General features: G+C 72.2%; 42 protein-coding genes, 1 tRNA gene and 1 pseudogene. 9 read left to right on the top strand and 35 right to left on the bottom strand.

Going from position 1 to position 45499, the window contains the following annotated elements; translation table 11 throughout:
* Positions 1–83 precede the first annotated feature (83 nt).
* On the top strand, positions 84–947 hold the full coding sequence (locus E1211_RS08850) for a putative RNA methyltransferase (RefSeq protein WP_132347304.1): 864 nt from the start codon (positions 84–86) through the stop codon (positions 945–947).
* An 11-nt stretch (positions 948–958) separates the two neighbouring features.
* On the opposite strand, the gene E1211_RS08845 is transcribed toward E1211_RS08850, so the two are convergent.
* The 12 genes from E1211_RS08845 to E1211_RS08790 form a co-directional block, all read right to left on the bottom strand.
* Entirely contained in the window at positions 959–1639 is a 681-nt protein-coding gene (locus tag E1211_RS08845) for a DUF4272 domain-containing protein (protein ID WP_132347302.1), read from the bottom strand.
* A gap of 104 nt (positions 1640–1743) precedes the next feature.
* A complete protein-coding gene (locus E1211_RS08840) occupies positions 1744–3027 on the bottom strand; it encodes a thymidine phosphorylase (RefSeq protein WP_132347300.1) in 1284 nt (427 codons plus the stop codon).
* Positions 3028–3161: 134 nt separating this feature from the next.
* Positions 3162–3869 (bottom strand): cytidine deaminase, encoded by a 708-nt coding sequence (locus tag E1211_RS08835; protein WP_132347298.1) that lies wholly within the window; start codon positions 3867–3869, stop codon positions 3162–3164.
* Positions 3870–4102: 233 nt separating this feature from the next.
* Positions 4103–5383, bottom strand: a complete 1281-nt coding sequence (locus E1211_RS08830; protein ID WP_132347296.1) for an ABC transporter permease — start codon at positions 5381–5383, stop codon at positions 4103–4105.
* 3 nt (positions 5384–5386) lie between these two features.
* A complete protein-coding gene (locus E1211_RS08825; RefSeq protein WP_132347294.1) occupies positions 5387–6757 on the bottom strand; it encodes an ABC transporter permease in 1371 nt (456 codons plus the stop codon).
* Positions 6758–6800: 43 nt separating this feature from the next.
* Entirely contained in the window at positions 6801–8315 is a 1515-nt protein-coding gene (locus tag E1211_RS08820; protein ID WP_371686138.1) for an ABC transporter ATP-binding protein, read from the bottom strand.
* A 264-nt stretch (positions 8316–8579) separates the two neighbouring features.
* Positions 8580–9647 carry a BMP family protein gene (locus E1211_RS08815; RefSeq protein WP_132347308.1) on the bottom strand — a complete coding sequence of 356 codons (1068 nt, stop codon included), beginning with the start codon at positions 9645–9647 and terminating at the stop codon, positions 8580–8582.
* A 274-nt stretch (positions 9648–9921) separates the two neighbouring features.
* Positions 9922–10263, bottom strand: a complete 342-nt coding sequence (locus tag E1211_RS08810; RefSeq protein WP_132347290.1) for a hypothetical protein — start codon at positions 10261–10263, stop codon at positions 9922–9924.
* Positions 10264–10347: 84 nt separating this feature from the next.
* Positions 10348–12210 (bottom strand): alpha-amylase family glycosyl hydrolase, encoded by a 1863-nt coding sequence (locus E1211_RS08805; protein WP_132347288.1) that lies wholly within the window; start codon positions 12208–12210, stop codon positions 10348–10350.
* Positions 12211–12217: 7 nt separating this feature from the next.
* The gene (locus E1211_RS08800) at positions 12218–13147 is read right to left on the bottom strand and encodes a sugar ABC transporter permease (RefSeq protein ID WP_132347286.1); all 930 of its coding nucleotides are present in this window, start codon (positions 13145–13147) and stop codon (positions 12218–12220) included.
* Positions 13144–14778 (bottom strand): ABC transporter permease subunit, encoded by a 1635-nt coding sequence (locus E1211_RS08795; RefSeq protein WP_132347284.1) that lies wholly within the window; start codon positions 14776–14778, stop codon positions 13144–13146. Before E1211_RS08795 ends, E1211_RS08800 begins: the two co-directional genes overlap by 4 nt.
* Complete coding sequence (locus E1211_RS08790; RefSeq protein WP_132347282.1) at positions 14778–16025, bottom strand: maltose ABC transporter substrate-binding protein; 1248 nt, start codon at positions 16023–16025, stop codon at positions 14778–14780. Before E1211_RS08790 ends, E1211_RS08795 begins: the two co-directional genes overlap by 1 nt.
* 199 nt (positions 16026–16224) lie before the next feature.
* Between E1211_RS08790 and E1211_RS08785 the strand changes: the two genes are divergently transcribed.
* The 3 genes from E1211_RS08785 to E1211_RS08775 all read left to right on the top strand — a co-directional run bounded on the left by E1211_RS08785 (position 16225) and on the right by E1211_RS08775 (position 19791).
* Entirely contained in the window at positions 16225–17292 is a 1068-nt protein-coding gene (locus E1211_RS08785; protein WP_132347280.1) for a LacI family DNA-binding transcriptional regulator, read from the top strand.
* 140 nt (positions 17293–17432) lie between these two features.
* Positions 17433–19064, top strand: coding sequence for a glycoside hydrolase family 13 protein (locus E1211_RS08780; protein ID WP_132347278.1), 1632 nt, complete (start codon positions 17433–17435; stop codon positions 19062–19064).
* 358 nt (positions 19065–19422) lie between these two features.
* The gene (locus E1211_RS08775; RefSeq protein ID WP_132347276.1) at positions 19423–19791 is read left to right on the top strand and encodes a VOC family protein; all 369 of its coding nucleotides are present in this window, start codon (positions 19423–19425) and stop codon (positions 19789–19791) included.
* A 132-nt stretch (positions 19792–19923) separates the two neighbouring features.
* Here the strand turns inward: E1211_RS08775 and E1211_RS08770 are convergent, their stop codons facing one another.
* The 6 genes from E1211_RS08770 to E1211_RS08745 all read right to left on the bottom strand — a co-directional run bounded on the left by E1211_RS08770 (position 19924) and on the right by E1211_RS08745 (position 24520).
* Positions 19924–20367 (bottom strand): hypothetical protein, encoded by a 444-nt coding sequence (locus E1211_RS08770; RefSeq protein WP_132347274.1) that lies wholly within the window; start codon positions 20365–20367, stop codon positions 19924–19926.
* Between the two features lie 98 nt (positions 20368–20465).
* Positions 20466–20834 (bottom strand): GntR family transcriptional regulator, encoded by a 369-nt coding sequence (locus E1211_RS08765; protein ID WP_132347306.1) that lies wholly within the window; start codon positions 20832–20834, stop codon positions 20466–20468.
* A 17-nt stretch (positions 20835–20851) separates the two neighbouring features.
* A complete protein-coding gene (locus tag E1211_RS08760; RefSeq protein ID WP_132347272.1) occupies positions 20852–21769 on the bottom strand; it encodes a YihY/virulence factor BrkB family protein in 918 nt (305 codons plus the stop codon).
* A gap of 59 nt (positions 21770–21828) precedes the next feature.
* Positions 21829–22404, bottom strand: a complete 576-nt coding sequence (locus tag E1211_RS08755; RefSeq protein WP_132347270.1) for a 2'-5' RNA ligase family protein — start codon at positions 22402–22404, stop codon at positions 21829–21831.
* Positions 22405–22441: 37 nt separating this feature from the next.
* Positions 22442–23467 carry a tryptophan--tRNA ligase gene (trpS, locus tag E1211_RS08750; RefSeq protein WP_132347268.1) on the bottom strand — a complete coding sequence of 342 codons (1026 nt, stop codon included), beginning with the start codon at positions 23465–23467 and terminating at the stop codon, positions 22442–22444.
* A gap of 33 nt (positions 23468–23500) precedes the next feature.
* Positions 23501–24520, bottom strand: coding sequence for a hemolysin family protein (locus tag E1211_RS08745; RefSeq protein WP_132347266.1), 1020 nt, complete (start codon positions 24518–24520; stop codon positions 23501–23503).
* A gap of 230 nt (positions 24521–24750) precedes the next feature.
* On the opposite strand from E1211_RS08745, the gene galE reads away from it, so the two are divergent.
* The 3 genes from galE to E1211_RS08730 all read left to right on the top strand — a co-directional run bounded on the left by galE (position 24751) and on the right by E1211_RS08730 (position 28181).
* On the top strand, positions 24751–25734 hold the full coding sequence (galE, locus tag E1211_RS08740) for a UDP-glucose 4-epimerase GalE (RefSeq protein WP_132347264.1): 984 nt from the start codon (positions 24751–24753) through the stop codon (positions 25732–25734).
* Positions 25731–26888 carry a galactokinase gene (gene galK / locus E1211_RS08735; protein WP_132347262.1) on the top strand — a complete coding sequence of 386 codons (1158 nt, stop codon included), beginning with the start codon at positions 25731–25733 and terminating at the stop codon, positions 26886–26888. The genes galE and galK overlap by 4 nt, the downstream gene beginning before the upstream one ends.
* Positions 26889–27047: 159 nt before the next feature.
* Positions 27048–28181, top strand: a complete 1134-nt coding sequence (locus E1211_RS08730) for a tetratricopeptide repeat protein (RefSeq protein WP_132347260.1) — start codon at positions 27048–27050, stop codon at positions 28179–28181.
* Positions 28182–28205: 24 nt separating this feature from the next.
* Here E1211_RS08730 and E1211_RS08725 read toward each other — a convergent pair whose 3' ends face one another.
* The 10 genes and pseudogenes from E1211_RS08725 to E1211_RS33325 all read right to left on the bottom strand — a co-directional run.
* A complete protein-coding gene (locus tag E1211_RS08725; protein WP_132347258.1) occupies positions 28206–29522 on the bottom strand; it encodes a sulfate adenylyltransferase subunit 1 in 1317 nt (438 codons plus the stop codon).
* Positions 29522–30430 carry a sulfate adenylyltransferase subunit CysD gene (cysD, locus tag E1211_RS08720; protein ID WP_132347256.1) on the bottom strand — a complete coding sequence of 303 codons (909 nt, stop codon included), beginning with the start codon at positions 30428–30430 and terminating at the stop codon, positions 29522–29524. Before cysD ends, E1211_RS08725 begins: the two co-directional genes overlap by 1 nt.
* A 73-nt stretch (positions 30431–30503) precedes the next feature.
* Positions 30504–31334 (bottom strand): 3'(2'),5'-bisphosphate nucleotidase CysQ, encoded by an 831-nt coding sequence (locus tag E1211_RS08715; RefSeq protein ID WP_132347254.1) that lies wholly within the window; start codon positions 31332–31334, stop codon positions 30504–30506.
* A gap of 123 nt (positions 31335–31457) precedes the next feature.
* Positions 31458–32048, bottom strand: a complete 591-nt coding sequence (gene pth, locus E1211_RS08710) for an aminoacyl-tRNA hydrolase (protein ID WP_132347252.1) — start codon at positions 32046–32048, stop codon at positions 31458–31460.
* Between the two features lie 96 nt (positions 32049–32144).
* Complete coding sequence (locus E1211_RS08705) at positions 32145–32843, bottom strand: 50S ribosomal protein L25/general stress protein Ctc (RefSeq protein ID WP_132347250.1); 699 nt, start codon at positions 32841–32843, stop codon at positions 32145–32147.
* 299 nt (positions 32844–33142) lie between these two features.
* Complete coding sequence (locus tag E1211_RS08700; RefSeq protein WP_132347248.1) at positions 33143–34123, bottom strand: ribose-phosphate diphosphokinase; 981 nt, start codon at positions 34121–34123, stop codon at positions 33143–33145.
* A 59-nt stretch (positions 34124–34182) separates the two neighbouring features.
* Positions 34183–35718, bottom strand: a complete 1536-nt coding sequence (gene glmU, locus E1211_RS08695) for a bifunctional UDP-N-acetylglucosamine diphosphorylase/glucosamine-1-phosphate N-acetyltransferase GlmU (RefSeq protein WP_132347246.1) — start codon at positions 35716–35718, stop codon at positions 34183–34185.
* 102 nt (positions 35719–35820) lie between these two features.
* Positions 35821–35892, bottom strand: a tRNA-Gln gene (locus tag E1211_RS08690).
* Between the two features lie 13 nt (positions 35893–35905).
* A complete protein-coding gene (locus tag E1211_RS33330; protein WP_243709440.1) occupies positions 35906–36439 on the bottom strand; it encodes a hypothetical protein in 534 nt (177 codons plus the stop codon).
* 72 nt (positions 36440–36511) lie between these two features.
* Positions 36512–36769 (bottom strand): annotated as a pseudogene (locus E1211_RS33325) (resolvase); the annotation flags it as partial.
* 130 nt (positions 36770–36899) lie between these two features.
* Between E1211_RS33325 and E1211_RS08680 the strand changes: the two are divergent.
* Both E1211_RS08680 and E1211_RS08675 read left to right on the top strand, forming a co-directional pair.
* On the top strand, positions 36900–37856 hold the full coding sequence (locus E1211_RS08680; RefSeq protein WP_132347242.1) for an acyl-CoA desaturase: 957 nt from the start codon (positions 36900–36902) through the stop codon (positions 37854–37856).
* A gap of 226 nt (positions 37857–38082) precedes the next feature.
* Entirely contained in the window at positions 38083–38772 is a 690-nt protein-coding gene (locus tag E1211_RS08675; protein ID WP_132347240.1) for a TetR/AcrR family transcriptional regulator, read from the top strand.
* A gap of 27 nt (positions 38773–38799) precedes the next feature.
* Here the strand turns inward: E1211_RS08675 and E1211_RS08670 are convergent, their stop codons facing one another.
* From E1211_RS08670 to E1211_RS08645, 7 genes are all read right to left on the bottom strand, one after another.
* A complete protein-coding gene (locus E1211_RS08670; RefSeq protein ID WP_132347238.1) occupies positions 38800–39276 on the bottom strand; it encodes a DUF4383 domain-containing protein in 477 nt (158 codons plus the stop codon).
* A gap of 258 nt (positions 39277–39534) precedes the next feature.
* Positions 39535–39990 carry a DUF4383 domain-containing protein gene (locus E1211_RS08665; RefSeq protein WP_132347236.1) on the bottom strand — a complete coding sequence of 152 codons (456 nt, stop codon included), beginning with the start codon at positions 39988–39990 and terminating at the stop codon, positions 39535–39537.
* A 137-nt stretch (positions 39991–40127) separates the two neighbouring features.
* Positions 40128–41933 carry an ABC-F family ATP-binding cassette domain-containing protein gene (locus E1211_RS08660; protein ID WP_132347234.1) on the bottom strand — a complete coding sequence of 602 codons (1806 nt, stop codon included), beginning with the start codon at positions 41931–41933 and terminating at the stop codon, positions 40128–40130.
* Positions 41934–42164: 231 nt separating this feature from the next.
* Positions 42165–43115 carry a 4-(cytidine 5'-diphospho)-2-C-methyl-D-erythritol kinase gene (locus E1211_RS08655; RefSeq protein WP_132347233.1) on the bottom strand — a complete coding sequence of 317 codons (951 nt, stop codon included), beginning with the start codon at positions 43113–43115 and terminating at the stop codon, positions 42165–42167.
* Positions 43112–43279: a hypothetical protein gene (locus E1211_RS32400; RefSeq protein WP_165947207.1), complete on the bottom strand. Its 168-nt coding sequence runs from the start codon at positions 43277–43279 to the stop codon at positions 43112–43114. The genes E1211_RS08655 and E1211_RS32400 overlap by 4 nt, the downstream gene beginning before the upstream one ends.
* A 9-nt stretch (positions 43280–43288) precedes the next feature.
* Complete coding sequence (gene rsmA, locus E1211_RS08650) at positions 43289–44158, bottom strand: 16S rRNA (adenine(1518)-N(6)/adenine(1519)-N(6))-dimethyltransferase RsmA (RefSeq protein WP_132347232.1); 870 nt, start codon at positions 44156–44158, stop codon at positions 43289–43291.
* A 73-nt stretch (positions 44159–44231) separates the two neighbouring features.
* Complete coding sequence (locus E1211_RS08645; RefSeq protein WP_132347231.1) at positions 44232–45143, bottom strand: TatD family hydrolase; 912 nt, start codon at positions 45141–45143, stop codon at positions 44232–44234.
* Between the last annotated feature and the right edge of the window lie 356 nt (positions 45144–45499).

Below are 45499 nucleotides of genomic sequence, written 5' to 3'. Positions count from 1 at the left end.
GCCCCGCCGCGCCGCCTCCCCGCACCACCGCGTCGACGGTGACCGCCGGGTACCCGCGGCGCCGACCCACCTGGACGCCTGACATGGATCCCCGCATCCTCCAGCGGCTCGTCTGCCCCGTCTGCGGCGAGCCGCTGAGCGAGGCGCACGCCGGCACGTCCCGAGCGCTGCGCTGCCCCCGCCGGCACAGCTTCGACGTGGCCCGGCAGGGCTACGTGAACCTGCTCGCCGGCCGCGCGCCGCACGCGGGCGACACCGCCGAGATGGTGGCCGCCCGGGCCGATTTCCTGGCCGCCGGTCACTACGACCTCATCTCGACGGCGCTCGCCGAGGCGGCGGTGGCGGCGGTCGGGCCGGCCGCCGGGGCGTACCCCCTGGTGGTGGAGGCCGGAGCCGGGACCGGCCGGCACCTCGCCGCGGTGCTGGCGGCGCTGCCGGACGCGGTGGGCCTGGCGCTCGACGTGTCGAAGCCGGCGCTGCGCCGGGCCGCCCGGGCCCACCCGCGGGTCGCGGCCGCGCTGGCCGACACCTGGCAACGCCTCCCCGTCGCCGACGGTGGCGCCGCGCTGCTGCTGAACGTCTTCGCGCCGCGCAACGGCGCCGAGTTCCACCGGGTGCTCGACCCGGCCGGAGCGCTGCTCGTGGTGACGCCCGCGGCGGAGCACCTCGCGGAGCTGATCGGCCCGCTCGGGCTGCTCCGGGTCGACCCGGCGAAACAGGACCGGGTGGCCGGCAGCCTGGGTGGACACTTCACCCGCACCGGGGAGACGGTGCACCGCGCGGAGCTGACGCTCACCCGGGCCGAGGTCGCCACCCTGGTGGGTATGGGCCCGAGCGCCTGGCACACCGACCCGACCGGCCTGGCCGCGCGGGTCGCCGCGGCAGCCGAGCCGGTCCGGGCGACCGTGGCGATCCGGCTCGCCGTCTGGCGCCCGGTGCCGCGCTGACGGCGGCCGGCTCAGGTGGAGAGGTCGACCTCTTCCCAACCGGGCGGCTCGTCGTGGTACGGCCCGCGCAGCACCACCGCCCACTCCAGCGCCCACCGCCGCTGACCGATCGCGTTCGCGTCGACCAGCCCGGGCGGCCGGTGGCCGGCGCGCTCCAGTTCCAGGTACGCCCAGTCCAGGCAGTAGTGCAGATCGAGCAGCGCGGCCGCGTCGGCGGGGTGCTGCGGCGCGGCGAGGATCCGGGAGCGCCACCGGCTGAAGCTCTCCCCGCCGGCGATGTCCGGCATCCGTTCGACCAGCCGCTCGTCCACGGGCAGCGTCGGGTCGAGCAGCTTGGTCAGGCCGAGCACCCACGCCAGCGAGAAGAGCGCGTCGTGGTGCAGCACGAACGAGCGGTGGTCGCCCTTGCTGCCGGTGACGAACTGCCACTCGGGCGGGGTGACCATCTCCACCAGGTGCGAGGCGAGCAGCCAGCTCATCGCGGCCTGCGGCGGCATCCCGAAACAGCGGGCCAGGATCAGGTGCAGCACCGCGATCCGTGCCTCGATCTCGGCCGTGGGCCGCAGCTCGATCTGGTCGCCGGGCTCCCAGACCAGCGGAAACTGCGGTGGTGGCAGTGGCAGGCCCAGCCGGGACAACTCGTCCAGGCTCGCCTCACGCACCTCACGTGGGTTGGGGGCAGGTACGGTCACGGCGATTCCCTTGCTCGCGACGGCTCAGCGCCGGTTGTCCCCCCTGGCCAGGCAGAATAGCGATCCCAGGTGACATTCACCATGCCGCCCCGCCCGATGCCGGGTCAGCCGATCCGCTCAATGACCAGGGGCCGGTCGACCGGGGGCGACGCCGAGATCCGCACCGCGCCGGCGGCCTCGGCCATCGCCGGGGGGATCCGCTCGGCCTGCTCGGCCCGCAGCTCGTAGAGAACCTCACCGGCCCGCACGGAGTCGCCGGGACGCTTGCGGAGCATCACACCGGCCGAGGCGCTCACCGGGTCCTCCTTGCGCGCGCGACCCGCGCCGAGTCGCCACGCGGCCACCCCCATGGCGTACGCGTCGATCGCCTCGACGTACCCGTCGGCCTCCGCGCGGACCGTCTCGATCTCCGGCGCGGTCGGCAGCGGCGCGTCCGGGTCGCCACCCTGGGCGCGGATCATCGCCCGCCACACGTCCATGGCGCGGCCGCCCCGGAGCGCCACCTGCGGATCCGTGTCACCGAGGCCGGCGGCGTCGAGCATCTCCCGGGCCAGGGCCAGGGTCAGCTCCAGAACGTCGGTCGGGCCGCCGCCGTCGAGCACCTCGACCGACTCGGTCACCTCGACCGCGTTGCCGATCGCCAGACCGAGCGGGGCGGACATGTCGGTGAGCAGCGCGACAGTGCGCACCCCGTGCGCCGCGCCCAGCTCGACCATGGTGCGGGCCAGCTCGCGGGCCTGCTCGACGGACTTCATGAAGGCGCCCGACCCGACCTTCACGTCGAGCACCAACGCGCCGGTCCCCTCGGCGATCTTCTTGCTCATGATCGAGCTGGCGATCAGGGGGATCGCCTCCACGGTGCCGGTCACGTCACGCAGCGCGTACAGCTTCCGGTCGGCGGGCGCGAGCCCGGCGCCGGCCGCGCAGATCACCGCTCCGATGTCGCGCAGCTGCCCGATGAACTCGTCGTTGGTCAGCGTCGCCCGCCAGCCCGGGATCGACTCGAGCTTGTCCAGCGTCCCGCCGGTGTGCCCGAGGCCCCGCCCGGAGAGCTGTGGCACGGCGGCCCCGCACGCGGCCACCAGTGGGGTCAGCGGCAGAGTGATCTTGTCGCCGACGCCGCCGGTGGAGTGCTTGTCCACGGTCGGCCGGTCGACGGCGGAGAGGTCCAACCGCTCGCCGCTCGCGATCATCGCGGCGGTCCAGCGGGCGATCTCCGGACCGGTCATGCCGCGCAGCAGGATCGCCATGGCGAGCGACGACATCTGCTCGTCGGCGACCTGTCCGCGGGTGTACGCGTCCATCACCCAGTCGATCTGGTCGTCCGACAGCACGCCCCCGTCCCGCTTGGTCCGGATGACGTCAACCGCCGTAAGAGCACCACTCATCAAAGATCTCTTTCCAGTCGTTGCAGATACCGACCCGCGGCCGGTGACCACGACGGGCCGGGGCCGACAGTGCCCGGCGGAGGGATCAAGCCTGACCGCCCGGAGCCGGGCGCGGTCGGCCCCGGCCCTCAAGCTCAGCCACCCCAGCGGGTAGGGATCTCCATCGGCGGCTCGCCCTCGCCGGCCCAGAAGATGGTGCCGCTCGCGTCGACCACCACCACCCGGGGCGTACGGGCCAACCCCCAGGTGATCGCCTCGGCCGGGTCGTCCCAGCTCGGCCCCTCCTCCAGCACACCGGTCTCGGCGCCCGCGTCGTCCCCCGCCGACCGCTCCCAGTACGCCGTCCAGACCTGCTGGCCGGCGGAGAGATCCGGATGCACGAAGACCGTGCCCCGCCCCCGCCACGCGGCCAGCCGCTCCGGCACCACCGGCAGCGGCGTCTCCCCGACCACCGATTCCAGGTCCTCGACGCCGAACGCGTGCGGCAGCAGCTCGGCCATCCGCAGCGGTCGCCCCTTCGTCTCGATCAGGCACTCCGGGCCGCCGTTCTCCCAGAGCAGCTGCCGGCACCGGCCGCACGGCATCAACGGTTCCCCGGTCGCGTCGACGCAGGAGAGCGCGACGAGCCGGCCGCCGCCGGTGGCGTGCAGCGAGGAGACGACGCCGCACTCGGCGCAGAGCACGACACCGTACGCGGCGTTCTCCACGTTGCAGCCGACCACCACCCGGCCGTCGTCGACCAGGCCGGCCGCCCCGACCGGGAACTTCGAGTACGGGGCGTACGCGTGCCGCATCACTTCGGTGGCGGCGGCGCGCAGCCCCGTCCAGTCGATCTCCGTCACCCCTACATTGTGCCGAACAGCTGGTCGGAGGCGGCGAGGACCACCCCTGGCCTGCCGGTTCAGCCGGGCAGCGCGGCCAGCTGCTGCGGTGACACCTCGACCAGGTGCCCCGCGGCTGCCGCCACGTCCCGGTCGGGTACGTCGGCGCCGGGGGGTCATCCGGTCGGCACCACGAAGGAGACCCGGGACGATCAGCCGATCGTCCCGGGCTCCGTGGCACCGACGCCGGGGGCTCAGCCCTTGACGTAGGGCTTGCCGTCCGCGGCGGGTGCGCGCACCCGGCCGACCAGCCCGGCCACGGCCAGGATCGTCGCCAGGTACGGCAGCATGGCCAGGAACTGGCTCGGGATCACGCTGTTGATCGCGCCCAGGTAGGTGGCGAGCTGGTCGGCGAAGCCGAAGAAGAGCGCGGCGAGCAGGGCGCCGGTCGGGTTCCACCGGCCGAAGATCAGTGCGGCCAGGGCGATGAAGCCCTTGCCGCCGATCATGTTCTTGGTGAAGGAGTAGAGCGCCAGCGTGTAGGAGGCGCCGCCGATGCCGGCGACCACACCGGCGAGCAGCACGTTGCGGTACCGCAGCCGCAGCACCCGCACCCCGAGGGTGTCGGCGGCGGTGGGGTGCTCGCCGACCGAGCGGGTACGCAGCCCCCACCGGGTACGGAAGAGCCCGATGTGGATCACCAGGACGAGCAGCAGCCCGAGGTAGAGGAAGATGTTGCTGCGGAACAGCGCCGGGCCGAGCACCGGGATGTCCTTGAGCAGCGGGATCTCCCAGTTGCTGAACCGGGGCGCGCTGTTGTAGCGCTCGGCGTTGGTCTGCATCAGCCGCTCGTAGAGGAAGCCGGTGACGCCCACCGCGAGCAGGTTCAGCACGATCCCCATGACCGTCTGGTCGACCAGGTAGCGGATGGAGAAGACGGCCAGCAGCAGGGAGATGAACGCGCCGCCGACGGCCGCGGCGACCAGCCCGACCCAGACGTTGCCGGAAATGCTGCCGAAGAGGGCGCCGCTGAACGCGCCCATCAGCAGCTGCCCCTCGATGGCCACGTTGACCACGCCGGACCGCTCGCAGAGCACGCCGGCGAGCGCACCGAAGATCAGCGGCAGGGCCAGGATGAACGTGCCCCGGATGATGTTGACCAGCGGCATGAAGTTCTGCCCGGCCGGGGCCGCGGAGACCTGCCAGCAGAGGAACGACAGCACGAAGGCGACCAGCCCGACGCCGAGCACCAGCAGGAACCAGCGCTTCGGCACCACGGTGAGCAGCGCCGCGCCGGCGGCGAGCGCGATGACGCCGAAGAGGATCGCGCCGAAGGTGCCGTTGATCTCCAGCGCGGTTCCGGCGGCGTCCTCGCTGAGGGTGAACCGGGCCTGCTGGTCGGTGGCGAGCGCGCCGAAGAGCACCGCGGAGAGCAGGCCGAGGAGCAGCAGGACCAGACCGACCTTGCGGTTACGGGTCCAGAAGCCCTCGTCGACCGCGGCGACCGCCACGTCGGGGACAGCCATGGTGGACATGAGTTACCAGCCCTTCGCCAGGCTCGTCTGCAACCGGGCGGCGCGTGCGGCCCGGAGCTGGAAGATCGCCTTCACCAGGGCCGGCGCGGCGATGAAGATGACGATCAGCGCCTGGAGCACGGTCACCAGCTCCAGCGAGATCCCCGAGTAGGACTGCATCCGGTTGCCGCCGGCCTGCAGCGCGCCGAAGAGCAGCGCGGCGAGCGCGACCCCCCACGGCTTCAGGCGGCCGAGCAGCGCCACCAGGATGCCGTCGAAGCCGATCTGCGCCACCACGAGCGGCGTGAGCGCGCTGGCGGTCGAGCCGAGAACCATGTTCGCACCGCCCAGGCCGGAGAGGAGTCCGGCGAAGACCATGATGAGGACGAAGGTTCGGGCGACGCTGATGCCGGCGGTACGGGCCGCGTCGGGGTTGGCGCCGACCGCCCGCAGCTCGAAGCCGAGCGTGGAGCGGTTGAGCAGCCACGCCACCGCCCAGGTGGCCAGCACCGCGAGCAGGATGCCGGCGTGCACCCGCAGGTTGTCGCCGAGCAGCCGGGGCAGCTGGGCCGACGGGTCCACGGCCTTGCTGATCGCGTCCGTACGGTTCGGGTCCTGCACCCCGTTCTGGACGATCAGCCAGGTGAGCAGGTAGGTGCCGATGTAGTTGAGCATGATCGTGATGATCACTTCGTGGGCGCCGGTGCGCGCCTTGAGAATGCCCGGGATGAAGCCCCAAATCGCGCCGCCGAGGGCACCGGCGAGCACCGCGACGAGCAGGTGCAGGCCGGGCGGGAGCGGCAGCGCGAAGCCGGCCAGCGCGGCGAGCACCACACCGAGGGTGGCCTGACCCTGACCGCCGATGTTGAACAGGCCACCGCGGAAGGCGAGCGCCACCGAGAGGCCGGTGAAGACCAGCGGCGCCGTGTAGGTGAGCGTCTCGGAGATCGGGGCGAGGACCGCCTGCCAGCCGTTGGTGCCGTTCAGCCACCCGCTGAACGCCTCCGGGTCGAAGACCGAACCCTTGAAGAGGTTCGCGTACGCCTCGCTCACCAGCGTCCAGCTGGAGTTCAGCGCGTCCGACGGGCGGGCGGTGATGTACGAGTAGGTCGAGAGGACCTCGGGATCAGAAATGATCATGAGGATCGCGCCGACCACGATCGCCAGCACCAGCGACAGCACCGTCACCGTGACCGTGTTGGCGGCCCAGAGGTTCGCCACGAAGAGCCGCCCGAGGCTGGGCTTCGGCTCCGGCGTACCCCCGGGCGTCGCGGTGGCGGGCCCGGCCTGCGGTGTGGTCGCGTCCTCGGCCCGCTCGGTGTTGCCGAGCGACTCCTGCGCCGCCTGCGCCTTGCTCGCCGGCTCCTTGTCCGGCGACGACTGCTGCTCGCTCATGCCGCCACCACGCTGTACCGATGATTCACTCGCTGGCGCTCGCTCATGCCTCGTCCTCGTTGCCTGGGGGCTCGGTGCTCGTCGCGTCGCCGCCCGCCTGCTCGGCCGCCGCCTCCGGGGTGATACCGGCCATCAGCAGGCCGATCTCCTCACGCGGGGTGTCCGGGCTGACGATGCCGATGATGCGGCCGCGGTACATGACCGCGACCCGGTCCGCCAGACCGAGCACCTCGTCCAGCTCGCTGGAGACCACCAGCACGGCGGTGCCGATGTCCCGCTCGTGGATGACCTGGCTGTGGATGAACTCGATCGACCCCACGTCGACACCGCGGGTCGGCTGGGCGGCGATGAAGAGCTTCAGCGGCCGGGACAGTTCCCGCGCCACGATGACCTTCTGCTGGTTACCGCCGGAGAGGGTGCCGACCGGCATGTCGGCGGAGGAGGTCCGGACGTCGAACTGCTCGATCCGCTGCTTCGCCGAGGTCGCGATGGCCTCCGGCTTCAGCGCGAGCCCGCCGGCGAAGGGCGGGCGGTCGTAGATGTCCAGCACGAGGTTCTCCGCGACGCTGAACTCCTTGACCAGCCCGTCGACGCTGCGGTCCTCGGGAACGTAGCCGACGCCGGCGCGGAGCACCCGCTTGGTCGTCCAGCCGTCGATCGACTCGCCGTCGAGGGTCACCGAGCCGGCGAGCGTCGGGCGCAGGCCCATGATCGCCTCGATCAGCTCGGTCTGGCCGTTGCCCTGCACACCGGCCACACCGAGCACCTCGCCCGCGTGCACGGTCAGGTCGATGCCGTCGACCGCGCGGATCTGCCGGTCGTCGTCGACGACCAGGCCGGCGATCTCGAGCACCGGCTTGCCCGGCTTGGCCGTGGCCTTCTCCACCGTGAGCCGGACGTTGCGGCCGACCATCAGCGCGGCCAGCTCGTCGCGGCTCGCCTCGGGGGAGGCGGTGCCCACGGTCTTGCCGCGCCGGATCACGGTGATCCGGTCGGCGATCGCCTTGACCTCGCCGAGCTTGTGGGTGATGAACACGATCGACTTGCCTGCCGCCTTGAGCGACCGCATGACCGTGAGCAGCTCCTCGGTCTCCTGCGGGGTGAGCACGGCGGTCGGCTCGTCCAGGATGAGCAGGTCGACGTCCCGGGTGAGCGCCTTGACGATCTCCACCCGCTGCTGGATGCCGACCGGCAGGTCCTCGATCACCGCGTCCGGGTCGACGCGCAGGCCGTACCGCTCGGAGACCTCGACGACCTCCCGGCGGGCGCGCCGGCGGTCCAGGAAACCGGAGATGCCGCCGCGGATCTGCTCCGCGCCGAGCATGATGTTCTCGGTGACCGTGAAGACGGGGACCAGCATGAAGTGCTGGTGCACCATGCCGATCCCGGCCGAGATGGCGTCGGACGGCCCGCGCAGCTTCAGCGGCTCGCCGTCGACCAGGATCTCGCCCTCGTCGGGCTGGTAGAGCCCGTAGAGCACGTTCATCAGTGTCGACTTGCCCGCGCCGTTCTCGCCGAGCAGGGCGTGGATCTCACCAGGCTCCACCGTCAGGTCGATGTGGTCGTTGGCGACCAGATCACCGAACCGCTTGGTGATGCCGCGCAGTTCGAGTCTCAGCGCAACCTCCCGGGAGTGCGAGCGATGGTGCAGCCTAGCCGCCGGCCGGCTGCCGGACGACCTGGCCGGGGCGGCCGGTCGCCGTGGTGCGCGATCGGCCGCCCCAGCCCGGCGGGAGGTTCCGCGGAGCCGGAGCGGCCGGATCGGTCGTACCGTGTTGCCTGCCGGCCCCCCGATGTTCTCACCGGGGGGAGCGGCTGGTCGTCACTTGGTCGGCTGAGCCTTCGAGGTGACGGTGATGGTGCCGGCGGCGATGTCCGCCTTGATCTTCTCGACCTCGGCCTTCAGCTCGGCCGGGACCTTGCTGTCGAAGTCGTGGAACGGGGCGATCGAGACACCGGTGTTGGCCAGGTCGCCGACGAAGCCCGGCTTGGCCTGGAGCTTCTCGCCACCGGCGGCCTTCAGCACGGCCTCCTTGACGGCCTCCGGGATGTTCTTGACCACGGTGGTCATGATCGCCGAGCAGTCCGGGGTGCTCTCGCAGCCGTCGACGTCGACCCAGATGACGCTGTACTGGCCGTTCGAGGCCTTCGCCGCCGCGGTGGTGCCGAGGCCGGAGCCGCCGGCGACCGGCATGATGATGTCGGCACCCTGGGCGACCAGCGTGTCCGAGACCTTCTTGCCCTCGTCCTGCTTGGCGAAGTCGTTGGTGAAGGAGCCCTTCTGGGTCTCCTTGTTCCAACCGAGCGCCTGGACGTTCTTGCCCTTGGCCTGGTTGTAGTACGCCACGCCGTCGACGAAGCCGTCCATGAAGATGGTCACCGGCGGGATCGGCAGCGCACCGTAGGTGCCCACCTTGCCGGTCTTGGTCATCCCGGCGGCCAGGTAACCGGCCTGGAAGGCGGCCTGGGCGGTGTCGAACTGCATCGGGTAGACGTTGGCCACGCCCGGGTCGGCGTCGACGATGCCGAACTGCTGGTTCGGGTTCGCCTGCGCGATCTTCTTCGTGGCGTCGCCCATCAGGCCACCGACGGCCAGGATGAAGTCGCACTTCTGGTTCACGAACTGCGTCAGGTTCGGCTCGTAGTCGGCCTCGGCCTTGGACGCCACAAACTTGGGGTCGATGTTGCTGTTGGCGGCCTGCGCGTCCTTCAGACCCTGCCAGGCAGAGGCGTTGAACGACTTGTCGTCGATGCCACCGACGTCGGTCACCATGCAGGCGCTGAACTTCTTGCCGCCGTCACCGGCGCCGTTGTTCTCGTCCGGCGCCTCACCACACGCGGCGGCGCTCAGTACGAGCCCACCCGCCGCCACGATCGAGGCGATCCGCATCCCACGCACCGAGCGCAAGACGTCTCCTTCCCATCGCACACCGCGCCTTGTGCGGTGGCTGCCCTTGAACCGGCCTGCGCTGTTGCCGCCGGTGTCCCACGTTACGGACGGGAGCGTACGCCCGCGCCCACCCACCGGCCGCCAATCGTGCACGACTGTTGAGCGCCTGTTACCCCTACGTAACCGTCCCGTGGGGGAAATCACTCTTCGTGCAGGTAAAGGTGCGCCCCGGCGTCGTGAAAGTCCGATTTTTGCGCGCCTTACAGGGCCGACGTTACCGCCAGAAGACGGCCACTGCGGCGTTGACCAGGGTCAACCCCACAATTGCCAGGAAATGGCCGCGGTTGACCGTTTCCCGCTTCCGGGAGAAGAAGACCATTATGAAGATCAGCAGCGCGATCACGCCCTTGGTCGCGAGCTTCGCCGGGGCCGGCTCGTCACCGTCACGCAGCGGCGCGGCAAGCCCGATGCCGGTCACCAACTGGATCACGGACCCCCAGAGCATGGCCCCGTTGATGCGGATCCGGCCGCTGACGTACTGGGCCAGGGAACCGCCCAGCAGCAACGCGAACCCGATCAGATGGACGTAGAGAAGGATCAGCCTCAAAGCTTCCACGGGCACATCCTCCCCCATCAACGACACCTTGTAGTAGGGGGGCTCGGCGTGGCGCGCCCGCCGCCCGACGAGCCGGCGGCCGGGTCACCGGAGGCGCCACACCTGGAAGGTCGGGCCGTCGCCCGGCAGCGTGACCGCCCGGCCGCGGTCCGGCCGGAGCCCCGGCGCCCCGCCGTACAGGTTCTCCCCGGCGGGGAGGCCGCCGAGCCGGACCGGCCCCCCGGCGGCCCGCCGGGCCAGCACCAGCACGGTGCCGTCCGGCGACTCGCGCAGGAAGACCAGCGTGTCCGGGTCGTGGTGCACCCAGCGCAGACCGCCGTGCCGCAGCGCCGGCTCGTCGCGTCGCAGCCTGAGCAGCGCCCGGTACGCGGCGAACGTGCCCCCGTCCCAGCACTCCGGCCGGTGCCACGGCATCGGCGTACGCGACCCCTCGCCGGTTCCGCCGGTCAGGCCCAGCTCGTCCCCCGCGAAGATCATCGGGGTGCCGGGCATGGTGGCGAGGAGCCCGGCGGCCACCTCGTGCCGCGCCGCGTCGCCCACCACCGTGCGGATCCGGGCCGAGTCGTGCGAGCCGAGCAGCTGCCACGAGTGGGTGTACGAGCGCCAGGAGACCAGGCTGCGGTAGCTGTTCATGGTCTCGAGCACCGCCCCGGCGTCCCGGCGCCGGACCCCGCCCGGCGTGCCGAGGAAGTTCGGCACCGGCTGCTCGCCGTGGCGCAGCCAGGACCAGACGGGGTCGGTGAAACCGACGTAGTTCATGGTGCCGTGCCAGCCGTTCCGGTCCAGGTCGCCGGTGTGGTCGTGGCCGTGCTCGGCCATCAGCACGGCGTCCGGGCGGGTCTGCGTCACGACGGTGCGCAGCAGCTCCGCCACCTCGTGGGTGTACTCGTCCGCGCCCCGCCGACCGGTCATGTTCGCCACGTCGACCCGCCAGCCGTCCAGCCCGTACGGCTCGCGCAGCCAGCGCCGCAGCACCGAGTCCGGCGCGGTGGCGAAGCGGCGGCGCAGCTCGGCGCTGCCCCAGTTCAGCTTCGGCAGCGACGGGACCCCGTTCCACGAGTCGTACGACGGCTCCAGCTCGCCGCGCGGCGTCAGACGCGCCGAGCGGGAATCGTCGCGGCCGGTCCGCTCGGCGAAGTAGTACAGCCCCCGTTCCGGCGCGTGGACGTCGGCGACGGCCGCCGTGAACCAGCGGTGCGCGTCCCCGGTGTGGTTGCTCGTGACGTCGCCGAGCAGGCGCCAGCCTCGGGCGTGCACCGCGTCGGCGAGCCGGGCCAACGCGGCGTCCCCACCGAGCAGCGGATCCACCCGGTCGAAGTCCGCGGCGTCGTAGCGGTGGTTGGAGCGGGCCGGGAAGATCGGGGTCAGGTAGACCGTGTTGACCCCGAGCCGGTCCAGGTGGGCCAGGTGCTCGGTGATCCCGTCCAGGTCGCCGCCGTAGAGCTGGTGCGGCGTCTCGGGCCCCCGCCCGATCACCGGGGTGTCCCAGTCGCAGGGGATCGCCCAGTCCGGCAGGGTCCGCCCGTCCGCCGCGACCGAGCGGGCGAACCGGTCCGGGAAGATCTGGTAGATCACCGCGTCGCGGGTCCAGGCCGGCGGCGGGGCGTGACTGACGAGCTTGAAGTCGCCGTGATCCGGCACGTCGTGCTCGACCGTTCCGGCGGCGTTGAGCCAGCGGTGGCCGGCGGCCCCGGTGAGCAGGAACCGGTAGTTGCTCACCGGGTTGCGGACCTCGACCGGTGCCCGCCACCAGACCTCGTCGCCGTCGGTCCGGTCGACCACCGCCTCGACGAACCGGGGTTCGCCGTCGCCGGTGGTACGCACGTGCACCTGGCGTACGTCCGTACCGGCCGGCACCCGGACGAACACGTCGACGGTGTCGCCGAGCGAGGGGGCCTGCTCGGGCACGTAGCGGGCGGAGCCGTCGTGGTGCGGTTGCAGTGGCATGCGCCCGCTAGCCCTTCACCGCTCCGGCGGTGAGGCCGGAGACGATGTAGCGCTGGAGGAACTGGAAGACCACCACCGTGGGGATCGCGGTGAGCAGGGTGGCCGCCGCGAAGATGCCGAAGTTGTTGTTCCGCTCGTCGCCCTGCAACAGGCCGTACATGCCGACCGCGAGGGTCTTCGACCCGGTGTCGGTCAGGAAGACGTTCGCCATCAGGAACTCGTTGACGGTACCGATGAAGGCGAGCAGGCCGGTCACCGCGAGGATCGGCGCCACCAGCGGCAGCATGATCCGGAAGAAGATCTGGGCGTGCGTGGCGCCGTCCATCGTGGCCGACTCGTCGAGCTCTCTCGGCAGGGTGTCGAAGAAGCCCTTCATCAGCCAGGTGTTCACGCCCAGCGCGCCGCCCAGGTAAAGGAGGAAGAGACCCCAGGGGGTGTTGAAGCCGACCGCCGGCCACAGGTCGGTGACGGTGGTGAAGATCAGGAAGATCGCCACGATCGCCAGGAACTGCGGGAACATCTGGATCAGCAGCAGCGAGAGCAGCCCGACCCGCCGGCCCCGGAACCGCATCCGGGAGAAGGCGTACGCCGCCAGCGCCGAGAGGGTGATCGAGGCGAGCGCGGCGAGGCCGGCGATGAGCAGGGAGTTGACGAACCACCGCGCGAAGGCGGTCCGGCCGAACAGTTCGGTGAAGTTCCCGAACGACACGCCGGAGTTCGGCACCAGCGCCGTCGAGGAGAGGGTGCCGAGCGGATTGAGCGCGGCCGAGAGCACGAAGACGATCGGGAAGAGGCTGAAGAGCACGGCGAGCACCGCCACCCCGTGCCGCCAGCCCACCTGCGCGAACCAGCGGTTCCGCCGCCCCGTTCCGTTCCGGTTGGCCGGGGGCGCACCGGCCGTGCCGCCGGTGACCGGGGTCCCGGTGAGCGCGGTCATGCGTACACCTCCTCCTGCTTGCGGGTGCGTCGGAAGCTGACCGCCGAGACGACCGCGACGATGGCGAAGATGAAGAGCGAGATGGCCGCGGCGAACCCGAACTCGGCCCCCTGCCCGCCGAACGCCAGCCGGTAGGTGTAGGTGATCAGCAGGTCGGTCGCGCCGTTGGTCGGGTTGTCGGCCGGGAACGGGCCGCCCTCGGTGGTCAGGTAGATCGCGTTGAAGTTGTTGAAGTTGTACGCGAACGACGAGATCAGCAGCGGCGAGAGCGCGACCAGCAGCAGCGGCAGGGTGACCGCGCGGAACGACTGCCACGGCGACGCGCCGTCGACCGAGGTCGCCTCGGTCAGCTCGCGCGGGATGGCCTGGAGCGCGCCGGTGGCCACCAGGAACATGTACGGGTAGCCGAGCCAGAGCTGCACCAGCAGCACCGCGGCGCGTGCGGACCACTCCTCGCCGAACCAGTTGACGCCGAGCCCGAAGAGGTTGTTGATCAGGCCGAAGTCGGAGTTGAACATGTCCCGCCAGACCAGCAGCATCGCGAACGACGGCATGGCGTACGGCAGGATCAGCAGCACCCGGTAGAGGTTCGTGCCGCGCATCCGGGGCGAGTGCAGGGCGAGCGCCACGAACGTGCCCAGCAGGAACGTGCCGCCGGTGGAGCCGACGGCGAAGGCGAAGTTCCAGACGAGCGTGCCGAGGAAGGGCCCGGAGATGTTCGGGTCGGTGAGCACCCGGGTGAAGTTGCGCAGCCCGACGCCGACCTTCCACCCCTGGGCGAGGCGCTCGCCGTCGGCGGCCACGAAGGATCCGGTGGACTCGTCCGCGGTCCACGTCCGGCCGGTCTCGCTGTCCCGGACGCAGTCGCATCCGGCGTCGTACGCCCGGACCGCCTTGCCCTCGTAGGCGCGGGACAGGCCCGAGGAGCGCAGCGCGCCACCGGCGGTCGGCACGACCAGGTCGGTGATCTCCTGGCTGCGGGCGCTGGCCTGGCCGAAGTTCAGCACGGTGTAACCGTCGGCGGCGGTGACCTTTCCGCCGGGCGCCACGGTGACCTCACCGGCGTCGAGCCGGCGCAGCCCGGTGCCGTCGCCGACCGAGACGGCGCCGCCGGCCGGGTCGGTGACCAGGAAGACCAGCGGGCCGGTGGCGGGGTCGCCCTCGGTGGCGACGGAGAGGGCGTACTCGGTGGAGCCGGGCACCTGCTTGACCGAGGCGGTCTGGATGGCGACGATCGCGCCCTGCTTGTCGCCGCGGTGCCCGTCGCCGAAGTTGGTGAAGGCCGTGCCGGCCGTGTAGAGGACCGGGACGACCTGGAACGCGATCAGGAAGAGCGTGCCCGGAACCAGGTACTTGGCGGGCACGTGCCGGCGGGTGAGGTAGAGATGGAAGAGCCCGGCAGTGGTGGCGACCAGCAGGGCCAGCCCGGCCCACTTCCCCGCCTCGATCAGTGGGAAGGCCGCCCAGATCGCGATCCCGGCCACGAGGCCGAGCAGGACCACCTTGACCGCGAGGCCGGTCAGGGTGATCGGCGCGTGGTCACGCGCGGTACGGCGCTTCGCGGGCCGGGAGCCGACGGGCTCCCGGCCCGGGGCCTGTGTGGACCCCGGGCCGGACGGCGACGTGCTCATTACTTGATCTGACCCGCGATGGTCTGTCCGGCGGCGGTGATGGTCCTGGCGGGGTCGGCGCCGCCGATGACGGCCGCCTCCGCCTTGCCGAACGGGTCCCAGATCGCGGCCATCGCCGGGATCGCCGGGAGCACCTGGCCGTTCCTGCCTGCCTCGGTGAACTTGGCGAGGTCCGGGTCGCCGCCCTTGACCTGGTCGAGCGCGGCGGTCAGCGCCGGCGGTCGCGGTTCGGCCTGGTACAGCGCCACAGCCAGCTCCGGCTTGGTCACGTGGTTCGCCACGAACTCCTGTGCCAGCGCCTTGTTCTTCCCCTTCGACGCGACGTAGAACGCCTGCACGCCGACGAACGGCTGGGCCTCCTTGCCGCCGGCGAAGCCGGGCACGGGGGTGATGTCGTACGAGATGCCGGCCTTCTTCACGTCCGCCACCGCCCAGGGGCCGGAGACGAGGAAGGCGCACTTCTTGCCGGTGAAGGTGGCGATCGAGTTCTCCGGCGTGATGGACCGCTTCAACGCGCCCTCGCCCTTCTCGCCCAGCGCGCCGATCTTCTTGAACGCCTCGATCGACTCGGGCTTGCCGACGCCGAGGTCCTTCGGGTCGTAGTCGCCGTCGGCGGTGGTGCCGAAGAGGTAGCCGCCGGCCGAGGTGTAGAGCGGGTAGATGTGGTAGGCGTCGCCGTTCTGGCCGGACTGGAGGCAGAGGATCTCGCTGGCCTTCTTCTCCGCCTTGAGCCGCTTGCCGGTGGCGACGAGCTCCTCGACGGTCTTCGGCGCCTCGGGGGCCAGCGCGGTGTTGCGGATCAGCGCGAGGTTCTCCATGGCGTACGGGACGCCGTAGAGCTGGCCGTTGAAGGTCACCGCCTTGATCGCGGTCTCGTTGAAGGCGCTCTTCTGGTCGGCGGCGAGCTGCACCGGGTCGATGGCGCCGTTCTGCACCATGTTGCCGATCCAGTCGTGCGCGCCGACCACGACGTCCGGCCCGCTGCCCTGTTGTGCCGCGGTGACGAAGTTGGTCTGCAGGTCCTTCGAGACGGCCTGCACCTCGACGGTGACGCCGTTCTCCCGCCCGAAGGTCTCGGCGAACGGCTTGAGGGCGGCGGTCCGCTTGTCGTCGGCCCAGATCACCAGCTTGCCGCCGGCCGCCTTGGGGGATTCGTTCGTGGCCGGCTCGTCGCTGCCGCCGCCACAACCCGAGGCGGCGAGCGCCAGGGTGAAGACGGCGACCACACCCGCGGTACGGATGCGCATCGGTACTCCTGTCGTCGTGGCGGTTCGCCGGGGGAGGGCGCCCGCGGAGTGGGAACGTCGGAGGTTCGTGCCAACCGGCGCACGGGGGTGCTGCGCCGCGGCGCTCCTGTGTTGCGGGGACGCTAGCAAGACGTTTCAGGGAATGGAAGACTTTGCAGCGCCGTCCGCAAGAACTTGCCCTTGAGCTAGAGTGCCCGCCATGCGCGCTCGACTCTCCGACATCGCCCAGCAGGCCGAAGTCAGCGAGGCCACGGTGTCGCGGGTGCTCAACGACCGCCCCGGCGTCGCCCCGGAGACCCGGCAGGCCGTGCTCACCGCCCTCGACGTGCTCGGCTACGAGCGCCCCGCCCGGCTGCGCAAACGCAGCGCCGGCCTGGTGGGCCTGGTGGTGCCGGAGCTGGACAACCCGATCTTCCCCGCCTTCGCCCAGGTCATCGAGTCCACTCTGGCGCAGAGCGGGTTCACCCCCGTGCTCTGCACCCAGACCCCCGGCGGGGTCACCGAGGACGAGTACGTCGAGATGCTGCTGGACCGCCAGGTCTCCGGCATCGTCTTCGTCTCCGGACTGCACGCCGACACCGCGGCCAACCACGACCGGTACCGGGCGCTGCTCTCCCGTCCACTGCCGATCGTGATGATCAACGGGTACGTGCCGGACGTGCCCGCACCCTTCGTCTCCTGCGACGACGGCGAGGCCGCCGAGCTGGCCGTCGCGCACCTGGTGGCGCTCGGGCACCGCCGGATCGGCCTGATCACCGGGCCGGACCGCTTCGTGCCGGTACGCCGCAAGGTGGCCGGCTGGCGCGCCGCGATGACCCGGCTCGCCGGTCTCGCCGAGTCCGAACTGGACGGGCTCGCCGAGTTGAGCCTCTTCGGCGTCGAGGGCGGCGAGGCGGCCGCCGGACGGCTGCTCGACCGGGGCGTCACCGGCGTCGTCTGCGGCTCGGACCTGATGGCGCTGGGCGCGGTCCGGGCGGCCCGGCAGCGCGGCCTCTCCGTACCGTCCGACCTCTCCGTGGTCGGCTACGACGACTCACCGCTGATGGCGTTCACCGATCCGCCGCTGACCACCATGCGGCAGCCGGTCCCCGCGATGTCGGTGGCCGCCGTCCGAGCCCTGGTCGACGAGATCAACGGGCACGGCGCCCCGCACTCCGAGTACCTCTTCCGCCCCGAGCTGGTGGTCCGCGGCTCCACCGCTGTCGCACCGGCCCGGCCCAGCGGCGCCGGGCGGTCGACCCCACCCACGCTGGCCGCGACGGCCTGACCGGCGGCCGCAGAGCGGGCGCAATCCTTGCGCAAGGGCTGCTTGACTCTTGCAGCACCCGACCGGCATTCTGCTCGGACGCCCGCGCCCGTCGTACGGCGGGCGCCGCCCTACCGCGCCGGAGAACGGGGACCGCACCGATGACCACCAGCCACCCCACCCCGCCGACCGCCGATCCCGACTGGTGGCGGTCGGCGGTCGTCTACCAGGTCTACGTGCGCAGCTTCGCGGACGCGAACGGCGACGGGGTCGGCGACCTCGCCGGGATCCGGCAGCGCCTGCCGTACCTGCGTGACCTCGGGGTCGACGCGCTCTGGCTGACCCCCTTCTACACCTCGCCGATGGTCGACGGCGGCTACGACGTGGTCGACTACCGCGACGTCGATCCGAGCTTCGGCACCCTCGCCGACTTCGAGTCGATGGTCGGCGACGCGCACGCCCTCGGGCTGCGGATCATCGTCGACCTGGTGCCCAACCACACCTCGAGCGCGCACCCCTGGTTCGTCGCCGCGCTCGCCGCCGGCCCCGGCTCGCCGGAGCGCGCCCGCTACCTCTTCGCCGAGGGTCGGGGCGAGCACGGCGAGGAGCCGCCCAACGACTGGGAGAGCATCTTCGGCGGACCGGCCTGGACGCGGGTCGCCGACGGCCAGTGGTACCTGCACCTCTTCGACCCGGCCCAGCCCGACCTCGACTGGCGACACCCCGAGGTCCGCGCCGAGTTCGAGGAGATCCTGCGGTTCTGGCTGGACCGCGGCGTGGACGGCTTCCGGATCGACGTGGCCCACGGGATGATCAAGGCGGCGGGGCTGCCCGACGTCGGCTTCAGCACGATGACCACCGGCCGGCGCCAGGTCGAGCTGCTCGGCAAGGGCCGCCTCCCCTACTTCGACCAGGACGAGGTCCACGAGATCTACCGCGCCTGGCGGCCCATCCTGGACAGCTACCCGGGCGGCCGGATGGCGGTCGCCGAGGCGTGGGCCGAGACGCCGCAGCGGCTGGCCCGCTACATCGGCCCGGACGAGCTGCACCAGGCCTTCAGCTTCGACTTCCTCGACGCCACCTGGTCGGCCGAGTCGTTCCGCAAGGTGATCGACACCGCGCTCGCCGAGGCGACAATCGTCGGGGCGCCGACCACCTGGGTGCTCTCCAACCACGACAAGCAGCGGCACGTCACCCGCTACGGCGACGGTCCCGACGGGCTGCGCCGCGCCCGCGCCGCCGCCCTGCTGATGCTCGCGCTGCCCGGTTGCGCATACGTCTACCAGGGCGAGGAGCTGGGTCTGCCCGAGGTGCTCGACCTCCCCGACGAGCTGCGCCAGGACCCGGCGTTCCGGCGCACCGGCGAGAGCCGGGACGGCTGCCGGGTGCCGATCCCGTGGAGTGGTGACCGGCCCCCGTACGGCTTCGGGCCGCAGGGATGTGAGCTGAGCTGGCTGCCGGCCCCGGCCACCTGGGCCGCGCTCTCGGTGGCCGCCCAGGCCGGCGTACCCGGCTCGACGCTGGAGCTCTACCGCGACGCGCTGCGGATCCGGCGTACGCATCCGGCGCTGACCGCCGAGGGCGGGATCACCTGGCGGGACACCGAGCCGGGCGTGCTGGCCTTCTCCCGCTCCGCCGGCGGCACCGAGCTGACCTGCGTGGTCAACATCGGTGGCGCGCCGATCCCGATCAGCGAATACGGCGAGCCGAGCGTCGCGAGCGAACCGCTCACCGAGGCGGCTGCCGGGAGTCTGCTGCCGGTCGACGCGGCGGCCTGGTTCGAACGACGCTGAGCGGGTAATCCGTAAGCGACCTGGTCGTCCGTCGTGCTCCGCGCCGGCGGGCGGCTGGGGCACCGACCCCTTGTGGTGGGGTGAGGTGATGCCGGCGTCTCGCGGAGTCCGCTCCGCGGGGCGCCGGCCCAGCTTCCGCGACTGCCGGCCGGCGCCGCCCGTGCTTCGCGGCGGGCACAGTGGGCGGTGTCGCCGCGATCCGCTCGGGGTAACCGGGAGATACGGCGGCGGCTGCGGAACCCGACAGGCTCCAACTACCGAAGATCTTGGAACGGTTGCGCCCTCGGAGAGGCCGTGAAGTTCCAAGATCGCGCAGAGGATCGTCGCCGCTGCGAACACGGGATACCGGAGGTGGCGGATGGTGGTCCGAGTGGCGCAGTACACCGTCGACGTCGAGGACGTCGGCCTCATGGCGGCGTTCTGGTCCGCCGCGCTCGGCTACACGGTCGAGCAGGGCGAGGACGGCAGCGCGAAGCTGTTTCCGCAACGAACCGCGGCCGGGCCGACCGTGTGGCTGCAGGGCTCGGGCACGGCCAAGCTGGGCAAGAACCGCCTCCACCTCGACGTGGTCGGCGACGGCGACGCGGACGCGGAGGTGCGGCGGCTCATCTCGTTGGGCGCCCAGCGGGCGGACGTCGGGCAGACCGGCGACGAGCCGTTCGTGGTGCTCACCGACCCCGAGGGCAACGAGTTCTGCGTGCTGGACCACCCACCCGCCCGGCCCTGACACCGGCCGGACCCGACACGCGCCACCGCCGGACGCTTGCTGACCCGCAGCCCTCGGCCACGTCGGGACGCCCGCCGGCCCGCAGCCGCAGGCCGCACCCCGCAGGCGGCGTCCCGCCGTACCGCACCCCTGTCAGGACCCCTTGGCGGTCAGGATCTCGGCGATCCGGCGGAACCCGGCCCGCAGCTCGGCCTCGGTCGGTGGCACCGTCGGCTCGCCCCGGCCGGCCTCGTCCGCCGCCGCGTCCAGCTCCTCGTCGATGATGTCCTCGAAGTCGCCGTAGAGGTCGGCCTGGTCGACCTGCGCGGCCTCGTCCGCCGCGGCGATCTGCGCGGCGGCGATCTCACTGCGGATCTCCTCGGCGGAGAGCGCCGGCAGTAGCGGCTCGACCACCGCCATCAGCTGCTCCTCGGCCACCACCGCCTCGGCCAGGGCGAGGGCGTGCGGCCGTTCGTACGGGCCGCAGACCACCGGTTCCCACTCGTCGGCGTCGCCGAGCGGGCCGAACGTGATGATCCACGGGAGACCGAGCATCGGCGAGTCGCTCGGCAGGTCCAACGTCACGAGTGCCCCCACCGGCCCATCATGGTCCGTCACCGCGGGCCGCCGTGGAACATTCGCCCGATCCTCCCTCTCGCCCCGCGTCGCGCGGGTTTCCCCCTCGACCGGGCCGCTCAGCCGGGGCGGGAGGCGTCCAGGGCGGCGCGGACCAGCGCGAGCGCCGCGCCCGGTGGCACACCGAGCCGGCGTGCCGCGAGGGCGTACTCGGCTGCCGAGCGCTGGAGCCGGTCGATCGCGTCGTCCCGGCCCGGTGCCACGAACGTGCCGTTGCGGCCCCGCGTCTCGAGCAGCCCGGCACCCTCCAACTCCCGGTACGCCCGGGCCACCGTGTTCGGGGCCAACGTGAGATCCGCGGCGAGCTGCCGCACCGTGGGCAGCCGGGTGCCCACCGGAAGCCGCCCGTCCCCGATCATCTCGGCGAGCTGACCGCGTACCTGCTCGTACGGCGGCACCGGCGAGTCGAGATCGACCGAGATCAGCATGTCCGGCTCCCGTGCGGTCAACTGGCACCTCCGGGGGTGCCGGGATCGATCTGCTCGTCGAGTTCGGCCGGACCCTCCGCCAGGTCCACCACCCGGCCCCGGGTGCTGGTCGCGGCGAGCGCCGCGCCGAAGAGCAGCAGTTGGTTGAGCAGGTAGAGGTAGAGCAGCAACCCGACCGCGCCGGCCACCACCGTGTACGCCGGGCTCCGCTCGGTGCGTACGACGTAGTAACGGCCGACCGTGTTGAGCAGCGTGATGCCGATCGCGACGAGCAGCACCACCGGGCGCAGCCGCGACCGGCTCATCCGCAGCCGGGGCACCGCGACGAGCAGCAACGCGGCGAGGACGGCGTTGACCACCACGCTGAGCACCGCGCTCAGCGTGGTCAGCCCGAACGACCCCGTGCTGCGCAGCAGGAGACGCAGCACCGACTCGAGCGTGTCGACGGCCGCCACCGAGAGGCCGAGCAGCACGAAGACGAGGACCATCACGCCGATGTCCACCAGCCGGCGGATCACCAGGTTGCCGGGCTGCTGGTTCAGCCCGTAGATCAGCCGCTGGGAGGAGCGGATCGCCTCGATCCAGCCGATCCCGGTGAAGGTCAGGATGATCAGACCGATCACGCCGACCGTGCCGCTGCTGTCGGCGATCTGCGCCGGGTCGAGGAACGGCAGGTTGTCCCGGAGGAAATTGGTCGCGGCCACGCTGAACTCGCTGTTGTCGTCCAGGGTCGCGCCGAAGATGGCATACACGACGAGGGCGAGCGCGAACACCGCGAAGAAGCCGTAGTAGGCGATCGCAGCGGCCAGCCGGCCGCCGAGCACCTCCGTGTAGCGGACACCGGCCCGCCACACGTGGTCGAAGACCGGTGACCGGCGGCGGCCCGCGCTCACCCAGCGGTCGATGCCCGCCTCGATCCGGCCGATCACGTTCACGCCGTCATCCTCGCCGATGTCACCACGCCGTGGGGGTAACCCTCGCGGGCGGCGTCCGGTCAGCCGCCCAGCCGGAAGTCGCGCCGGGGCTGCCACCGGGCCTGCCCGCTGTGCAGGAACAGGGTGAACGCCGCCACGTCGAACATCGCGGAGAAGTCGCCGAGATCCTCGTAAACCTTGTCCAACGCCTCGGGCGCGACGTCCTGCGCCACTGTGACGTGCGGATGGTAGGGGAAGCGCGCTTCCCGGTGCAGCTCCGGGGCGGCGCTGATCGCGGCGGCGAGCAGCTCGCACTCGCTGATCCCGGCCGCCACGGCCACGAAGACCACCTGCGTCACCGGGCGGAACGTGCCGGTGCCGCGCAGGTGCAGGGTGAACGGCAGGTGAGCGGCGGCCACCTCGGCCAGGTGCCGCTCCACGGCGGGCAGGGCGGCGCCCGGTATCTCGGTCGGCCCGAGCAGCGTCACGTGGGCGGGTATGTCCGCCGCCTGGGGGTCGCCGGCCTCCGCGCGACGCCGGGTGAGCTGCGGACCCCACGGCTCCGGGATGTCGACCGCGACCCCGATCTGGATGAGGTCATCCGCTCCGGGCACCCCGCCCCTGCGATCCACGCTGCGCGCCACCTCTCCGGCCACCGGCCCGTGTCCACCCGTCCTGCGCCGCGTCGCGGCGCTACTCGCCGCGCACCGGCGGGAAGAACCCGATTCGTTCGTACGCGGCGCGCAGCGTCGGGCCGGCCACCGCGCGCGCCTTCTCCGCCCCGGCCGCGAGCAGCTTGTCCAGCTGGGCCGGGTCGTCCAGGTAGCCGCGCGTGCGCTCCTGGATCGGGCGGACGAACGCGGTGACCACCTCGGCCAGGTCCTTCTTGAGGTCGCCGTAGCCCTTGCCGGCATACGCGGCGACCAGGTCGTCGATGTCCCGACCGGAGAGTGCCGTGTAGATGGTCAGCAGGTTGGCGATGCCCGGCTTGCCCTCGGCGTCGAAGACGATCTCCCGGCCGGTGTCGGTGACCGCCGAGCGGATCTTCTTGGCGGTACGGGCCGGCTCCTCCAGCAGGTCGATGATGCCGGCCGGCGAGGAGGACGACTTCGACATCTTCGCGGTCGGTTCCTGCAGGTCGGTGATCTTCGCGGTGTCCTTCACGATGTGCGGCGCGGGCACGGTGAAGGTCTTCCCGAAGAGCGAGTTGAACCGCTGCGCGAGGTCTCGCGAGAGCTCCAGGTGCTGGCGCTGGTCCTCGCCGACCGGCACCGCGTCGGCCTGGTAGAGCAGGATGTCGGCGGCCTGCAGGATCGGGTAGGTGAAGAGGCCGACGCTGGAGCGGTCGCTGCCCTGCTTCTGCGACTTGTCCTTGAACTGGGTCATCCGGCTCGCCTCGCCGAAGCCGGTGATGCAGCCGAGCACCCAGGCCAGCTGCGGGTGCTCGGGCACCTGCGACTGGACGAAGAGCGTGCTGCGCTCCGGGTCGATGCCGAGCGCGAAGAGCTGCGCGGCGGCGACCCGGGACCGTTGCCGGAGCACCTTCGGGTCGTGCCCGGCGGTGATCGCGTGCAGGTCGACCACGCAGTAGTACGCCTCGTGGGTCTCCTGCAGCGCCACCCAGTGCCGCAGCGCGCCCAGGTAGTTGCCGAGGTGGAACGAGTCGGCGGTCGGCTGGATGCCGGAGAAGACGCGGGGGCGGGCGGGAACGTCGGGCATGACGCCAATTCTGTCAGCCCACCCGCGCGGGCGTCATGACGGCCCGGCGGGTCGCGCCCCGTCGATCACCGCGGGCGCGGTCACCTCGCGTCGCTGCTCCGGCAGTCGTGCGGCGGAGACCGCGATCCGGGCCGCCCGCCGCCCCTCCAGGGCCAGTACCCGCAGCAGCCACCCGCCGGACAGGTCGCCCCGCTCACCGCCGCCGGCCGGGCCGGGCGCCACCGGCACCTCGTCACCGACGACCGGCAGCCGTCCCAGCGCGGCCATCACGTACCCGCCGACCGTCTCGTACGGCCCCGGCGGCAGGGTGATCCCGGTGCGCTCCGCGAAGTCGGCGAGGTTGAGCCGCCCGTCCACCACGGCGGGCAGCCCGGAGCGCCCCGCGTCGGCAGTGCCGCCGTACTCGTCGTGGATCTCGCCGACCAATTCCTCGATGAGGTCTTCGAGCGTCACGATGCCGGCCGTGCCGCCGTACTCGTCGATCACCACCGCCAGGTGGTGCCCCTCCCGGCGCATCTCGGTCAGCGCGGCGAGCACCCGCTTGCTGCCGGGCAGCCGCTTCACCTCCCGGGCCAGCTCACCGACGCCGAGGCACGGGTCGGCGTCGGGCCGGAGCAGCACGTCCTGCAGGTGGACGAAGCCGACCACGTCGTCGTGGGTGCCGTCGGTGACCGGGTAGCGGGTGTGCGGCTCGGCCCGTACCAGCCGGGCCGCCTCCGCGATGGTCAGCCCGGCGGGCAGGAAGACCACTTCGGTGCGGGGCATCATGACCTCGCGGATCAGCCGCGCCCCGGCGACGAGCACCTCGTCGATGATCCGTCGTTCGTCGGCGTCGAGCAGGGTGTTCGCGGCCACCAGGTCACGCAGGTCCGCCTCGCTGATCCGCTCCCGGCCGGCCGCCGGGCTGGCGCCGAGCAGGTCGGTGACGCGGCGCGTGGCGGCGTCGGCCGCGCGCACCACCATGCGGGCCACGGCCCGGGCGACCGGCCCCGGGTCCCGACCCGGTCGTCGCCGGGGGCGTCGCCGGCGCTCGGGACCGCCCGCTTCCCGCATGTCAGAGATGGTAGACAGCGGGACGTTCCGGCACCGGGTTTCCCGTCGGCGGCGGCGCGGCCCGTCCCCGCCCGACGCGCCCGGGTCTACCACCCACGTGTTCAACTCTGTTGGATCGTGGGAGTTTATGATGGAATCGGGTCCGCCCGGCCGGAGACGCCGGGCCCACCCGCCCGTAGGGTGAGCACCGACACCGGCCGCCGTGAGCCGGCCAGGCAGGAGGCAACGACGTGAAACTGCTCGTCACCGGCGGCGCCGGCTACATCGGCAGCGTCGTGACCCGGATGCTGCTCGACGCCGGTCACGAGGTGGTCGTCCTCGACGACCTGCGCACCGGCTACCGTGCCGCGCTCGCCCCCGACGCCACCCACGTCGAGCTGCCCATCCACGAGGCGGGACGGGTGCTCACCCGGGAGGCCGGCTTCGACGGCGTGCTGCACTTCGCCGCCCTCATCGCCGCCGGCGAGTCGATGGTCAAGCCCGAGCTCTACTGGCACAACAACACAGTCGGGTCGCTGGCGCTGATCGACGCGGTCCGAGCCGCCGCGGTCCCCCGGATGGTCTTCTCCTCCACGGCCGCCGTCTACGGCAACCCCACCGAGCTGCCGATCCCGGAAACCGCGGTGAAGGCGCCGACCAACACGTACGGGGCGACCAAGCTCGCCGTCGACATGGCGCTCACCTCCGAGGCGATCGGGCACGGCCTGGCCGCCGTCTCGCTGCGCTACTTCAACGTGGCGGGCGCCCACCTCACCGGTGACGTCGCGCTCGGCGAGCGGCACGACCCCGAGACCCACCTGATCCCGATCGCGCTGGAGGTCGCCGCCGGCCGGCGGGAGAAGCTACAGCTCTTCGGCGACGACTACCCCACCGTCGACGGCACCTGCGTCCGCGACTACATCCACGTCGCCGACCTGGCCCGGGCCCACCTGCTCGCACTGGACGCCGCCACCGCCGGTCAGCACCGGGTCTACAACCTCGGCAACGGCAACGGGTTCACCAACCGGCAGGTGGTGGACGTGGTCCGCGAGGTGACCGGGCACCCGCTGCCGGTCGAGATGGCGCCGCGCCGCGAGGGCGACCCCGCCGAGCTCGTCGCCTCGTCCCGGCTGGCCCGCGAGGAACTGGGCTGGGTGCCGCAGAAGCCGACCCTGCACGACATGGTCGGCGACGCCTGGACCTTCTACCGCACGCACCTCCTGGAGCAGGCATGACCGACGTCGCCGACCGCGCCACCGCCGGCTTCCGCCAGGAGTTCGGCGGGCCGCCCGCCGGCCACTGGGCGGCCCCCGGGCGGGTCAACCTGATCGGCGAGCACACCGACTACAACGACGGCTTCGTGCTCCCCTTCGCCCTCCCGCTGCGTACGGTGGCCGCCGCCGACCGGCAGGAGGGCGCGCGCTGGACGGTCTGGTCGGAGCTCTCCGGGGAGACGATCAGCTTCGGCGCCGACGAGGTCGACGAGCCGGGCCGGGTCACCGGCTGGGGCGCGTACGTCGCCGGGGTCGTCTGGGCGCTGCGCGACGCGGGGCACGACGTGCCCGGTGCACGCCTCGCGATCGCGTCCGACGTGCCGCTCGGCGCCGGGCTCTCCTCGTCGGCCGCGCTGGAGGCGGCGGTGCTGACCGCCCTGGTCGACCTGGGCGGCCTCGACCTGCCCGCCGAGCGGCAGCCCCGGCTCGCCCAGCGCGCCGAGAACCGGTACGTCGGCGCGCCCACCGGGATCATGGACCAGTCGGCCTCCATCCGCTGCCGCGACGGGCACGCGCTCTTCCTCGACTGCCGCAGCGAGGGCGTCGAGCACATCCCGTTCGACCTGCGCGCCGCCGGGCTCGCCATGCTGGTCGTCGACAGTCACGCCCCGCACCGGCACGCCGACGGCGAGTACGCTGCCCGCCGAAAGTCCTGCGAGGCCGGCGCCGAACGGCTCGGCGTACCGGCGCTGCGCGACGTCACCGTCGACCAGCTCGACGCCGCGCTCGCCCGCCTCGACGACCCGGAGACCCGCCGCCGGGTCCGGCACGTGGTCACCGAGGACCAGCGGGTGCTCGACACCGTCGCGCTGCTGCGCGCCGGGCGGGTCCGCGAGATCGGCCCGCTGCTCACCGCCTCGCACGTCTCGATGCGCGACGACTTCGAGATCACCGTGCCGGAGATCGACACCGCGGTCGAGACGGCGCTCGCCGCCGGCGCGCTCGGCGCCCGGATGACCGGCGGCGGCTTCGGCGGCTGCGTCCTCGCCCTCGTCGAGGCGGACGCCGCCGACTCGGTCGCGGGTGCGGTCACCGCCGCCTACGCCGAGCGGGGCTTCCGCGCCCCCGGGCACGTCACCGTGCTCCCCGCGGCCGGCGCCGCCCGACTCGACTGAGCCTCCCCCTCCCCGTGCGCCCTCTTTCACGGAAAGAGTGGCTATCCGTGACCGGACAGCCACTCTTTCCGTGAAAACGCGCGAGAGCCGAGCGGCGGGCCCTCCAGAAGTGACTGTCGATAAGGTTCTGCCTCGGGACCGTCAGCGGGAGGAGGCGACGTGACCGACGTCGGGTTTGCCGCCCAGCAACGCGCCGGGGCGCTGATGGATCTCGGGCGGCACGACGAGGCGGTGACGCTGCTGCGCGGCGTGCTGGCCGAGCAGCCCCGGCACGCCGGAGTGCTCTTCCTGCTGGCCCGCTGTCACCGCGTCCTGGGTCAGCACGCCGAGGCAATGCGCCTGATCGACCAGGCACTCGGCTTCTCCGTCACGCAGGAGCACCTGCTCGTCGAGAAGACCCGGATCCTGCTCGCCGCGGGCCGGCCCGGATACGCGGCCGCGGCCGCCCACACCGCGATCGAAGGGTCGCCGCGCTCCTGGGAGGCGCACGCGCTGCTGGCCGAGGCGCTCCTCGCGCTCGGTAACCCCACCCGCGTCGTGGTGGCCCGCCGGCACGCGGACACCGCGCTGGAGCTCGCCCCGCAGGTCCCCACCGCGCACCTGCTCGACGCCCTGCTGCACGTCCGCATGGGTCGGCTGCGCGCCGCCCGCGCGGCCTGCGGTCGGGCGCTGGCGCTGGACCCGTCGTTCGAGCCGGCCCTGCAGCAGCTCGCGCTGCTGGACGCCCAGCGGGACCAGACCGGCCGGGCCGCGCGCGGGTTCACCGCGGCGCTCGCCGCCGATCCGCAGAACCTGGCGGCCGCGATGCGGCACGCGGTCACCGCCGCCGCCCTGTGGTGGCGGCTCTTCGACGCGGTGGCGTTGGCCGCCGTGGCGCACTGGGCGCTCTTCGCGCTGCTCGGCGACGTGGGCCGCGACGTACGGCTCGCCGCCGCGCTGCTCGTCCTGCCCGTGCTCGCCGGGGCGGCGCTGCCGACCTGGCGGCGGCAACCGGCGGCGCTGCGGTGGCAGTTGCGCCGCCAGCTCGGCTCCCGCACGGTCGCGGTCTGCCTGGCGCTCACCCTGCTCGCCGTGGCGGGGCTGCTGGTCAACGGCTTCGCCCCGGCGACGGAGAGCCCGGCCGGCGGGGTGGCCGTCCTGCTGCTGGCGCCGGTCTGCCTCGTCCTCGCCGTCCGCCTCTCCCGGCAGTCGGCGCGCCGGGCTCGACCGGCGCTGCGCTGGCTCGGTTACCGGGTCTGGGCCCGGCTCGCCGCCCGCACCACGCTCACCGTCGCCTCCGACCCGCGGCGCTGACCTCCGGCGGCCCGGGCCACGGTCTCAACCCGCCTCGACGATCATGCCGGCGCCGACCGTACGGTTGGTCGTCTCGTCGATGATGACGAAACCGCCGGTGGTGCGGTTGCGGCGGTACTCGTCGGCCAGCAGCGGCACCGTCGTCCGCAGCCGGACCCGGCCGATCTCGTTGAGCCGCAGTTCCCCCGCCGAATCGTCCCGGTGCAGCGAGTTGATGTCGAGCCGGTAGTGCAGACCCCGCACGATCGCCCGCGCCGACCGGGTGGTGTGCTTGATCGCGTACTTGCCGCCGACCTGCAACGGGCGGGTCTCGTCCATCCAGCAGACCATCGCCTCGATGTCCTGCGCCACCGCCGGCGCGTTGTTCGGCCGGCAGATCATGTCGCCCCGGGAGATGTCGATCTCGTCGGTCAACCGTACGGTGACCGACATCGGCGGGAACGCCTCCGCGACCGGCCCGTCGGCGGTCTCCACCGACGCGATCCGGCTGGTGAACCCCGACGGCAACACCATCACCTCGTCACCCGCCTTGAGCACCCCCGAGGCGACCTGACCCGCGTAGCCCCGGTAGTCGGTGACGGTCGTCGACTGCGGACGGATCACGTACTGCACCGGGAACCGCACGTCGACCAGGTTGCGGTCGCTGGCGATGTGCACCCGCTCCAGGTGGTGCAGCAGCGCCGGGCCCTCGTACCAGGGCATGTTCGGCGACCGGCTGACGATGTTGTCGCCGCGCAGCGCGGAGACCGGCACCACCGTGAGGTCGGGCACGTCGAGCTTCGCGGCGAACGCGGTGAACTCGTCGGCGATCCGCTCGAAGACGTCCTGGGAGAAGTCCACCAGATCCATCTTGTTGACGCAGAGCACCAGGTGCGGCACCCGCAACAGGGAGCAGAGGAAGGCGTGCCGGCGGGACTGCTCCACCAACCCCTTGCGGGCGTCGACCAGGATCAGCGCCAGGTCGGCCGTGGACGCCCCGGTGACCATGTTCCGGGTGTACTGGATGTGCCCCGGGGTGTCGGCGATGATGAACTTCCGCCGCGGCGTGGCGAAGTACCGGTACGCCACGTCGATGGTGATGCCCTGCTCCCGCTCCGCCCGCAGGCCGTCGGTGAGCAGCGCCAGGTTCGTGTACTCGTCGCCGCGCGCCGCGCTGACCGCCTCCACCGCGGCCAACTGGTCGGTGAAGAGCGACTTGGTGTCGTAGAGCAGCCGGCCGATCAGCGTCGACTTGCCGTCGTCCACGCTCCCCGCGGTGGCGAAGCGGAGCAGGTCCATACGTCGGGCTGCGGACTCGCCACCGGAGGCGGCCCCGGCGTCCGCGTCGGTCTCGACGGTCATCAGAAGTAGCCCTCCCGCTTGCGGTCCTCCATGGCGGCCTCGCTGACCCGGTCGTCACCACGGGTCGCACCGCGCTCGGTGATCCGGGTCGCCGCCACCTCCTCGATGACCTTCTCCACCGTGTCCGCGTCCGAGCGCACCGCGGCCGTGCAGGAGGCGTCGCCCACCGTGCGGTACCGCACCCGCTCCTTGACCAACTCCTCGCCGGCCCGCGGCCGGACGAACTCGTTGACCGCGTAGAGCATCCCGTCGCGCTCGATCACCTCGCGCTCGTGCGCGTAGTAGATCGAGGGCAGCGGGATCCGCTCCCGCGCGATGTAGTGCCAGACGTCCAGCTCCGTCCAGTTGGAGAGCGGGAAGACCCGGATCGACTCGCCCGGATGGTGCCGGCCGTTGTAGAGCGCCCACAGCTCCGGACGCTGGTTCTTCGGATCCCACTGGCCGAACTCGTCACGGAAGCTGAACACCCGCTCCTTCGCGCGGGCCTTCTCCTCGTCCCGCCGGGCGCCACCGAAGAGGGCGTCGAAGCGGTGCTGCTCCACCGCCGCCAGCAGGACCGGGGTCTGGATCCGGTTACGCATCCCGTCCGGGGACTCCCGGACCAGGCCGCGCGCCAGGGCGTCCGGCACGCTCGCCACCACCAGGTGCAGGCCGAGCTCCGCCACCCGCTGGTCGCGGTACTCCAGGACCTCCGGAAAGTTGTGGCCGGTGTCCACGTGCATCACCGGGAAGGGCACGTTCGCCGGGGCGAACGCCTTCTGCGCCAGGCGGAGCATCACGATCGAATCCTTGCCGCCCGAGAAGAGCAGCACCGGTCGCTCCATCTCGGCGACCACCTCACGCATCACGAAGATGCTCTCCGCCTCCAGCGCGTCCAGGTGTGAGACCTGGTAGGCGGGCGCGGTCATGACTCGGGCTCGATTCGCACGCTCATCCGATTCCAGACCTTTCCGGTCGGGGAAGTCAAGAACTGGGCACAGGCTACCCGGAATGTCTCCGCAGCGCCGCAAGCAACATGAGGGCGAGATCACGACGGCACACCAGCAGGTCGGGCAGGCGCGGATCCGCCCCGTTGTACGTCAGCGCGGAACCGTCGATCCGGGACGCGTGCAGTCCGGTCGCCGTCGCCACCGCGATGGGCGCCGCCGAGTCCCACTCGTACTGGCCGCCCGCGTGGATGTAGGCGTCCACCTCACCGGTCACCACCGCGGCTATCTTGGCGCCCGCCGAGCCCATCGGCACGAGATGCGCCCCCACGTCGTCGGCCAGGTCGGTGAGGAACACCGGCGGCCGGCTCCGGCTCGCCGCCAACCGGATCGTCCGGACACCGGCCGCCGCCGCCTCCACCCTCATCGGCGGGTACGCCGGCGGATAGTCCGTGGCCAGCACCCGCTGCTGCGCGGGCAGCCCCACCGCGCCGGCGACCAGCCCGTGCGGGCTCGGCGCGGTACGCGACCAGAGCGCCACGTGCACCGCCCAGTCCGACCGCCCGTCCTCGGCGTACTCCCGGGTGCCGTCCAGCGGATCGACGATCCACACCCGCTCGGCCGTCAGCCGGGGCAGCCCCTCGGCGGTCACCTCCGCCGCCCAGGCCAGCCGCGACCCTTCGTCCTCCTCGGAGAGCACCGCGTCACCGGGACGCCACCTCGCCAGCTCGGTGCGGATCAGCTCGTGCGAGACCTTGTCCCCGGCCGACTTCAACGCCCCCGGATCGGCGAAACCCATCTCCGCCCGCAACGCCAGCAGCGCCTGACCCGCCCGGGCCGCGAGCCACCGGGCGAATGCGCCGTCGATCGTCGGAGGACTGTCCATGGTCCGCTCCCGTCGCCTCGCCACGGCCCGGTTCGTCCCCCGCGACCCGCGCCGCCGGTCGCCACACGTCGAAAGGCGCAGACTACCGGCCCACAGCCGTCGAGCGGGTACGCCCCGCCCGCGTCAGGCGCCGTGGTAGAGGTTCTGCGTCGGCTCCACACCCCGGGTGACGACCGACTCCACCACGTCAGCAGCCCGATCGACCAGGAACTCGAGCTCCTTGCGCTCGACGGCGCTGAAATCCGACAGTACGAAGTCGGCCGGATCCTGCCGCCCCGGCGGCCGGCCGATGCCGAACCGGACCCGCGCGTACTCCTTCGTACCCAGCGACTTCGTCATCGAGCGCAACCCGTTGTGGCCGCCCTCGCCGCCGCCGCACTTCACCCGCAGCTGGCCGTACCCGATGTCCAGCTCGTCGTGCACCGCGACGACCTGCCCCGGCGCCACCTTGTAGAACTGGGCCAGCGCCGCTACCGGGCCGCCGGAGAGGTTCATGTAGGTCAACGGCTTCACCAGCACCAGCCGGGGGCCACCGAAACCGAGCCGGCTCTCCGCGACCTCGGCCACGGCCCGCCGGTGCCGACCGAACTTCGCACCCACCCGCTGCGCGAGCAGCTCCGCCACCATGAAACCGACGTTGTGCCGGTTGCCGGCGTACTCCCGACCCGGGTTGCCCAGGCCGACCACCAGCCACGGCCCCGCCTCGTCCGTCACGACCCACCCTTCCCACGTCCACCCGACCGGACCCCTGATACGCCGACAGGCGCCCCCGAATCCGGGGACGCCTGTCGCACGTGAAAACCGACCGGATCAGGCCCCGGTACGCGCCTCGGCGTTCTCCTCGCCCTCGGCGGCCGGAGCCTCCTCGGCACCCTCCGAAGCCTCGGTGACCTCGCCGACCTCGGCCTCTTCCTCCTCGGTGGCCTCCTCGACCTCGGGCAGCGTCGCCTCGAGCTGCTCGGCGGTCGGGGCGGCGGTCACCGTGGCGACCGGCAGCTCCGGGTCGGCGGCCAGCTCGACACCCGACGGGAGGGTCACGTCGGCCGCGGTGACCTGCACCCCCGGCTCGGCGCCCTCGATCGACGCCTCCAGGTGGTCCGGCACCCGGGTGGCGTCGGCGGTCACCGAGAGGGTGTCGTGGTCGTGCACGATCAGCGTGTCCTTCGCGGCCTCACCGGTCAGCTCGACCGGGACCTCGACGGTGACCTTCTCGCCACGACGGACCAGCAGCAGGTCGACGTGCTCGAAGGTGTCCTTGATCGGGTCACGCTGGATCGCCTTCGGCAGCGCCAGCACCTGGGTGCCGTCGCTCACCTCGATCGCGAAGAGCTGGTTGGCGCCGCCCTTGCGGATGGCGGCGGCGAAGTCGCGGGCCGGCAGCGCGATGTGCTTCGGCTTCTCGCCGTGGCCGTACAGCACGGCGGGCACCTTGCCGGCCCGGCGGGTACGACGGGCACCACCCTTGCCGAACTCGGTACGGGGCTCGGCGCTGATCTTTACCTCGGACACGGGGAAACTCCTGATGCTTTCGCTGCGGCGGCTTGTCGACTGGCGGTGCTGGGGCGAGGGGCTCGCTGGGGCTCATGCGTCATGAACGACTGCCCGGAGCACCGCGTCGATGACGGTGCCTCCGTGCGGCGCTTCCTCAGCGGCCCGCCGGGCACCCTCGCCGTGGCAACCGCACCAGTCTACCCGAGCGAAATCCCGGCTCTCCGCCAGTCCCCACATCGCCGTCGGATACGCCCCGCAGGTCAGGCTTCGTCAGCCCCGGCGGCCGTCCACGACGACCGCCGGACACCCGACCGACGTCAGCTGAGACCACCGAAGAGCGTGGTCACCGAACCGTCGTCGAAGACCTCCCGGATCGCCCGGGCGAGCAGCGGGGCGATCGAGAGCACGGTGAGCTTGTCGAGCTGCTTCTCCGGCGGCAGCGGCAGCGTGTTGGTCACCACGACCTCGCTGATCGGGCTGTTCTTCAACCGCTCCGTCGCCGGATCGCTCAGCAGCGCGTGCGTCGACGCGACGATCACGTCGGCGGCACCCGACTCCTTGAGGATGTCCGCCGCCCGGCAGATCGTGCCGCCCGTGTCGATCATGTCGTCCACGATCAGGCAGACCCGGCCCTCGACGTCACCGACCACCCGGTTCGCCACCACCTGGTTCGGCTTCATCGGGTCGCGGGTCTTGTGGATGAACGCCAGCGGGCAGCCACCCAGCCGGTCCGTCCAGCGCTCGGCGACCCGCACCCGGCCGGAGTCCGGCGCGACCACCGTCATCGGGCGGCCGGCGTACTGCCGCTCGACGTACTCGGCCAGCACGTCCATCGCGAAGAGGTGATCGACCGGCCCGTCGAAGAAGCCCTGGATCTGCGCGGTGTGCAGGTCCACGGTGAGGATCCGGTTCGCCCCCGCGGTCTTCAACAGGTCGGCGATCAGCCGGGCCGAGATCGGCTCCCGGCCCCGGTGCTTCTTGTCCTGCCGGGCGTACGGATAGAACGGCAGGACGACGGTGATCCGCTTGGCCGAGCCGCGCTTCAGCGCGTCGATCATGATCAGGGTCTCCATGACCCAGGTGTTCACCCCGTGCGTGACGGACTGCACCACGAAGGCGTCCGAACCACGCACCGAGTCCCGATACCGTACGAAGATCTCGCCGTTGGCGAAGTCGTACGCGTCAGTGGGCGTCGGCGCGACGCCGAGCACCTCTCCGATCTCCTTGGCCAGCTCCGGAAAGCCACGTCCGGTGAAGAGCATCAGGCTCTTGCGGTTTTCAGCGACGATGCTGCCCATGGGCCCGTCTGCTCCCGTTGGTCGGTGATGCCCGGCGCGCGGTGGTGGTGGGCCGGGGCCTAGTCGGTTGCAGTATCTCCCTCGGAGGATTCCCCGCCCAGCGCCCGGCCATCCCCGTGGATTGCCTCACCTTCGCTTGCCGCCGCGGCCCCCGGCGACGCACCCTCCGCGGCCCGCAACGCCCGCTCGGCCGCCGCCGCCGACACCGTTCCGGGGCGCTTGCGGGCCACCCAGCCCTCGACCTCGCGCTGCGGCGCCCGGGTCACGCCCAGCGCGCCCGGCGACACGTCCTTGCTGATCGCGCTGCCCGCTGCGATGTACGCACCCGCGCCCACCTCGACCGGCGCGATCAGGCTGGTGTCACAGCCGATGAACGCCCCCTCGCCGACGACGGTCCGGTTCTTGTTCACCCCGTCGTAGTTCACGAAGATCGTCGCCGCGCCGATGTTCGCCTTCGCCCCGATCGTGGCGTCCCCGACGTACGACAGGTGCGGCACCTTCGCGCCCGGCCCCACCTCGGAGTTCTTCACCTCGACGAACGTCCCGACCTTCGACTTCTCCGCCAGGCGCGCGTCCGGACGCAGGTACGCGTACGGGCCGACGCTGGCCCCCGGACCGACCTCGGCGCCCACCGCGTGGCTGCGCAGCACCGTCGCGCCCTCGCCCACCACCGTGTCGATCAGGGTCACGTCCGGGCCGACCACCGCCCCGGAGCCGACCACGGTGGCACCGCGCAGCTGGGTGTTCTGGTCGACCACGGCGTCCCGGTCCAGGGCCACGGTCACGTCGATCCAGGTGGTCTCCGGGTCGAGCAGACTCACCCCGGTACGCATCCAGCCCTCGTTGATCCGGTCGCGCAGCAGCCGGCGCAGCGCCGCCAACTCGACCCGGTCGTTGCAGCCCAGCGTCTCCACGTGATCCGGCGCGACGTGCACGGCCACCGGCTCCCCCGCCGAGTGGAGCAGGCCGAAGACGTCGGTCAGGTACTCCTCGCCCTGGTCGTTGTCGGTCGAGAGCTTGCCCAGCGCGTCCCGCAGCCGTACCACGTCGAACGCATAGCTGCCGGCGTTGATCTCCCGGACGGCGCGCTGCGCCGGGGTGGCGTCCCGCTCCTCGACGATCTGCTCCAGCCGACCGTCGGCGGACCGCACGATCCGGCCCAGGCCGGTCGGGTCGGGCACCTCGGCGGCGAGCACCGTCGCGGCGGCGCCGGCCTGCTCGTGCGCGTGCACCAGCGCACTCACCGTCTCCGGGCGCAGCAGCGGCACGTCACCGTTGATCACGACGACCGTGCCGGTGGCGTCCGGCACGGCCTCCAGCGCGATCCGCACCGCGTGACCGGTGCCGAGCTGCTCGGCCTGGAGCACCGGCACGACGTCCGGCGCGATCTCGGCGAGGTGCCCGCGAACCTGGTCGGCGCCGTGCCCGACGACCACGACCGTCCGGTCGGCGCCCAACGGCGCCGCCGCGCTCAGCACGTGACCGAGCAGCGTACGACCGAGCAGCGGATGCAGCACCTTCGGCAGCGCCGACTTCATCCGTTTGCCCTCACCGGCGGCGAGCACGACGACGGTGCGATGGTGGGGCTGGGACACGACCGGGCTCCCGTCGGGACGGCGACACTTCCGCGGTCATGCTAACCAGACGTCGACGGCCGGTTGGCGCGGCCACGGCGAATGCGCCATGACCTGCGTGAGCTGGGGTGCCTGGATTCGAACCAGGAGCTCAAGGCTCCAAAGGCCTGCGGGTTGCCGTTACCCCACACCCCAATGAATGTCAAGCCTAACGGTCCACGTTTTCGGGGCCCGCGCCGCCTGATTTCCGGAACAGCTCGGAGATCATACCTTCGATCCGCCAATAGAGCTCGCGACTGCGCGGCACATTGATCACGAGGCAGCCGTGATAGTCGGCCCCGGTGTCTTGGCGGAGCGTGCCCGGCTTGTGCGTCTTCAATGTCGGCCGGCGGAATCGATCGATCGGCAGGGCGAGTCGCGCCGCCCACCAACCGGTCGCGGCGTCGGCGTCGGCGGTCTCGTGGATGCTCACCCGATACGTCGGCACCGTTCGGTCGACGCCACAGGTCGACAGGAAGAGCAGGAAGACCGCGAGCAGGCCGGGATCACTGTTGATGAGCTGCAGGTGATCGTCGCGTCGCCACGGCTTCGACTTGGTCCCCTCGCACCAGTAGATCGCCGCACCGAGGAGCAGGATGTCGCGATCGTCGAGCCGGCCGACGGCCGCGACGGCCGCCGCGTGCTGGTCGGCGCGGGCGGCGTCGCGAGCCGCCCGGTGCGCGGCCCAGCGAGCCTCCGACATCGACTTCGCGTGGCTCTTCCGACGCGCCTGGACCGCATCGTCCGCGGCGGGGAGTGGCACGTCCCGGACCCACTGGGACGCCGTCGACTTCGCGATCCCGGTACGTGCGGCGATCTCCGACAGCGAGCAACCACTCGCCCGTAGCTCGATCGCTCGCGCTCGCAGTTGGTCCTTGGCGTTCGGTCGGCGGATCCAGGCCGGCGGCGGCACGCCGCGCAGCAGCTCGTAGACCCGATCACGACCCAGACCCGTGCGAGCCCGGATCTCGCGTACCGAGAGCTGTTCAACGGCGCGGAGTCGGCGCACCTCCGCCGCGAGCGGATCGGTCATGGGTCGACGCTAGGGGGACGGTACGACAAAGCCTCTCGCGAACTTCCCCGTGCGATCTACGGTTGCGTAAGTTACGGTGACGTAGGCGTAGCTTGTGATGTTCCCCTACTCCCCAGCGCTGCGAGGTGCCATGTCGACCGCCCTGCTCGAACCGAAAGCATCCGGACCAAAGCCACTCACCCAGGGCACGCAGTCGCCCGGCATTCTCGTCGCGCTCTGGCTCTTCGTGCTGATCCCGTTCGGGGCCCTGGTGGCCGCCGTGCCGGTCGCCTGGGGTGGCTGGCTGAGCTGGACCGACGTGGGCATCGCCGCGTTCTGGTACGTGATCTCCGGGCTCGGCGTGACGGTCGGCTACCACCGCTACTTCACCCACGGTTCGTTCAAGGCCCGGCGCGGCCTGCGCGTCGCGCTGGCGGTCGCCGGCTCACTCTCGGTGCAGGGCGAGATCATCCAGTGGGTGGCAGACCACCGTCGCCACCACGCCTTCTCCGATCTGGAGGGTGACCCGCACTCCCCGTGGCGGTTCGGCGAGAGCGTCTGGGGTCTGACCCGCGGCCTCTTCCACGCGCACCTCGGCTGGATGTTCAGCCGGGAACTCTCCAACCGGCAGCGGTTCGCGCCCGACCTGATCGCCGACCGCGACATCAAGCGGGTCGACCAGCTCTTCCCGCTGCTCGTGACGATCTCGGTGCTGGGCCCGGCGCTGATGGGCGGCCTGCTGACCTGGTCGTGGCAGGGCGCGCTGACCGCGCTCTTCTGGGCCGGGCTGGTCCGCATCGCGTTGCTGCACCACGTCACCTGGGCGATCAACTCGGTCTGCCACGTCTACGGCGAGCGTCCCTTCGCGATGCGGCAGGGCGACCGGGCGGCGAACTTCTGGCCGCTCGCGATCCTCTCCTTCGGCGAGAGCTGGCACAACCTGCACCACGCCGACCCGACCTGCGCCCGGCACGGCGTCCTGCGCGGCCAGGTGGACATCTCGGCCCGGGTCATCTGGTTCCTGGAGAAGTCCGGGGCGGCGTACGACGTGCGCTGGCCGAAGCCGGAACGCCTCGCGGCGAAGATGGTGTCACCGTCGGCGGGGTGATCCGGGAAATGGACTCGGCGGTTACCTGGCAGTATGGCCCGGTGACCGAACGAAGCGGGGGGAATGCCGCGCGGCACGGCGACAGGGGGGCCGGGCACGCGGCGGGTACGGTCGGACGGCGCGCGAGCGCCGCCCGGCCGTACGCCAGTGAGGCGGCGAAGTGAGCGGGTACAGCGGAGGCACCATCCCACGGCAGGGCGTCACCGAGCGCCGGCGAGGTGACGAGATGGCGGATGTCCTAGGCAGCGAGGGTGGCACGAGCCGGCGAAGGTCGGCGGACCCGCCCGGCGGCAAGTCATCCTCCCGGGTACGCATGTCGGCGGCTCAGCGCCGGGAACAGCTGATCTCGATCGGACGGCAGCTCTTCGCCGAGCGCGGTTTCGACGCGACCTCGGTGGAGGAGGTGGCGGCGCGGGCGAAGGTGTCGAAGCCGGTGGTCTACGAGCACTTCGGTGGCAAGGAAGGGCTCTACGCCGTCGTGGTGGACCGGGAGGTCCGGGCGCTGCTGGACCGGATCACCACCGCGTTGACCGCCGGCCACCCGAGGGAGCTGCTGGAACAGGCGGCGATGGCCCTGCTCAGCTACATCGAGGAGGAGACGAGCGGTTTCCGGGTGCTGGTCCGCGAGTCGCCGTTGATGGCGGCGACGGGCAACTTCAGCAGCGTGCTCAACGACGTGGCCCATCAGGTCGAGCACATCCTGGGCGCCGAGTACAAGAGCCGGGGGTACGACCCGAAGCTCGCCGAGCTCTACTCGCAGGCGCTCGTCGGCATGGTGGCGTTGACCGGTCGCTGGTGGTTGGAGGTCCGTAAGCCACGCAAGGAGACGGTCGCCGCGCACCTGGTGAACCTGGCCTGGAACGGGCTCTCGCACCTGGAGGCGAAGCCGACCCTGATCTCCTCCCGCAAGCACTGAGCCCGCCCGGCGGCGACCGCCGGCCGGTCAGCGCGTGTTCGCCTCGGAGATCTGCTTGTCCCGATGGCGTCGCTCCGCCTCGGCGAGTTCCGGCGGGCCGACCTTGTCGTAGAGGCCGGTGCCGAGCAGCACCAGACCGAAGAGCATCGACACGATGACCGTGGACATCGAGAAGTTCAGGAAGTTCGCCCCGGTCTGCAGCACCGACATCATGAGGATGCTGGTGACCAGGAAGACGATGCCGGCGGTCAGGTTCATGTAGTGGCCGAGGTTGGTGCGCAGCGACGCGCCGATCAGCAGGAAGGCTCCGAAGATCACCGAGGCGATGGAGAACGCGAGGTTGGTGCGGAGCCCGAGCACCCAGTTGCTCTCGCGGGCGAAGAGGAACTGCCCGGCGGTCTGCGCGACTCCCCAGACGCCGAAGACCAGGATGTAGAGCCCGATGAGCCCGGAGAGGACGCGGTAGATCGGTCGCGCCGGATGGTTCACCGGAAAATGCGCCATGAGCCTCTCCTCCACCCGAGATGACCGGTTCCGGAGGATTGTCGCCCGTCGGGACGCCGACTGTCCGGCGAACAGACTGGTCCGCCCGCAAACACAACTGGTCCCGCTCAGCCGGCCGGAACGGCCAGGACGGCGCGGGACCACCATGGGTTTCGCCGGAGCCCGACCCGCGGAGGGATCAAGCCTGACCGCCCGGAGCGGGTCGGCTCCGGCGAAACCAGAAGCGCAACCAGAGACAAGCAAAAGCGCGACCGGGGATCAGAGCACCAGGCGGGCCTTCTGCCACGCCTCCTTCTCCTCATCGGTCCCGACCTTGCCGTACATGCCGGCCACGAGCAGCACCAGGGCGGCCACCATCAGGACGATGACAGTCGGGATGGTGAAGTTGAAGAAGTTCGCGTCGGTCCGGCTGAAGGCGAGCCCACCGAGGCTGACGATCATCAGGATGTACGCCAGCCACTGGTCGATCGCGACGTCGATGTTGCGGCCGAGCAGGGTGCCGGCCAGCACGAGGAGCCCGAGCACGGCGCTGATCAGCGAGAAGCCGAGGTTCGTACCCTGGCCGAGGACCTGGGTGTCGTCCTGGGCGAAGAGCTCGCCGCCGGCGCTCGTGATGACGCCGAGCACACCGAAGACCACCAGGTACAGGCCGGTCAGCCCGGCGATCGCCCGGTAGATCGGCCGCGCGGGGTGGTTGACGGGGGTATGGGCCATGTCTGAGTCTCCAACGCCGTTCGGGTGAGGGTCGACGACGATTCTCCCGCACGTCGGAGTGTGACGCGGCACACGGGGGCCCACCTGGGGTGGCGACCACCGGCCGGGTCACCACGGTCGATGGCCGACGAGGCTGGTCAGTCGGCGGGCAGCTCCTCGGCCAGCGCCAGCCAGGCCTCCTCGGTCCGTTCCCGCTCGGCCCGCAGGTCCTTGAGCTGGCCGTCCAGCTCGGCGACCTTCGCGTAGTCGGTGGCGTGCTCGGCGAGCTGGTCGAGCAGGGCCGCCTCGCGCTGCTCCAGCTTGCCGATCTGGCGTTCCAGCCGGGTCAGCTCCTTGCGCGCCTGGCGCACCTCGGCCGCGGAGAGGCCGGTGCGGGCCGGCGCCTCCGCCGCGGCGGCGGGCACCGCCTCGGTACGGCTGGAGCCCGGCTTGTCGGCCGCCCGGGCCAGGTACTCGTCCACGCCGCCGGGCAGGTGCACCAACCGCCCGTCGCCGAGCATGCCGTACACGACGTCGGTGACCCGCTCGATGAGGTACCGGTCGTGGCTCGCCACGATCAGCGTCCCCGGCCAGGAGTCGAGCAGGTCCTCCAGACCGGCGAGGGTGTCGGTGTCCAGGTCGTTGGTGGGCTCGTCGAAGAGGAGAACGTTCGGCTCGCCGGCGAGCAGGCGGAGCATCTGCAGCCGACGGCGTTCGCCACCGGAGAGGTCGCTCACCGGCGTCCAGAGCCGCCGGTCGTCGAAGCCGAAGATCTCGGCGAGCTGCGCGGCGGAGATCTCCCGATCACCGAGCTGCACGCGGCGGGCCACCTCCTCGACGGCCTCCAGCACGCGCAACTGCCCGGGCAACTCGGCCAGTTCCTGGGAGAGGAAGGCCGGCCGGACGGTGGAGCCGGTGACGAACCGGCCGCCGTCCGGGCGGGTGACACCGGCGAGCATCCGCAGCAGGGTGGTCTTGCCCGCCCCGTTGGCGCCCAGGATGGCCACCCGGTCGCCGGGACCGACCTGCCAGGTGGTGTCGTGCAGGATCTCCTTCGGGCCGGCCTTGAGGCTGACCTGCTCCAGGTCGTACACCTGCTTGCCGAGCCGCGCGGTGGCGAGCCGTTGCAGCGACATGGTGTCGCGCGGCGGTGGGACGTCGGCGATCAGGGCGTTGGCCGCGTCGATCCGGAACCGCGGCTTGGAGGTCCGGGCCGGCGGGCCACGGCGCAGCCAGGCGATCTCCTTGCGGAGCAGGTTCTGCCGGCGGGCCTCGGTGGCCGCCGCGACCCGCTCCCGCTCGGCGCGGGCGAGGGTCCAGGCGGCGAAGCCACCGTCGTAGGACCGGACTGTCTGGTCGGCGACCTCCCAGGTGGTGGTGCAGACGGCGTCGAGGAACCAGCGGTCGTGGGTGACGACGACGAGGGCGCCCTTGCGGCTCAGCAGGTGCCGGGCCAGCCAGTCGACGCCGCCGACGTCGAGGTGGTTGGTGGGCTCGTCGAGGATCAGCAGGTCGGAGTCGCGGATCAGCAGCGCGGCGAGGGCCACCCGGCGGCGCTCGCCGCCGGACATCGGGCCGACCGGCTGGTCGAGGCCGAGGTGGGGCATGCCGAGACCGTCGAGGATGGTCCGCACTCCGGCATCGCCGGCCCACTCGTGCTCGGCGCCCATGCTCTCGGCGAGCCACTCGGTGCCGAGCACCACGTCCCGGACGGTGGCGTCGGGGGCGAGGGTGAGGTTCTGCGGCAGCCAGGCGACCCGCAGGTCGCGGCGGTGGGTCACGCGGCCGTCGTCCGGTTCCTCGGCGCGGGTGAGCAGCCGGAGCAGCGTGGACTTGCCGGCGCCGTTGAGGCCCACCACACCGATCCGGTCGGCGTCGTCCAAGCCGAGTGAGACGTCGGTGAGCAGCGGCCCGGCGGCCCCGTAGCCCTTGGACACCCGGTCCAGGTTGAGGATGTTGGCCACGACCTACCTTTCATGATCAAGGCGTCCGGTGCCGGCGGGCACGGGACGCCTGGCCTTCAAGGGTACGCGGCACCCCGGGGTGGGTGCGCCCGGCGCGACGTCCCGGCCATCCGGCGGCCCGCTGAGATCCGTGGGTCCCGCCGCGATCGCGCGGCGTGCCGGAGGTTGCCGCCCCCGCCCTCCGGGCGGCCGCGACCTCCCCGTAGCCGTAACCGCTCGGGCGGTCGCGGGTCAGTTGACCCGCGCGCCCGCCACCGGGCCGTGTGCCACCCGCGCCTCCCGGCACACCTCGGTGGCGGTGAGCTCGGATGCGATCCGCTCGGCGTGCGCGCCGTTCTCGGCGAGGAATACGCAGGTCGGTCCGGATCCGGAGACGATGCCGGCGAGCGCGCCGGCCGCCTCGCCCGCCTTGAGCGTCTCGGCGAGGGCGGGGCGCATGGCGAGGGCGGCGTCCTGGAGGTCGTTGCCGAGCGTGGCGGCGAGCACCCGCGGGTCGCGCTGGCGCAGCGCGGCGAGCAGCGCGTCGGTCGCGCCGAGCGGTGGGCCGGCGGTGCCGGCCTCGCGGAGCCGGTCCAGCTCGCGATAGGCGGCCGGGGTGGAGAGACCGCCGTCCGCGATGGCCACGACCCAGTACCACGAGGTCGGGCGGGCCAGTACCGGGCTGACCGCCTCGCCGCGCCCGGTGCCCAGCGCCGTGCCGCCGTGGATCAGGAACGGCACGTCCGAACCGAGGTCGGCGGCGATGCCGGCCAGTTCGTCGCGGGTGAGCCCGGTGCCCCAGAGGGCGTCGCAGGCCACGAGGGTGGCTGCCGCGTCCGCGCTGCCACCCGCCAGGCCGCCGGCGAGGGGGATCTGCTTACGCAGGTGCAGCCGGGCGTGCGGGAGCACCCCCGCGTACCCGGCGAGCGCGTGCGCGGCCCGCATCACCAGGTTGGAGTCGTCCAGGGCCAGCTCGCCGGCGCCCTCGCCCTCCATCGTGAGCGTGAGGGTGTCTCCCCGGCGGGCGGTCAGCTCGTCGTAGATGGAGATCGCGTGATAGACGGTGTTGAGCTCGTGATAGCCGTCGCGGCGCAGCGGGCCCACGCCGAGGTGCAGGTTGACCTTGGCGGGCACCCGGACCTTCACCGGGCCGCTGGCCCCGCGCCGCTCGTCCTCGCCGTCCGGTCGCCAGGCCTCGGTCACGGGGCGACGTCCCGCAGGCTCGGGCGGGTGTCGAACGGCTTCTCCACGATCAGCTCCTCGGCAGCGTCGACGACCGGCGGGTATCCGTCGTCGACCAGGTCGTACGTGTGGACATGCCACGGATCCTGCGCGATCCGCGAATGGTGCGGCATGCCGGCGGGCACGGCGCCAGCCTACTGCCCGGCGGGTGCGGCGGCCGGAGCCGACGCGGCGATGGCGGCGAACTGCTCGACGGTGAGCGCCTCGCCCCGCGCCCCGGGGTCCACGCCCGCCGCGATGAGCGCGGCGGCGGCCCGGTCGGCGCCACCGGCCCAGCCGGCGAGGGCGGCGCGCAGGGTCTTGCGCCGCTGGGCGAACGCCGCGTCGACCACGGCGAAGACCCGCTCGCGGGTCACGTCGGCGCGGGGCGGCTCGCGACGGGTGAAGGCGACCAGGCCGGAGTCGACGTTCGGCACCGGCCAGAAGACGTTGGGCGGGACCCGACCGGCCGCCCGGGCACGGGCGTACCAGGCGAGTTTCACCGACGGGATGCCGTACACCTTGGAGCCGGGACCCGCGACCAGCCGGTCGGCGACCTCCTTCTGCACCATCACCAGGCCGTGCCGCAGGCCGGGCAGCTCGGCGAGCAGGTGCAGCACCACGGGCACGGCGACGTTGTAGGGCAGGTTCGCCACCAGCGCGGTGGGCGCCGGGTCGCCGAGGTCGGCGGCGGTGACCCGCAGCGCGTCGGCGTGGTGCACGGTGAGCCGGGCGGCGTCCGGTCCGGCGTACCGGGCAGCGGTCTCCGGCAGCGCGTCAGCGAGCACCCGGTCGATCTCGACGACGTGCACGCGCGCGGCGACCGGGAGCAGGGCCAGGGTGAGCGAGCCGAGCCCGGGGCCGACCTCCAGCGCCACATCGTCGGGGGCGAGCCCGGCGGTGCCGACGATCCGCCGCACGGTGTTCGGGTCGTGCACGAAGTTCTGCCCGAGCTTCTTCGTCGGGGCGACACCCAACCGGGCGGCCAAGTCCCGGATCTCCGCCGGGCCGAGGAGACCGCTCATGGGCAGCAGCGTAGGGGGCGCGGCCGGGCGGTCCGGAAGCACCCCGGGTCGGGCAGCCGCCGCACCACGCGGCTCACCACGGCCCGAAGACCCGGTCGCCGGTGGCGGAGATCGCGGCGCAGAGCTCGTCCAGGTCGGCGCCGGTGGCGGCGGCGAGCGCCCGGACGGTCAGCGGAACCAGGTACGACGCGTTGGGGCGGCCGCGGTGCGGCGTGGGCGTGAGGTATGGGGCGTCGGTCTCCACCAGGATCTGGTCGAGCGGGGTCACGGCGGCCGCCTCGCGCAGCGCCCCGGCGCTGGCGAAGGTGACCGTGCCGGCGAAGCTGAGCAGGTAGCCGCGGCGTACGCACTCGGCGGCGAACGCGGCGTCGCCGGAGAAGCAGTGCAGCACCACTGTCTCCGGCGCGCCCTCGTCGTCGAGGACGCGCAGCACGTCGCCGTGCGCGTCGCGGTCGTGGATGACGAGCGCCTTGCCGTACCGCTTGGCGATGGCGATGTGCGCCCGGAAGCTCTCCTCCTGGGCGGCGCGCCCCTCATCGCCGGTGCGGAAGAAGTCCATCCCGGTCTCGCCGACGCCCCGGACGCGGTCGTGGGCGGCGAGCCCCTCGATCTCACGCAGCGCCTCGTCCAGGTCGGGCAGGCGGGGGGCGTCGTTGGGGTGCAGCGCCACGGTGGCCACCACCGCCGGGTACCGCTGTGCGGTCTCCACCCCCCAGCGGGAGGAGGGGACGTCCACGCCGACCTGCACCAGGCGGTCCACCCCGACCCGGTTCGCGACCTCGATGGCCGTGGCGATCGGGTCGTCGGAGGGGCCGCCGCCGGGAACACCCGCCTCACTGACCGTTATGTCCAGATGGGTGTGGCTGTCCAGCACCGGGCTCGGCAGCGGCTGCGGGGCGGGCGGGAACTCGCCGGCTCGGCGGGCGGCACGGGCACGACGGGACTCGCTTGCGTCGATCGGCTGTTCGGTTGGCTGGCTCATCACCCAAAGGATCACACACCGAGCCGGTCCACCCGCCCGCCACCTGCTGTTCACCTCGATTACCGAGGGCGACTCTACGGTCGCCCGGTGAGCGAGCGGAGCGCAGCGAACCACTGGGAACAGCCGCGTGGCGCTCGCGCCGACGCGCAGCGGCGACGCGAGCGGGCAGATCGCGGGTACCGCGGCACGGTGATCCGATGAGCGTCGCACCGCAGACCAGCGGCGAGGCCGACGGGCGTACCGGGCTGCGGGTGGCGTACGGCGGGGGCGTCTACCCGGCGGAGGAGATCGCCCGGGGTGCCGCGTACGAGTTGTTCAGCGCCGACGAGGTGCCGGGGTTCGAGTGGGCGCCCCGCCCC

The sequence above is a fragment of the Micromonospora sp. 15K316 genome (assembly GCF_004348525.1).
Lineage (GTDB): Bacteria > Actinomycetota > Actinomycetes > Mycobacteriales > Micromonosporaceae > Micromonospora.
Note: the sequence above shows the minus strand (reverse complement) of the source record. Positions and strands in the feature narration are given on the sequence as shown.

Coding starts and splice junctions, on each gene's coding strand:
- E1211_RS08850 (WP_132347304.1), top strand. CDS start 84: ATGGATCCCCGCATCCTCCAGCGGCTCGTCTGCCCCGTCTGCGGCGAG.
- E1211_RS08840 (WP_132347300.1), bottom strand. CDS start 3,027: ATGAGTGGTGCTCTTACGGCGGTTGACGTCATCCGGACCAAGCGGGAC.
- E1211_RS08830 (WP_132347296.1), bottom strand. CDS start 5,383: ATGTCCACCATGGCTGTCCCCGACGTGGCGGTCGCCGCGGTCGACGAG.
- E1211_RS08825 (WP_132347294.1), bottom strand. CDS start 6,757: ATGAGCGAGCAGCAGTCGTCGCCGGACAAGGAGCCGGCGAGCAAGGCG.
- E1211_RS08815 (WP_132347308.1), bottom strand. CDS start 9,647: ATGCGGATCGCCTCGATCGTGGCGGCGGGTGGGCTCGTACTGAGCGCC.
- E1211_RS08805 (WP_132347288.1), bottom strand. CDS start 12,210: ATGCCACTGCAACCGCACCACGACGGCTCCGCCCGCTACGTGCCCGAG.
- E1211_RS08800 (WP_132347286.1), bottom strand. CDS start 13,147: ATGACCGCGCTCACCGGGACCCCGGTCACCGGCGGCACGGCCGGTGCG.
- E1211_RS08795 (WP_132347284.1), bottom strand. CDS start 14,778: ATGAGCACGTCGCCGTCCGGCCCGGGGTCCACACAGGCCCCGGGCCGG.
- E1211_RS08790 (WP_132347282.1), bottom strand. CDS start 16,025: ATGCGCATCCGTACCGCGGGTGTGGTCGCCGTCTTCACCCTGGCGCTC.
- E1211_RS08785 (WP_132347280.1), top strand. CDS start 16,225: ATGCGCGCTCGACTCTCCGACATCGCCCAGCAGGCCGAAGTCAGCGAG.
- E1211_RS08780 (WP_132347278.1), top strand. CDS start 17,433: ATGACCACCAGCCACCCCACCCCGCCGACCGCCGATCCCGACTGGTGG.
- E1211_RS08775 (WP_132347276.1), top strand. CDS start 19,423: ATGGTGGTCCGAGTGGCGCAGTACACCGTCGACGTCGAGGACGTCGGC.
- E1211_RS08765 (WP_132347306.1), bottom strand. CDS start 20,834: ATGCTGATCTCGGTCGATCTCGACTCGCCGGTGCCGCCGTACGAGCAG.
- trpS (WP_132347268.1), bottom strand. CDS start 23,467: ATGCCCGACGTTCCCGCCCGCCCCCGCGTCTTCTCCGGCATCCAGCCG.
- E1211_RS08745 (WP_132347266.1), bottom strand. CDS start 24,520: ATGCGGGAAGCGGGCGGTCCCGAGCGCCGGCGACGCCCCCGGCGACGA.
- galK (WP_132347262.1), top strand. CDS start 25,731: ATGACCGACGTCGCCGACCGCGCCACCGCCGGCTTCCGCCAGGAGTTC.
- E1211_RS08725 (WP_132347258.1), bottom strand. CDS start 29,522: ATGACCGTCGAGACCGACGCGGACGCCGGGGCCGCCTCCGGTGGCGAG.
- cysD (WP_132347256.1), bottom strand. CDS start 30,430: ATGACCGCGCCCGCCTACCAGGTCTCACACCTGGACGCGCTGGAGGCG.
- E1211_RS08715 (WP_132347254.1), bottom strand. CDS start 31,334: ATGGACAGTCCTCCGACGATCGACGGCGCATTCGCCCGGTGGCTCGCG.
- E1211_RS08700 (WP_132347248.1), bottom strand. CDS start 34,123: ATGGGCAGCATCGTCGCTGAAAACCGCAAGAGCCTGATGCTCTTCACC.
- E1211_RS33330 (WP_243709440.1), bottom strand. CDS start 36,439: ATGTCGGAGGCTCGCTGGGCCGCGCACCGGGCGGCTCGCGACGCCGCC.
- E1211_RS08680 (WP_132347242.1), top strand. CDS start 36,900: ATGTCGACCGCCCTGCTCGAACCGAAAGCATCCGGACCAAAGCCACTC.
- E1211_RS08675 (WP_132347240.1), top strand. CDS start 38,083: ATGGCGGATGTCCTAGGCAGCGAGGGTGGCACGAGCCGGCGAAGGTCG.
- E1211_RS08670 (WP_132347238.1), bottom strand. CDS start 39,276: ATGGCGCATTTTCCGGTGAACCATCCGGCGCGACCGATCTACCGCGTC.
- E1211_RS08665 (WP_132347236.1), bottom strand. CDS start 39,990: ATGGCCCATACCCCCGTCAACCACCCCGCGCGGCCGATCTACCGGGCG.
- rsmA (WP_132347232.1), bottom strand. CDS start 44,158: ATGAGCGGTCTCCTCGGCCCGGCGGAGATCCGGGACTTGGCCGCCCGG.